55 protein-coding genes, 1 tRNA gene, 1 other RNA gene and 3 pseudogenes (2 of these 60 cut by a window edge) are annotated in these 56,415 nt (G+C 52.6%); 33 read left to right on the top strand and 27 right to left on the bottom strand.

What is annotated here, in order from left to right; all coding sequences use genetic code 11:
• The 3 genes from CIP100161_RS08500 to aceE form a co-directional block, all read right to left on the bottom strand.
• Nucleotides 1-214, bottom strand: the beginning of a protein-coding gene (locus tag CIP100161_RS08500; protein ID WP_155873579.1) for a DM13 domain-containing protein. 428 nt of this gene lie to the left of the window's left edge; only the first 214 of its 642 coding nucleotides appear in the window; the start codon lies at nucleotides 212-214; its stop codon lies beyond the left edge, outside the window.
• Between the two features lie 131 nt (nucleotides 215-345).
• A complete protein-coding gene (locus CIP100161_RS08495) occupies nucleotides 346-1,158 on the bottom strand; it encodes an EndoS/ChiA family endoglycosidase (RefSeq protein WP_155873577.1) in 813 nt (270 codons plus the stop codon).
• A gap of 266 nt (nucleotides 1,159-1,424) precedes the next feature.
• Nucleotides 1,425-4,160 carry a pyruvate dehydrogenase (acetyl-transferring), homodimeric type gene (aceE, locus tag CIP100161_RS08490; RefSeq protein ID WP_155873575.1) on the bottom strand — a complete coding sequence of 912 codons (2,736 nt, stop codon included), beginning with the start codon at nucleotides 4,158-4,160 and terminating at the stop codon, nucleotides 1,425-1,427.
• Nucleotides 4,161-4,380: 220 nt separating this feature from the next.
• Between aceE and CIP100161_RS08485 the strand changes: the two genes are divergently transcribed.
• From CIP100161_RS08485 to cbiB, 3 genes are all read left to right on the top strand, one after another.
• Nucleotides 4,381-4,818 (top strand): DUF3052 domain-containing protein, encoded by a 438-nt coding sequence (locus tag CIP100161_RS08485; RefSeq protein WP_155873573.1) that lies wholly within the window; start codon nucleotides 4,381-4,383, stop codon nucleotides 4,816-4,818.
• A 90-nt stretch (nucleotides 4,819-4,908) separates the two neighbouring features.
• A tRNA-Val gene (locus CIP100161_RS08480) sits at nucleotides 4,909-4,981 on the top strand.
• A gap of 66 nt (nucleotides 4,982-5,047) precedes the next feature.
• Nucleotides 5,048-5,950 carry an adenosylcobinamide-phosphate synthase CbiB gene (gene cbiB / locus CIP100161_RS08475; RefSeq protein ID WP_155873572.1) on the top strand — a complete coding sequence of 301 codons (903 nt, stop codon included), beginning with the start codon at nucleotides 5,048-5,050 and terminating at the stop codon, nucleotides 5,948-5,950.
• On the opposite strand, the gene CIP100161_RS08470 is transcribed toward cbiB, so the two are convergent.
• The 3 genes from CIP100161_RS08470 to CIP100161_RS08460 are packed head-to-tail and all read right to left on the bottom strand — an operon-like array spanning nucleotide 5,944 to nucleotide 7,934.
• Nucleotides 5,944-6,813, bottom strand: a complete 870-nt coding sequence (locus CIP100161_RS08470) for an SURF1 family cytochrome oxidase biogenesis protein (protein WP_155873570.1) — start codon at nucleotides 6,811-6,813, stop codon at nucleotides 5,944-5,946. The two genes, cbiB and CIP100161_RS08470, sit on opposite strands and share 7 nt — an antisense overlap.
• On the bottom strand, nucleotides 6,806-7,306 hold the full coding sequence (locus CIP100161_RS08465; protein ID WP_155873568.1) for a low molecular weight protein-tyrosine-phosphatase: 501 nt from the start codon (nucleotides 7,304-7,306) through the stop codon (nucleotides 6,806-6,808). Before CIP100161_RS08465 ends, CIP100161_RS08470 begins: the two co-directional genes overlap by 8 nt.
• Complete coding sequence (locus CIP100161_RS08460) at nucleotides 7,290-7,934, bottom strand: HAD-IA family hydrolase (protein ID WP_155873566.1); 645 nt, start codon at nucleotides 7,932-7,934, stop codon at nucleotides 7,290-7,292. Before CIP100161_RS08460 ends, CIP100161_RS08465 begins: the two co-directional genes overlap by 17 nt.
• Before the next feature lie 30 nt (nucleotides 7,935-7,964).
• On the opposite strand from CIP100161_RS08460, the gene cobC reads away from it, so the two are divergent.
• The 9 genes from cobC to CIP100161_RS08420 all read left to right on the top strand — a co-directional run bounded on the left by cobC (nucleotide 7,965) and on the right by CIP100161_RS08420 (nucleotide 14,894).
• A complete protein-coding gene (cobC, locus tag CIP100161_RS08455) occupies nucleotides 7,965-8,996 on the top strand; it encodes an Rv2231c family pyridoxal phosphate-dependent protein CobC (RefSeq protein WP_155873564.1) in 1,032 nt (343 codons plus the stop codon).
• Nucleotides 8,993-10,129: a Nif3-like dinuclear metal center hexameric protein gene (locus tag CIP100161_RS08450; RefSeq protein WP_155873562.1), complete on the top strand. Its 1,137-nt coding sequence runs from the start codon at nucleotides 8,993-8,995 to the stop codon at nucleotides 10,127-10,129. Before cobC ends, CIP100161_RS08450 begins: the two co-directional genes overlap by 4 nt.
• Nucleotides 10,130-10,208: 79 nt before the next feature.
• Nucleotides 10,209-10,925, top strand: coding sequence for a zinc ribbon domain-containing protein (locus CIP100161_RS08445; protein WP_155873560.1), 717 nt, complete (start codon nucleotides 10,209-10,211; stop codon nucleotides 10,923-10,925).
• Nucleotides 10,925-12,058 carry a bifunctional RNase H/acid phosphatase gene (locus CIP100161_RS08440; protein ID WP_155873558.1) on the top strand — a complete coding sequence of 378 codons (1,134 nt, stop codon included), beginning with the start codon at nucleotides 10,925-10,927 and terminating at the stop codon, nucleotides 12,056-12,058. Before CIP100161_RS08445 ends, CIP100161_RS08440 begins: the two co-directional genes overlap by 1 nt.
• Before the next feature lie 94 nt (nucleotides 12,059-12,152).
• Complete coding sequence (locus CIP100161_RS08435) at nucleotides 12,153-12,560, top strand: hypothetical protein (protein ID WP_155873556.1); 408 nt, start codon at nucleotides 12,153-12,155, stop codon at nucleotides 12,558-12,560.
• 39 nt (nucleotides 12,561-12,599) lie between these two features.
• Nucleotides 12,600-13,022: RNase P RNA component class A (gene rnpB / locus CIP100161_RS08430), an RNA gene on the top strand.
• 19 nt (nucleotides 13,023-13,041) lie between these two features.
• A complete protein-coding gene (locus CIP100161_RS12185; protein ID WP_332068167.1) occupies nucleotides 13,042-13,332 on the top strand; it encodes a DUF1648 domain-containing protein in 291 nt (96 codons plus the stop codon).
• Nucleotides 13,233-13,490 (top strand): hypothetical protein, encoded by a 258-nt coding sequence (locus CIP100161_RS12180; RefSeq protein ID WP_232053208.1) that lies wholly within the window; start codon nucleotides 13,233-13,235, stop codon nucleotides 13,488-13,490. Before CIP100161_RS12185 ends, CIP100161_RS12180 begins: the two co-directional genes overlap by 100 nt.
• 21 nt (nucleotides 13,491-13,511) lie before the next feature.
• Nucleotides 13,512-14,894, top strand: coding sequence for an RNB domain-containing ribonuclease (locus CIP100161_RS08420; RefSeq protein ID WP_155873554.1), 1,383 nt, complete (start codon nucleotides 13,512-13,514; stop codon nucleotides 14,892-14,894).
• Nucleotides 14,895-14,898: 4 nt separating this feature from the next.
• Here the strand turns inward: CIP100161_RS08420 and CIP100161_RS08415 are convergent, their stop codons facing one another.
• Nucleotides 14,899-16,131, bottom strand: a complete 1,233-nt coding sequence (locus tag CIP100161_RS08415) for a galactokinase family protein (RefSeq protein ID WP_155873552.1) — start codon at nucleotides 16,129-16,131, stop codon at nucleotides 14,899-14,901.
• 167 nt (nucleotides 16,132-16,298) lie between these two features.
• Here CIP100161_RS08415 and CIP100161_RS08410 point away from each other — a divergent pair, with 167 nt between their 5' ends.
• Nucleotides 16,299-16,490, top strand: coding sequence for a hypothetical protein (locus CIP100161_RS08410; RefSeq protein WP_155873550.1), 192 nt, complete (start codon nucleotides 16,299-16,301; stop codon nucleotides 16,488-16,490).
• A gap of 9 nt (nucleotides 16,491-16,499) precedes the next feature.
• Here CIP100161_RS08410 and CIP100161_RS08405 read toward each other — a convergent pair whose 3' ends face one another.
• On the bottom strand, nucleotides 16,500-18,095 hold the full coding sequence (locus CIP100161_RS08405) for a CYTH and CHAD domain-containing protein (RefSeq protein WP_155873548.1): 1,596 nt from the start codon (nucleotides 18,093-18,095) through the stop codon (nucleotides 16,500-16,502).
• A gap of 142 nt (nucleotides 18,096-18,237) precedes the next feature.
• On the opposite strand from CIP100161_RS08405, the gene CIP100161_RS08400 reads away from it, so the two are divergent.
• From CIP100161_RS08400 to CIP100161_RS08385, 4 genes are all read left to right on the top strand, one after another.
• Complete coding sequence (locus CIP100161_RS08400; protein WP_155874567.1) at nucleotides 18,238-19,578, top strand: glutamine synthetase family protein; 1,341 nt, start codon at nucleotides 18,238-18,240, stop codon at nucleotides 19,576-19,578.
• Nucleotides 19,579-19,628: 50 nt separating this feature from the next.
• The gene (locus CIP100161_RS08395) at nucleotides 19,629-22,799 is read left to right on the top strand and encodes a bifunctional [glutamine synthetase] adenylyltransferase/[glutamine synthetase]-adenylyl-L-tyrosine phosphorylase (RefSeq protein WP_155873546.1); all 3,171 of its coding nucleotides are present in this window, start codon (nucleotides 19,629-19,631) and stop codon (nucleotides 22,797-22,799) included.
• Nucleotides 22,800-22,934: 135 nt separating this feature from the next.
• Nucleotides 22,935-23,582 (top strand): biliverdin-producing heme oxygenase, encoded by a 648-nt coding sequence (locus CIP100161_RS08390; RefSeq protein ID WP_155873544.1) that lies wholly within the window; start codon nucleotides 22,935-22,937, stop codon nucleotides 23,580-23,582.
• A 72-nt stretch (nucleotides 23,583-23,654) separates the two neighbouring features.
• Nucleotides 23,655-23,924: a hypothetical protein gene (locus CIP100161_RS08385; protein WP_155873542.1), complete on the top strand. Its 270-nt coding sequence runs from the start codon at nucleotides 23,655-23,657 to the stop codon at nucleotides 23,922-23,924.
• Here CIP100161_RS08385 and CIP100161_RS08380 read toward each other — a convergent pair.
• Nucleotides 23,921-24,715: a sortase family protein gene (locus CIP100161_RS08380; RefSeq protein WP_155873540.1), complete on the bottom strand. Its 795-nt coding sequence runs from the start codon at nucleotides 24,713-24,715 to the stop codon at nucleotides 23,921-23,923. The genes CIP100161_RS08385 and CIP100161_RS08380 overlap by 4 nt on opposite strands.
• Nucleotides 24,716-24,885: 170 nt before the next feature.
• Here CIP100161_RS08380 and thrC point away from each other — a divergent pair, with 170 nt between their 5' ends.
• From thrC to CIP100161_RS08365, 3 genes are all read left to right on the top strand, one after another.
• Nucleotides 24,886-26,331 carry a threonine synthase gene (thrC, locus tag CIP100161_RS08375; protein WP_155873538.1) on the top strand — a complete coding sequence of 482 codons (1,446 nt, stop codon included), beginning with the start codon at nucleotides 24,886-24,888 and terminating at the stop codon, nucleotides 26,329-26,331.
• Between the two features lie 96 nt (nucleotides 26,332-26,427).
• Nucleotides 26,428-26,574, top strand: a complete 147-nt coding sequence (locus tag CIP100161_RS08370; RefSeq protein WP_166443162.1) for a hypothetical protein — start codon at nucleotides 26,428-26,430, stop codon at nucleotides 26,572-26,574.
• Between the two features lie 28 nt (nucleotides 26,575-26,602).
• Nucleotides 26,603-27,139 carry an NUDIX hydrolase gene (locus CIP100161_RS08365; RefSeq protein ID WP_155873536.1) on the top strand — a complete coding sequence of 179 codons (537 nt, stop codon included), beginning with the start codon at nucleotides 26,603-26,605 and terminating at the stop codon, nucleotides 27,137-27,139.
• Nucleotides 27,140-27,142: 3 nt separating this feature from the next.
• Here CIP100161_RS08365 and CIP100161_RS08360 read toward each other — a convergent pair whose 3' ends face one another.
• Both CIP100161_RS08360 and CIP100161_RS08355 read right to left on the bottom strand, forming a co-directional pair.
• On the bottom strand, nucleotides 27,143-28,402 hold the full coding sequence (locus CIP100161_RS08360; protein WP_155873534.1) for an MFS transporter: 1,260 nt from the start codon (nucleotides 28,400-28,402) through the stop codon (nucleotides 27,143-27,145).
• A gap of 21 nt (nucleotides 28,403-28,423) precedes the next feature.
• Nucleotides 28,424-29,107 (bottom strand): GntR family transcriptional regulator, encoded by a 684-nt coding sequence (locus tag CIP100161_RS08355; RefSeq protein ID WP_155873532.1) that lies wholly within the window; start codon nucleotides 29,105-29,107, stop codon nucleotides 28,424-28,426.
• A gap of 131 nt (nucleotides 29,108-29,238) precedes the next feature.
• Between CIP100161_RS08355 and CIP100161_RS08350 the strand changes: the two genes are divergently transcribed.
• A complete protein-coding gene (locus CIP100161_RS08350) occupies nucleotides 29,239-30,591 on the top strand; it encodes a Na+/H+ antiporter family protein (protein ID WP_155873530.1) in 1,353 nt (450 codons plus the stop codon).
• Between the two features lie 112 nt (nucleotides 30,592-30,703).
• On the top strand, nucleotides 30,704-30,913 hold the full coding sequence (locus CIP100161_RS08345; protein ID WP_155873528.1) for a CsbD family protein: 210 nt from the start codon (nucleotides 30,704-30,706) through the stop codon (nucleotides 30,911-30,913).
• A 73-nt stretch (nucleotides 30,914-30,986) separates the two neighbouring features.
• On the opposite strand, the gene CIP100161_RS08340 is transcribed toward CIP100161_RS08345, so the two are convergent.
• On the bottom strand, nucleotides 30,987-32,009 hold the full coding sequence (locus tag CIP100161_RS08340) for a PTS sugar transporter subunit IIC (RefSeq protein ID WP_155874566.1): 1,023 nt from the start codon (nucleotides 32,007-32,009) through the stop codon (nucleotides 30,987-30,989).
• A 227-nt stretch (nucleotides 32,010-32,236) separates the two neighbouring features.
• Here CIP100161_RS08340 and CIP100161_RS08335 point away from each other — a divergent pair, with 227 nt between their 5' ends.
• Nucleotides 32,237-33,109, top strand: coding sequence for a hypothetical protein (locus CIP100161_RS08335; RefSeq protein ID WP_155873526.1), 873 nt, complete (start codon nucleotides 32,237-32,239; stop codon nucleotides 33,107-33,109).
• Nucleotides 33,110-33,496: 387 nt separating this feature from the next.
• The gene (locus CIP100161_RS08330; protein ID WP_232053135.1) at nucleotides 33,497-33,814 is read left to right on the top strand and encodes a hypothetical protein; all 318 of its coding nucleotides are present in this window, start codon (nucleotides 33,497-33,499) and stop codon (nucleotides 33,812-33,814) included.
• Here the strand turns inward: CIP100161_RS08330 and CIP100161_RS08325 are convergent.
• Nucleotides 33,800-34,889, bottom strand: a pseudogene (locus CIP100161_RS08325) (IS3 family transposase). The gene CIP100161_RS08330 and the pseudogene CIP100161_RS08325 sit on opposite strands and share 15 nt — an antisense overlap.
• A gap of 203 nt (nucleotides 34,890-35,092) precedes the next feature.
• Here CIP100161_RS08325 and CIP100161_RS12585 point away from each other — a divergent pair.
• The 4 genes and pseudogenes from CIP100161_RS12585 (at nucleotide 35,093) to CIP100161_RS08305 (ending at nucleotide 38,080) form a co-directional block, all read left to right on the top strand.
• The gene (locus CIP100161_RS12585) at nucleotides 35,093-35,206 is read left to right on the top strand and encodes an HNH endonuclease (protein ID WP_232053134.1); all 114 of its coding nucleotides are present in this window, start codon (nucleotides 35,093-35,095) and stop codon (nucleotides 35,204-35,206) included.
• A gap of 9 nt (nucleotides 35,207-35,215) precedes the next feature.
• The gene (locus CIP100161_RS08315) at nucleotides 35,216-36,151 is read left to right on the top strand and encodes an SMI1/KNR4 family protein (protein ID WP_155873524.1); all 936 of its coding nucleotides are present in this window, start codon (nucleotides 35,216-35,218) and stop codon (nucleotides 36,149-36,151) included.
• Nucleotides 36,152-36,461: 310 nt separating this feature from the next.
• Nucleotides 36,462-36,812: pseudogene (locus CIP100161_RS12580) on the top strand (helix-turn-helix domain-containing protein); the annotation flags it as partial.
• Nucleotides 36,813-36,937: 125 nt separating this feature from the next.
• Nucleotides 36,938-38,080, top strand: a pseudogene (locus CIP100161_RS08305) (IS256 family transposase).
• A gap of 231 nt (nucleotides 38,081-38,311) precedes the next feature.
• Here the strand turns inward: CIP100161_RS08305 and CIP100161_RS08295 are convergent.
• The 4 genes from CIP100161_RS08295 to glnA all read right to left on the bottom strand — a co-directional run bounded on the left by CIP100161_RS08295 (nucleotide 38,312) and on the right by glnA (nucleotide 41,213).
• Nucleotides 38,312-38,689 carry a hypothetical protein gene (locus CIP100161_RS08295; RefSeq protein WP_232053133.1) on the bottom strand — a complete coding sequence of 126 codons (378 nt, stop codon included), beginning with the start codon at nucleotides 38,687-38,689 and terminating at the stop codon, nucleotides 38,312-38,314.
• Nucleotides 38,686-39,165, bottom strand: coding sequence for a Panacea domain-containing protein (locus CIP100161_RS08290; protein WP_155873522.1), 480 nt, complete (start codon nucleotides 39,163-39,165; stop codon nucleotides 38,686-38,688). Before CIP100161_RS08290 ends, CIP100161_RS08295 begins: the two co-directional genes overlap by 4 nt.
• A 164-nt stretch (nucleotides 39,166-39,329) precedes the next feature.
• Nucleotides 39,330-39,581 (bottom strand): hypothetical protein, encoded by a 252-nt coding sequence (locus tag CIP100161_RS08285; protein ID WP_155873520.1) that lies wholly within the window; start codon nucleotides 39,579-39,581, stop codon nucleotides 39,330-39,332.
• A 195-nt stretch (nucleotides 39,582-39,776) separates the two neighbouring features.
• On the bottom strand, nucleotides 39,777-41,213 hold the full coding sequence (gene glnA / locus CIP100161_RS08280; RefSeq protein ID WP_155873518.1) for a type I glutamate--ammonia ligase: 1,437 nt from the start codon (nucleotides 41,211-41,213) through the stop codon (nucleotides 39,777-39,779).
• A gap of 195 nt (nucleotides 41,214-41,408) precedes the next feature.
• On the opposite strand from glnA, the gene CIP100161_RS08275 reads away from it, so the two are divergent.
• On the top strand, nucleotides 41,409-41,882 hold the full coding sequence (locus tag CIP100161_RS08275) for an RDD family protein (RefSeq protein WP_155873517.1): 474 nt from the start codon (nucleotides 41,409-41,411) through the stop codon (nucleotides 41,880-41,882).
• Nucleotides 41,883-41,928: 46 nt separating this feature from the next.
• Here the strand turns inward: CIP100161_RS08275 and CIP100161_RS08270 are convergent, their stop codons facing one another.
• From CIP100161_RS08270 to sucB, 4 genes are all read right to left on the bottom strand, one after another.
• On the bottom strand, nucleotides 41,929-42,702 hold the full coding sequence (locus CIP100161_RS08270; protein ID WP_155873515.1) for a DUF4191 domain-containing protein: 774 nt from the start codon (nucleotides 42,700-42,702) through the stop codon (nucleotides 41,929-41,931).
• Nucleotides 42,703-42,770: 68 nt separating this feature from the next.
• On the bottom strand, nucleotides 42,771-43,820 hold the full coding sequence (locus tag CIP100161_RS08265) for a lipoyl synthase (protein WP_155873513.1): 1,050 nt from the start codon (nucleotides 43,818-43,820) through the stop codon (nucleotides 42,771-42,773).
• Nucleotides 43,821-43,911: 91 nt separating this feature from the next.
• A complete protein-coding gene (lipB, locus tag CIP100161_RS08260; RefSeq protein WP_155873511.1) occupies nucleotides 43,912-44,664 on the bottom strand; it encodes a lipoyl(octanoyl) transferase LipB in 753 nt (250 codons plus the stop codon).
• 116 nt (nucleotides 44,665-44,780) lie between these two features.
• A complete protein-coding gene (sucB, locus tag CIP100161_RS08255) occupies nucleotides 44,781-46,412 on the bottom strand; it encodes a 2-oxoglutarate dehydrogenase, E2 component, dihydrolipoamide succinyltransferase (protein WP_155873509.1) in 1,632 nt (543 codons plus the stop codon).
• A gap of 125 nt (nucleotides 46,413-46,537) precedes the next feature.
• Here sucB and CIP100161_RS08250 point away from each other — a divergent pair, with 125 nt between their 5' ends.
• Nucleotides 46,538-46,939, top strand: a complete 402-nt coding sequence (locus tag CIP100161_RS08250; protein WP_155873507.1) for an oxidoreductase — start codon at nucleotides 46,538-46,540, stop codon at nucleotides 46,937-46,939.
• Between the two features lie 63 nt (nucleotides 46,940-47,002).
• Here the strand turns inward: CIP100161_RS08250 and CIP100161_RS08245 are convergent, their stop codons facing one another.
• Entirely contained in the window at nucleotides 47,003-48,505 is a 1,503-nt protein-coding gene (locus CIP100161_RS08245; protein WP_155873505.1) for a leucyl aminopeptidase, read from the bottom strand.
• Nucleotides 48,506-48,613: 108 nt separating this feature from the next.
• Here CIP100161_RS08245 and CIP100161_RS08240 point away from each other — a divergent pair, with 108 nt between their 5' ends.
• Entirely contained in the window at nucleotides 48,614-49,720 is a 1,107-nt protein-coding gene (locus CIP100161_RS08240) for a branched-chain amino acid aminotransferase (RefSeq protein ID WP_166443194.1), read from the top strand.
• Nucleotides 49,721-49,806: 86 nt separating this feature from the next.
• Here CIP100161_RS08240 and CIP100161_RS08235 read toward each other — a convergent pair whose 3' ends face one another.
• The 4 genes from CIP100161_RS08235 to CIP100161_RS08220 are packed head-to-tail and all read right to left on the bottom strand — an operon-like array spanning nucleotide 49,807 to nucleotide 52,982.
• Nucleotides 49,807-50,631 carry an adenosylcobinamide-GDP ribazoletransferase gene (locus tag CIP100161_RS08235; RefSeq protein WP_155873501.1) on the bottom strand — a complete coding sequence of 275 codons (825 nt, stop codon included), beginning with the start codon at nucleotides 50,629-50,631 and terminating at the stop codon, nucleotides 49,807-49,809.
• 7 nt (nucleotides 50,632-50,638) lie between these two features.
• Nucleotides 50,639-51,709, bottom strand: coding sequence for a nicotinate-nucleotide--dimethylbenzimidazole phosphoribosyltransferase (cobT, locus tag CIP100161_RS08230; RefSeq protein WP_155873499.1), 1,071 nt, complete (start codon nucleotides 51,707-51,709; stop codon nucleotides 50,639-50,641).
• Nucleotides 51,710-51,758: 49 nt separating this feature from the next.
• Nucleotides 51,759-52,307 carry a bifunctional adenosylcobinamide kinase/adenosylcobinamide-phosphate guanylyltransferase gene (cobU, locus tag CIP100161_RS08225; RefSeq protein ID WP_155873497.1) on the bottom strand — a complete coding sequence of 183 codons (549 nt, stop codon included), beginning with the start codon at nucleotides 52,305-52,307 and terminating at the stop codon, nucleotides 51,759-51,761.
• Nucleotides 52,308-52,982, bottom strand: coding sequence for a DUF3043 domain-containing protein (locus CIP100161_RS08220; RefSeq protein ID WP_155873495.1), 675 nt, complete (start codon nucleotides 52,980-52,982; stop codon nucleotides 52,308-52,310). It abuts the gene before it with no gap.
• A 217-nt stretch (nucleotides 52,983-53,199) separates the two neighbouring features.
• On the opposite strand from CIP100161_RS08220, the gene CIP100161_RS08215 reads away from it, so the two are divergent.
• Nucleotides 53,200-53,544, top strand: coding sequence for a HesB/IscA family protein (locus CIP100161_RS08215; protein ID WP_155873493.1), 345 nt, complete (start codon nucleotides 53,200-53,202; stop codon nucleotides 53,542-53,544).
• Between the two features lie 92 nt (nucleotides 53,545-53,636).
• On the opposite strand, the gene asnB is transcribed toward CIP100161_RS08215, so the two are convergent.
• Nucleotides 53,637-55,559, bottom strand: coding sequence for an asparagine synthase (glutamine-hydrolyzing) (gene asnB, locus CIP100161_RS08210; protein ID WP_155873491.1), 1,923 nt, complete (start codon nucleotides 55,557-55,559; stop codon nucleotides 53,637-53,639).
• Nucleotides 55,560-55,985: 426 nt separating this feature from the next.
• Between asnB and ctaC the strand changes: the two genes are divergently transcribed.
• Nucleotides 55,986-56,415: the 5' end (the start) of an aa3-type cytochrome oxidase subunit II gene (ctaC, locus tag CIP100161_RS08205; RefSeq protein ID WP_155873490.1), read on the top strand. Its footprint extends 659 nt past the window's final position; only the first 430 of its 1,089 coding nucleotides appear in the window; its start codon is at nucleotides 55,986-55,988; the stop codon falls past the right edge of the window.

The following is a 56,415-nucleotide window of genomic DNA, read 5'->3' as shown; positions in this document are numbered from 1 at the left end:
CATCGACGTGCTTATCGATGAACAACAACCATGGCTTGAATACAATCAGCGCTACGACGAACAACACCGTAAAGACGCTGATAACACCAGCGACAGCTTTTTTATTCTTGATTAAAGAAGAATTTAACGCGGCCATTTTAATATCTCTTTTCTTTCCACCGAGGCCAATAATTTTGCCTCGGTAACAATGCTTACATTGAATACTTCGGAGCACTCATTACAATCGGATTGCTCAATTTTTAAGGGTGAAGAAACCTTGCAAAGAAACCGCCAAAAATAGCCATAAGACCTGCAGTAACAGTCCCCACATCGAGCTAGACGATTTCTTCTCTGTGCCCGGCGTGCTCATCGGAACGGCGGGGGCACCAGACTGCTCTTGCATTGGTTTGGGAATATGGGGAATGTGCGTGCTGATACTCGATAACATCGGATACGTTGCCGCGGCATCGATCTGGGAGCGAAGTGAATCCTTAGTGGTTGCTTCCTTTTCTCAAACTTGTTGCGGTTATTCGCAACAGTTGCATAATTAGCGAATTCGAACTTTGTTGGAGACAACGTGGAGAAAGAAGGCTTGTTGTAGGCACTGCCGTCGCGATCGATGGCATAGGTAAATGTGCCGGATTTTTTATCGCCGGTGGGTTGCCATTCGGCGCGACTTACAGTTCCTGAAGTTTTAGGATTTCCTGTGGCGGCTAGGAACTGCCCCTTATTAGAAGTGGCATTTTCTTCCGGATTTGCGTATCCGACCACGAATTGGCAAGAGTTAATTTTGTTTTGAAACCTTGCCCAACCTTTATCGGGAGTTTCATGCTCTCTATAAGGCTGAACTAATGCAAAATCCATTAGATCTGCAACTAAATCAAAATGATATAGATCCCTATTAGGGAGTGCATCAAATGGAAGATATTTGTAATCTTGATCAGTTTTAGTGAGGTCGCGGTTATTTTGAGGTCCAGAAAGCTTTGCGAATGCGGACATCATATAGCGCAGCCAGCGTTTTTTGACTGGATTTTCATTAGGGTGAGCTTGATCTGAGGTTGTAGCCTTGGCTCTTCTTGGGCTTTCGGGAAACTTATCGGAAATCGTCACCTCCGCATCGGATGAAATGGCTTCCGCGGCAGGTACTGCAAGACTGGTAGTGATCATTGTGGTGGCCAAGCCTGCGGAGGGTAGATGTTTTCCCAGCGGATGTTACGGGTCATGAGCAGTTCTTTCTGTGTCCAGTGAAGATTTGCTAAGTCAAATCTTTATAATTAATCAGCAATCTTAGTAAAAATATATACCAAATGGCTAATTGGTTCTGTGGTGGAAAATATCATAGTGAACTGCAGGGATGTTCTAAAAATATCGATTGGGTAAATGAAAACACCGTAGAACTTCCGCTAATGAGACGGAAGTTCTACGGTGTTAAACCGAGCTGTTATTTAAGCTTTGGTTGGGTCGGTGAGATTGAAACGCTGAGCTGCTTCGGCTGCAACGCTACGATCAATCTTGCCTTGCTTTACCAAGCCGTTCAATGCTGCGACAACAACGGACTCAGCGTCGATGTTGAAGAAGCGACGGGCGGCTGGGCGGGTATCGGAGAAACCGAAGCCGTCGGCACCCAAGGTGGTGTAATCGCCTGGGACAAAGCGGCGGATCTGTTCTTGCAGATCGGTAGCAAAGTCAGAAACAGCGATGTACGGGCCGGAACCCTTCTTGAGCTGGGTAGTGGCGAATGCCTCTTCCTGCTCGACTCCTGGGTTGCGCAGTGCCTCACGCTCTTTGGCATGGCCTTCGCGTGCCAACTCCACCCACGAGGTGACCGAGAAGATGTTAGCGCCGATGTTGAACTCGTCGCGAAGAATCTCTTTGGCGCGCAGTGCCTGTTGCATACCAATGCCGGATGCTAGCAGGGACACTTCGTGCTCGCCACCGTCGGCCTTCTCGTAAAGGTAAACGCCCTTGTGGAGGCCCTCAACGTCCAAGTTCTCTGGCTCAGCTGGCTGGGAAATTGGCTCGTTGTAGATGGTGAGGTAGTACATCACGTCTTCGCCACGACCTGGGCCGTACATGCGATCGATGCCCTCGCGTAAGAGGTGTGCAATCTCGTAGGAGAATGCTGGGTCGTAGGAGACGACTGCTGGGTTGGTCGAAGCCAAGATCTGGGAGTGGCCATCCATGTGCTGGAGACCTTCGCCTGTCAACGTTGTACGACCGGCGGTTGCTCCCAAGATGAAGCCACGTGCCATTTGGTCGCCTGCGGCCCAGAAAGAGTCGCCTGTGCGCTGGAACCCGAACATCGAGTAGAAGATGTACAGCGGGATCATCGCTTCGCCGTGGGTAGCGTAGGACGTAGCTGCGGCAATGAAGGAAGCGGTAGATCCGGCTTCGTTGATGCCCTCGTGAAGGATCTGGCCGTCCTTGGCCTCACGATAGGAAAGCATGAGGTCGTGGTCTACTGGCACATAGTTTTGACCATGTGGGTTGTAGATCTTCATGGTGGGGAACCACGAGTCCATGCCGAAGGTACGGGCCTCATCAGGGATGATCGGGACGATGCGCTTGCCCAGCTCTGGGTCGCGCATGAGTTCCTTGAAGGCACGAACCACGGCCATGGTGGTGGCGACTTGCTGCTTGCCAGAACCTTTACGGAGGCTGCGGAGCTTGTCTAGCTCGGGGACATGCAGCGGGGTGTAGGATTCGCGGCGCTCCGGTATGAATCCGCCCAAAGACTTACGACGCTCCAAGAGGTACTTGATCTCTGGGGCATCCTCACCTGGGTGGTAGTAAGGAGGAAGATATGGATCCTTTTCCAATTCTTCATCGGTAATTGGCACGCCCTGCTTGTCGCGGAACTGCTTGAGATCGTCCAAGGTGAGTTTCTTCATCTGGTGGGTGGCGTTGCGGCCCTCGAAGTTATGGCCTAGACCGTAGCCCTTAATGGTGTGAGCAAGGATTACGGTTGGGCGATCCTTAGTCTCAAGTGCGCGCTGGAATGCAGCGTAGATCTTGCGGTAGTCGTGGCCACCACGGCGCAGTTTCCAGATATCTTCATCGGACCAGTCTTCGACAAGCTTGGCAGTGCGTGGATCGCGGTTGAAGAAGTGCTCGCGCACGTAGGCGCCGTCGTTAGCCTTAAATGTCTGGAAGTCACCATCGGAGGTGGTGTTCATCAGATCAACGAGAGCGCCATCTTTATCGGCCTCGAAGAGCTGATCCCACTCGCGTCCCCAAACGACCTTGATAACAGACCAGCCGGCGCCACGGAAGAAGGACTCCAGCTCTTGAATGATCTTGGTGTTACCGCGGACAGGGCCGTCGAGACGCTGCAAGTTGCAGTTAACAACGAAGGTCAGGTTGTCCAAGTTGTTCAATGCCGCCATTTGGATGAGGCCGCGAGATTCTGGCTCATCCATTTCGCCGTCGCCAAGGAATGCCCACACGTGCTGCTGTGAGGTGTCCTTGATGCCGCGGTTTTGAAGATAGCGGTTAAAGCGTGCCTGGTAGATGGCGTCCATTGGGCCAAGGCCCATCGACACGGTTGGGAACTCCCAGAAGTCCTTCATTCCGTGAGGGTGGGGGTAGGAGGGGAGTCCACCCTGTGGGCGGGAAACTTCTTGGCGGAAGCCGTCGAGGTCGTCCTCGGTCAGGCGGCCTTCCATGAAGGCGCGGGCATACATGCCTGGGGAAGCGTGGCCTTGGAAGAACACATGGTCGCCACCACCTGGGTGGTCCTTGCCGCGGAAGAAGTGGTTGAAGCCAACTTCGTAGAGTGGGGCTGCACCAGCGTAGGTGGAGATGTGTCCACCAACGCCGATGCCTGGGCGCTGAGCGCGGTGAACCATGATGGCAGCGTTCCAGCGGATCCAACGACGGTAGCGTTTCTCAATTTCCTCGTCACCGGGGAATTCAGGTTCCATCGTGGTGGGGATGGTATTGACAAAGTCTGTCGACGTCATCGGTGGTAGTGGAACGCGACGGGCCGAAGCTCGCTCGAGGAGACGCAGCATGAGGAATCGGGCACGGTCGGGGCTGGAACCCTCTAGCATGCCATCGAGAGATTCCATCCATTCGCGAGTCTCTTCTGGGTCGGCGTCGTTGAGATATGAAGCAACACCGTCGCGGATCATCGCGAAGTTGCTGTCTTCAGGGCGCATACCCTCATTGGGGTCTGACATTCGCCACCTCCATAGTTGTACGTGTCGTGTGGGTGTCGGCCACGAATGGGTGAGTACTCCAAACATGGTGACAACACCACAGGTTTTACTACAGGATACTGTGATTGCCCCCGTCGTGTTGTTTTCTGCGTGAACTGTTCTCCCTATCACGGTGCAAAATTGCGGAGATTACAGAATAAAAGCGGTAAAAGTGCTGGAATAGCTGTAAAGTTCTTAGGCGATGAACGCTCAAGAATTCAAGGAGAAAAAAACTGAGACGACTGGAGCTCACCACGCTCAGCGTCTTAGCATCGCAGCCGGCATGACCGTCCAAGAAGTTGGATGGGACGAGGATTGCGACAGTACAATCAGTGAAGCCATCGAAGATATCATCGGCGAGGAGCTTCTCGACGAAGAAACCGATGAGGCTTGCGACGTAGTCCTGCTGTGGTGGCGGTCTGACGACGGTGATTTGGTCGATGGTCTTGTCGACTCCGTCCGTCCGCTGGCAGACAATGGTCGGATTTGGTTGCTAACCCCAGGCGCTGGCAAACAAGGTGCCCTTGACCCTGGTGAAATTTCCGAATCTGCTCAGTTGTCCGGTTTGGTGCAAACAAAGGCTGAACGTCTCGGTGCTTGGCAAGGCTCTTGCCTCGTACAAAGGGGCAATAAGCAGTAGTTTTTCTTTTCTGACGCTTTGTGTGTTAGAGTTTCTTCCGTTGCCAAGACAGCCACTGGAAACAAGCGGTTGTAGTTTTGATAACGGTCTGCGCCTTTAGCTCAGCTGGGAGAGCAGCTGGTTTACACCCAGCAGGTCGGCGGTTCGATCCCGTCAGGGCGCACAATGGTTGCAAGAGCACCTCCTCACACACTGTGGGGAGGTGCTCTTCGTATTAGGAAGAGTGGTTATGCTCGCAGGTCTCGTATCCGGAGTTGTACTCGATCGTATTGTTGGCGATCCAGGGGGATCGCTGCATCCCGTTGCAGTGTTTGGCCGATGGGCTACGTGGGTGGAAAAGAAAATCTATGCGCCATCGAAGCTTCGTGGTGCGATCTACGTTGCCGTCACTGTGGCGCCACCGACCGCTGCCGCTGTGATGATAAGCAAGAAATATCCCAATGCGGCTTTAGCTGCAAGCTTGGTGGCTGCTATTGGTGGCAGCACACTGGAAAACACCGGAATCCGGATGGCACGTGCCTTAGAATGCGACGATATAGAAGCTGCGAGGGATCTGGTGCCGTGGTTGTGTTCGCGCGATCCGAAGTATTTGGATGAATCCGGCATTGTACGGGCCACCGTTGAATCATTGGCAGAAAACACGTCGGACTCTACGATTGCCCCCATCGTGTGGGCGGCGTTAGGTGCTGGTGGGGTAGTGGCACATCGTTGTGTCAACACTCTTGACGCAATGGTTGGGTACAAAAACGACCGTTATTCTGAATTTGGGTGGGCTGCTGCCAAACTTGATGACGCCATGGCGTGGGTGCCAGCACGGCTGACTGCGGTAGCGCATGTGGGTGCGGCAGTCATCAAGGGGCGTGGTCGTGCTGCTCTACGTGCTTGGCGTTTCGACGCCCCCCATCACCCGAGCCCGAACGCAGGGCCAGTGGAAGCGACGGCAGCTGCTGCGCTGGGGGTCGCATTAGGCGGCGAGACTCGCTACTCCTATGGCATAGAAAAACGGCCGACACTAGGTGCCGGCCCGTCGCCAAGCGTGGCGACGATACGTCAGGCAGTTCGGTTATCGCGCGGCGTACAAGCTGCGGCGACGGTTGCTGTCGCCGGACTGATGCTGTGGCAACGCTACTGATTATGCCGTGAGTTACCGTAACGGTTACGCATTTTTGTTGCCACTCGATCTTCTGGAGTTTCCGGTTCAGCCGCTGCGGCAAGCTGGGCCATGTGCTCTTCTTCCTCTCGGCTGCGGCGACGCTCACGAATTTCAGCCCACACAAAATAAGCAACTCCAAGAGGCGCCATAATTCCAAACGCAATCCACTGAAGGCCGTAGGAAAGGTGATTGCCACGGTCGAGCTGTGGGATAGGCATAGCATTGAGCACACCAGGTTGGTCTTGCGAAAGCTGCGCAAAATCAGTGCCAAGAGGTGTATGCGTGATCTCACCAATTTGTGTGGTGTTAATGCCGTAGACCTGCTGGTAACCATGAGCAGTCATAGGAGCGCTGGCAGGCATGCCTTCGTTGGCACGCGCATGCGCCACGATCGTGACCGTTCCAGTAGGAACAGCTGCTAACTCCGGCACATTGGCGGCATCACCTGGAACAAAGCCACGATTGATCAGCAGGGTTTCACCGCTTTCAAGAGTAAACGGAACTAACGACTGATACGCGGGGGTGCCTTCCACAGGGCGCATGCGCAGAAGCACTTCATTGTGTGCGTCGAAACGCCCTTTAAGTGAAACCCGCATCCATTCTTGGCCGTCTTTAATACGTCCCTGCGCATCGTAGACCGACTGATATGAGGCAGGATCAGATTTGAAAGCGTCATCAATTTTCTCGTTACGCTCCACGATGGCGTGGTCTTTACCCAGCTGCCACGGAGACAATACCGTGATAGCAAAATAAGAAAAAGCAACAGCAAGTACCGCGGTGAGAACCCACCCTGGGGTAAGAAACACCTTCCAGCCGGTAGCAGTTGTGTGCGTCCTAGGCATGAATGGCCTCCTGAAGCCACGCCATCAGACCTGGCATAGCTGCCTCGATGTCACGGCGGGTGGTTTTAAAATCAGCGGCGGTGCCATAGTAAGGATCCGCAACGTCAGGAGTATGAGAATCCGGATTAAAAGACTGTAATAATCGCACCTTTTCTGCCGGATAGCCCATACGCAACAAGGCATTGCGATGAGAAGAATCCAACGCAATGAGCAGATCAGAACTCCTATGTTGTTCACCGAGTTGGCTTGCGCGGTGATGCGTGCCATCGTAACCTGAGGCGCGCAGTTCGTCGATTGCTCGAGAATCAGCACCTTGGCCTACATGCCACCCACCGGTACCGCAGGAGTTAGCGCGAATAGCGTGGTTTAACCCCTCGTCTTCTAGAGCACTCGTGCAGATCACCTCGGCCATTGGAGAACGACAAATATTGCCAGTGCATACAAAAGTGATCACAAAAGTTGGGTTACTGGGGTTATCAGTTGAAGAAGCCACGTACGATTCCTTTCGCCTCCGCCATATTACGTGCATGATAATCCGCGTGGGACCATTCTTGTTCGTTGCCATAGCCCCATTCGACTAGCAGCGTGGGAATCCCAAAAGCTGCAGCGCCCTCGGTGTCATGGCTACGATCACCGATCATCAAAATAGGGGAGTACTCAGAAGTCTCAGTAGCAGCTAGTACATGCGCAATAACGTCTGCTTTAGTCTCGCGCCCAACCTTAGGGTCTGCACCACCAATGAAGTCAAACATGTCGGCAACGCCTAAGTACTCAAGGGTGAGTCGTGCCAATTGCTCATTTTTGCTCGTTGCAGTAAACAACCGAATACCTTGAGATCGCCATTCTCTGAGAGCCGCATGCCAGCCGTCGAAAAGCTCAGAGTTACGCCAAGAAATCTGATCGTATTGCTGCCTAAAACATGCCAATGCGGCTGCTGTAACTGAATCGGATTGTCCAAGTGCACGCATGGTTTCTGCCATCGGTGGGCCAGGGATACGACGTAGCCACGATTCCTCCGGAATCGGAAGACCCACCGTTGTCATCGAGTGAATAAAAGCCTCGCGGATGCCGGGATAGGAATCGACCACAGTCCCGTCAACATCGATCAATAGAGTTCCCACACACTGTAGTCTCCCACTAAAATCAACGCAGTGTCACTTTCTAGGATTCACGGCGACGACGACGCCTTTGGAGCCCGTCTTGACTTTGCTGTCAACGTCACCGAAACCCAACCACCCGCATGGCTTGTCCAGCGTCTCCAAACTGCAGTAACTGAGCTCGCCGCCTATCCGCATTCCAGTGATCTAGCAGCAGCGACCGCTACGATTGCCCAGTATCACGGAGTGGGTGAAGACCACGTACTCGTACTGTCGGGAGTATCAGAAGGCTTTGCCATGCTGCCGCAATTAAAACCTGAAAACGCGGTAATTATCCATCCAGGTTTTAGCGAACCAGACATCGTCTTAACCGACGCCCACGTCCCCGTTCATCGCTGCATCTTGGCGCCCCCATTTGAGCTTTCCCCTGAAAATATCCCCGACAACGCAGACCTCGTGGTTATCGGTAACCCCACTAACCCCACAGGAGTAGTGCACAGCAAAGAACTACTTGCTCAATTATGTGCACCAGGGCGCACCGTGGTTATCGACGAAGCCTTCCTCGACATCGTCGGTGAACAGTACTCTATGATCGACCAGCTTGACGCAGTGGAAGGCGAACTCATCATCTTCCGTAGCCTGACAAAAACCTGGTCAATCGCGGGGCTTCGAGTAGGTTATGGCATTGCCCGTCCGGAAACACTTGCGCGCTTAAACACGTATCGACGTCACTGGCCCATGGGTACATTGCAACTCCAAGCAATCGACGCAGTCTTTGATACCGGCATCACCGAGTTACCAACGCGCCGGGCAGAGGTAATTGCTCAGCGCACAGAAATGATGGCGATGCTGGCTCAGCGAGGTTTCCAGTGCATGAGCAATTCACAAGCACCGTACATTTTGGTACGACCACCTAGCATGCAACCGGAAGAGCTACGAATGGCGTTAAAAGCTCAAGGAATCGCTGTTCGGCGTTGTGATACTTTCCCAGGACTCGATTTTTCCTATTGGCGTCTTGCTGTGCGCCCCCAAGACCAAGTACAACGGCTAGTAGCCGCAATCGACACAATTATCGGAGAACAATGACCACAGTTGCAGATGTACGAAAAGTAATGGATAACGCATATCCACCGCACCTAGCAGAATCGTGGGATGCGGTAGGACTTATCTGCGGTGATCCCAGTGCACAAGTATCCAAGGTGATGCTTGCACTCGACTGCACCCAAGACGTTGCGGACAAAGCAGTAGAGATAGGTGCCGACATGTTGATCGTGCATCACCCTTTGCTGTTGCGCGGTGTCAGCTCTGTTGCAGCTGACACACCTAAAGGCAAAGTTATTCATACGCTGATTACTGGCGGAGTGGCGCTGTTTGCTGCACACACCAATGCCGATTCTGCACGTCCTGGTGTTAATGACAAGCTAGCTGAGCTCGTGGGGATTACCCCAGGTCGACCTGTTAAACCCATTCTCAAAGGGCTTGATAAATGGGGAATTTATGTGCCGGAATCTGCTGTGCAGCGCGTAAAAGATGCGGTGTTTGAGGTAGGGGCAGGCGCTATTGGGGATTATTCCCAGTGCAGTTTTGAGTGGAAAGGAACTGGGCAATTTCTTCCCAACCAAGATGCAGAACCTGCCGTTGGGCAGTGCGGACAACTCGAACGCACGGAGGAACTACGCGTGGAGTTTGTTGCACCAGCACGCCTACGAAGCAAGCTTATCGACGCTATCCGCACTGCTCATCCCTATGAAGAACCAGCATTTGATGTGGTGAGTATGCAGCCTACTCAAGATCTCGACACAGCTGAAGGGCTCGGTCGTGTAGGGTTCTTGCCTGAGCCAATGCGTTTTGGTGATTTTGTGCAGCAGGTGGCCAATGCGCTTCCGGAGACATCATGGGGTATCAGGGCTGCGGGCGATCCCGAGCAGATGGTGCAAACGGTTGCAGTGTCTTCTGGCTCTGGCGATTCTTTTCTCGATGCGGTAGCAGCGTTGGGTGTTGACGTCTATGTCACATCCGATCTACGCCACCATCCTGCTGATGAGTCGCGACGTGCGCATGGTCCGTTGCTTATCGATACTGCGCACTGGGCGAGCGAGTTCCCGTGGACTTATCAAGTTCAAGAACTTCTTGCTCACGAGTTTGCGCAGCTCGATGTCGAAGTTGCTACTCTTCGCACGGATCCATGGAATATTTCTACGCATCCGCAACTTCGTTAAACCACGTGGGTGGGACTAGTATGCAACAGGAAAACTCAACAATGAGGCCCGCACGATTACGTGAAGATGAGGAAGTCTGATGAAGCTGGATCGCCACCTACAACCCCTTTTGCTGGAGCTTGCAACGCTCACGCGGGCCGAGAACTCGGGGGTAGCTCCCAAGGTCAGCGATGAGCGCAAGGAGCTCGATCGACTGCTTGTAGAGCAAGAGGGTAATCGACGTGCGCTTACAGCAGCCAACGTTGCCGTTGATGACATGGAGCTTGAGATCCGTCGTGTTCAAGAAGACGAGCGCAAATTGCGGCGTCGTGAAGCAGAAGGTAAGCGCCAGCTCACCGCGGAAGTGGATGAAGAAAAACGACGCGACATCAAGCACGACATTTATGCTGCTAAGTCGCGTATTGCGGATCTCATGAGCGAATTGCAAGAAGCGCACAATGAGATCCATGCGTTGCGTAACAACCGCGATCTTAACCAGCAACGTGTCGCTGATACTGAGGTGCTTATCGACAAAGCCCGTGCTGCCGTGGATGCCTTGGGCGAGGATACTACCGCCGTTGATCGACATGAGCGCATTGAAGCTCTTCGCTTGGAATTGCCAAGCGACGTGGTAGCTCAATTTGATGAACAGCGCGATGAAAACGAAGTTGGCGTAGCCTCGTTTAATAACCGCAGCTGTGGTGGGTGCTTTATCATCTTGCCGCCGGCAGATATTGCCATTATTCGACGTGCACCGATGAACCTGTTGCCACAATGCCCAGACTGCGGAAGCTACTTGGTACGTCAAGGAGATTAATGAAGGTCATTATCGAGGCAGACGGCGGTTCCCGAGGAAACCCCGGAATCGCTGGATCTGGCACGCTTATCTACAATGCCGATCGCTCCCAAGTTCTTAAGGAATACGCTTACGTTGTGGGTAAAGCCACTAATAACGTAGCGGAGTATCACGGTCTACTTAATGGGTTGCGTGGAGCAGCGGAGCTCGGAGCCACCGAAGTAGCAGTGCGGATGGATTCCAAGCTGGTGGTTGAGCAAATGTCGGGGCGTTGGAAGATCAAGCACCCAGACATGAAAGAGCTGGCGCTGGAATGTAAAAAGATCGCTTCCTCGATAGGCTCCGTAAGCTATGAGTGGATTCCGCGTAGCGAGAATTCTCGTGCGGACGCTCTTGCTAATGAGGCTATGGATGCTCTTGCTGAGGGTGCCGAGGTTGGTTTCCTTGATAAAGAAGAACCTGTGGCGGAGAGCTCTCCCGAAGAAAAGACCGTTGAAACCGGAACATCTCCTGCGGTGTGGAATGGTGCGACCACGCAGGCGACGCGATTCGTTTTGCTTCGCCACGGTCAAACGGCGATGTCGGCGGCTCGCCAATATAGCGGCAGAAGTAACCCCGAGCTCACCAGCGTTGGCCTTGAACAGGCGCGTCGGGCTGCGGCGTTTATCGGCCATCGTGGTGGAATCGATGCGATCGTGGCGTCGCCTTTGCAACGCTGCCAGCAGACCGCGCATGAAGTCTCTCAACAATTGGGTGGTATGCCAGTGCGTACTGTTGATGGCCTGATTGAAATGGATTTTGGTCAGTGGGATGGACTGTCGTTTTCTCAAGCGCACGAGACTGATCCAGAACTTCATAGTGCGTGGTTAGATGATCCGCGGACCGCACCACCTGGTGGAGAATCTTTACAGCAGGTGCACCGTAGGGTGAAGAAAGTTCGTGAAGAATTAGAACGCGAATATGCTGGTAAAACCATTGTAGTAGTCAGTCATGTGACGCCGATTAAATCCATTTTGCGTCAAGCCTTGGACGCCTCGGCCTCGATGTTTCATCGTATGCATTTGGATTTGGCGTCGATTTCGGTCGCTGAGTTTTATTCCGATGGACCGACATGCGTGCGAAGTGTGAACGATACGCATTATCTCTACGGGTAGGCGATAAAAAAGAACTCAACCATGTTGACAAGTCAACATGGTTGAGTATTATGGCAACCAACCAACTTCCTAGAAAACGTGAAAGGTTGTCATCATGGCTGACAACAAGATTGCAAGCATGTTCCTTCGAGGCATTGCGGGTGCCTTTATTCTCAACACCGGCATTGGCAAGATGAATTTGCCAAAAGAAGGCGCAGAATACATCCACGGTATGGCAGTCAGCGGTATCCCTGCTGTAAAAAACATCGATCCACAGCTGTTCGCCAAGGTTATTTCTGCTTCCGAGATTGGCATTGGCGCCTCATTGCTCCTTCCAGTCGTTCCCAACAAACTAGCTGGATTAATGTTGGGCACCTTCTCCTCGGGTCTGTTGAGCATGTACTTCGGCGAAGAATCCAACACGGAAAAAGATGGCATTCGTCCGTCGCAAAGCGGTCTGCCGCTAGCTAAGGATTCGTGGCTGTTTGCTATCGCTGGCGCCCTGCTCACAATGAAGAAGTAGCGCCTAAGCGTGCGATGGGGGTAGAGTAAACCGCGCGAATGAGCCGGCTGGGCGATCGCGACTTTGCGTACCACATGCGATGAACATGATGGCGCAAGGACGAGGAAAGTCCGGACTCCACAGAGCGCGGTGATTGTTAACAACAACCCGGGGTGACCCGCGGGCAAGTGCAACAGAAAGTAAACCGCCTAGGATTTTCTAGGTAAGGGTGAAACGGTGCGGTAAGAGCGCACCAGCGAGGTAGGCGACTATCTCGGCTAGGTAAACCCCACTGGGAGCAAGGCATTAGGGCGTACCGTTGCTACAACGGTATGTCTGCACGAACGCTTGAAGGCTGCTCGCCTGAGTTCGTGGGTAGCTGCTTGAGGCGGCCAGCGATGGTTTCGTCCAGATGGATGATCGCCGCTGATCTCCGCTTGTCGGGGGTGAGTACAGAATCCGGCTTATAGGCTGGCTCATTCGTTTTTATACTCTGGGGGACATGGCAGCAACGTTGATAACCCTCATCGTTATCAGTATTGCTATTGGCAGATACGGCTTTGTGTCAGATCCCATGCCGGTTCATTTCGGAGCCAACGGGCAACCTGATGGATTTCAGCCTAAATCATGGGGATCGTATCTCTTGGTTTTCGCTGTTCCGGGAGTACTGCTTCTTGGCATTCAATGGGGGATATGGCATTTCAGCGTTATGGTGCAGGGCAAACGTTACGCGATAAGTCCTCTCGAGAAGTGGCGCTACCGTGGGTGCGGGCTTTCCTCCTTGTCGTATTGACCACTGTCTTTTGTGCTCTCTTGGCATCGATGTCTTTTCAGTACTATGCCGCTTGGCTTTTCGTTTTTGTCATGGCAGTTGCGGTGCTGGGCAGCATCGCCATGGCTGCACTATTTTCTCCAGGCATCCTTATAGTGCTTCTGGTGTGGCTGAACTAGATTTCGTGGCAAAATGGTGAAATGAAACTCTATGCGCACCCCTTGGATTTCTCCACTATCGCCGAAGAATTTCATATCAGTACTGAATTTCCCAGTGATGTGATTTCTGTAGCCCGCGAACTCGACGATCAATTCGCGGGTCAACGCATCGACATGCGCGACTACGAGTTTGTCACCATCGATCCTGCCGGTTCCATGGATCTGGATCAGGCAGTAGTGATCACGAACCGTAACGATGGCTACACCGTCTATTATGCGATTGCTGACGTTGCTGCTTTCGTAGAATTTGATGCACCTCGCGCGGTGGCAGACGAATCCTTGCGTAGAGGACAAACAATTTATCTTCCCGATAAGCCTGCTCGGCTGCACCCTGCCGAACTATCCGAAGACCGTGCGAGTTTGCTACCAGACTGCGACCGTCCAGCGGTCGTGTGGACGATCAATCTTGACCATGCCGGCGAAGTCGTAGGCGTTGAGGTTGCGCGCTGCCTTATCCACAGCGTGCAGCGATTGAACTATCAAGAAGTAGAACGCGGTATCGCTGCCGGTACGCTGCACCCCTCTATTGCGTTGCTTCCTGAGGTTGGTCGACTCCGTGCTGCTACGAAAAGCCGTGCGCAAGCGATCAATTTGCGAATGCCCAGCCAAACAGTGGAAATTCGAGACGGCGCAGCAGAACTCGATATCGAAGAGCGGCTGAGCAGTATGGACTACAACTCTGAGCTCTCGTTGCTTGCTGGAATGTGTGCTGCAGAAATGATGGTCGCCGCCGCAAATGGAGTATTGCGCACTCTTGATGCCCCTGAACAATCAGCTCTTGACGCCTTCCGCTCGGCTGCAGTTTCCTTGGGCTACCCAGCGGATTGTGATCTCAATGAGGTCGATATGAGCGAACCACGGTTCTTAGCACTCATGCGAGAGGCCCAAAAACTACTTCGTGGTGCAGACTACGAAATTGTGGGAGAAGGGCCAGCGCATCAACATGCCGGAGTAGGCGGCTACTACACACATGTCACCGCACCATTGCGGCGTTTGATCGACCGCTATGCCACCGAGATCTGTCTGTCGATTTCTAACAACACGCCCGTCCCAGAATGGGTAACCAGAAATCTTGATGCAGTTGTGCAAACCATGCGCTCCAGCAGCGTGACTGCTAGTACTGTGGATCGAGCATGCCTGGATCTTACAGAAGCAACTGTTTTGCAGCCATGGGTAGGACACAATTTTTCGGCGGTCGTGATCGATAGCAGCCAGAAAAATAATTCCTGCCGAGTTTTTATAGAAAACCCACCTGTGATCGCTGCATGCGTAGGCGCTGCGCCACGGGGAAAACAAGTCGACGTTACTGTGATCGAAGCAGATCCCAGTACCCGTAGCGTGCGGTGCGCATGGCCTGCAGACTAGGCTGCTAAATTATTTCGCCGTTGATGTCAGCGGCATGGCCGGATTGCAGTTCAACGACGTTGAGGCCGTCTGCCCGTAAATCCGCAGCAAAGTTTTCGGCATGGTGTAGCGGTACGATTGCAGCGACAGCACAACAAATTCCGGCCTCGGTGCTGCGGGCGCTGACTGCTCCGCGAGAAAGACAGAGCTGGCTAAGCATGGCATCGGTTGAGGTGATGGCATAGAGGCTTTCAAGATTGCGCTGTGATTCCGAAACGATGTCGAAGCAGGCCGCGTGGCGGCGCGATTTGATTGCTTGAGCTGCGTTGATTGCTGCTTGAGTTTCGGTTTCCATAAACTCCAACCAGTTGGCAGCTTCAGTGATCGTGGGAACATTGTCGGTTCCACAGACTTCATGAACCGCCTGAAGCCATTCGATGACGCGTTCTCGAGCTTCGGGAAGAGCGCGGAGGGAGTCAGCACCGAAGGCTTTTTCGGCCGCAGTGATAAATGTTTGTCGACGTTCCACTTCTGCGGTTTGTTCCGCGGTCACAGGAGGGATGACAACAAACGCCGCATAGTCTGATTGGGTATTGAGTGGGTGCGGGAAATGAGTGACCGAACCATCGGAATAATCAACAATGTTGAGGTCGCTTGCCAAACCACGAAGCGCGGAATCGAAGCGGGCACGTACGTGTGGCCTACCGGTTGCCGCTTGAGACGCTTGGAAACACACATCTGCAAACTTTGCTTTGATGGGGGCGGTATGAACATCCTCATAGTCATGAGCAAATGCCAATGCGGCAGCCATGATAAGAGCCTCTTGATCTCCCAAACCTGCATCTTCAGGAATCGCGTTGGTTACGGTTACATTAAAACCGTGGGTATCACGGGATAACAATTGGCGATGCACCATATAGTAAATCAGCACAGCCACAGTGAGCGCAGGGCTAGGATCACTTGGCGATTCCAAAGGTTCGTGATCACCGCTGAGGCTGTTTTGCCATTCGAAAACATCACTCAACGAGATAGTGGACTGCTGGACTGGCATGTCGGGATCGGCGCTGCAGTAATCTACCGCCACAATATCGTCTGCACGAGTGGTGGCCTCAACACGAGTACGCAACTGGGCAGTGCTCATCAATACAACGCCACCAGCATGATCGGTATGTTCACCAATCAACGGCCACGTCGCTGGAGCAGAAGCAGACACAGCGTGCTCGAGAACGTCGGCGTCGGTGTGTTGCCTCTTAAACATTGCGCGGGAGCTCCTTATAAAACGTGAACAAGATCTAAGCGCACAGATGTGCTGTGAATACTCTAGTGCTTTCAGCACTTCGGTGCGCACTGGGGTAGCGAGATACGACACAGTGCTGGCATTCTGGCAGAAAGAACTTACCATCACCACGTAGGAGGATATGCGCTATGTCCAACACAGATACCCAATGGTTTTTTAACATCGAAACCGGAGAAGTTGAACGAGGAAAAGCATCAAGCTTTAGCAATCGGATGGGCCCATACGCCTCCGCAGAAGAAGCCCGACATGCTCTCGACATAGCTGAAGCACGCAATAAAGCCGCAGATACGGAGGACGAAAAAGACGACGAGTGGGATTAAATCACCCGATCACTTCTTCTTTTTCTTGCCTTTCTTGAGCTGTTTACTGACTTTCTTTTGAAGGTTCTTATACTCTTGGTCCACTTCTTTGTAGCTTTTCTTAGCTGCACGCAGATGAACCAGAGCGCGTTGATACTCATATGAGTAGACGATGCCGAGCCCGAAGCTAGATACTCCACGTAGCTCGGCATTGCGTGCTGCCTTATGGATCATCACCCGAGACGTCGCAGTGTCTTGGAACTCACCGAGGTCTGTTTGTAGTTTTTTACAAGCGCGAACAAGTTTCTTTGTTGCTAATGGGGTAGAGGCGCCAATCGCCTCGATAGCATAGCGGAATTTTTTAACAGATTTACGCAGATCATGGAATGCTTCCTCGTATTCAGGCAAGGATTTTTCCACATCTTTGTAGCACGGAGCGGCCTTGGAATATCGGCGGTGCATTGTTGCATAAGCCTCATCAAGGCTGTCCACTAATGCAGGAAAACTCGAATCGGTGCTCTTGGTACAAGCGACTAGCGGAGGATGAGCTAGGAAGCTATCGACGTCGTTTAAAAGATCAAAATAGCGTTGATCATTGAGCGCTAAATTAATCCTGCGATGCGCTTTGGCATAGTCAGCATCTAAACCATGATGGAGGAAAGATCTCGTTGATTCATCCAATAACGAAGCAGCAAGATCATCGGCAATGAACCGGAATCGAGCTTGGACTACTTCGCAATCTCGCGCATTCCCAAGAACGGCTGCCAACTCTTTCAGTTTGGCTTCTAGATTTTCTGTGGAATGCGGAGCAAAAAACTCTCTAAAAGTGTGCAGATTACTGCGCAACTGGCGGGTTATCACACGCATTTGATGAACCGCATCGGGCTCATCACGACGAACACGGGGGTCCCATTGAATAAGCGCAGCACTATCACGTTGCAAAGAAGCCAGTACCGGGAATGCAGGGCTTGAAGAATCAACAACTGCAGGTTGAGGAGGCAACGGAGCATATAACGCCGAGTCTCCTAATGCACTTTGTAATTTGGAGCCGTTCTGCGGATCTGTCGCGCCTTGCGCACGAACCACCGAGTCGGCAGCCTCTAATAAACTATTTGCTTGGCCTAATTGTTGCGCACAAGCCGTAGCCTCGATTTCCCACTCACGCCACCGCTGCTCCGTACCCTTTTCCAGATACGAAACGGAATGCACGTGATCGTCGCAAAGCTCAAGAAGCACACGGCCTTCGGCGTCAGAAGCAAAAGAAAGATGCCGCTCATTATCCACGCGTGCCACCGCAATCAGTGGACTATTTCGTATAATCGCGCGGACCTCCTGTAACAACTCAGGCGGTACATCCTCGCTCAACGGAGCATGCGTTTCCCTCCGCCCCTGCGGAGTCGAAGCCTTAATATGCCAGCCTTCATCGTGACCACCGGTGCGGCGTCGTAACGCAATTTTGGCACGTGAAAGCCGCAAATCCTCCGTATCAAAATACGTAGCAGACAACCGAACAACTTCTGGCGTAGTCACTTCAGCGATACCCGGAACTGAACTTATATCCGGCGCCGCTGCCGTAGCGTCAACCGAGTATTTCGCTTCTACTTCCAACTGGCGCTGTAATCCCATGACATGAGTTCTACCAGTTTGTTATGACACGCGATAACAAAAATTGAAAATAACCACGCAACTCCCACCCAAAAGAACCTATATACTGCGAAAACAATGGAGCGACCGCACGATGTCACAAGCAGAAAGTATCGTAGGAGATATGAACTCCCAACAAGAATTCGTGCTACAAGAAATTGAAGAACGAGACGTCCGCTTTGTCCGACTTTGGTTCACAGACATCCTCGGGTTTCTCAAATCAGTAGCAGTCGCCCCCGCAGAGCTCGAATCAGCCTTTGAAGAAGGCATCGGGTTCGACGGCTCCGCGATCGAAGGATTCTCCCGAATCTCAGAAGCAGACACCATCGCGCTTCCTGATCCCTCCACCTTCCAAATGCTGCCGAGCCTCAACTCTGACCCCACGATGCGCTCGGCACGAATGTTCTGCGATATTCTCAACCCCGACGGCCAACCCTCCAACTCGGACCCACGACAAGTACTTCGCAAACAAGTACAACTCGCCGCTGACGAGGGATTCCACTGCGTCGTATCCCCAGAAATCGAATTTTTCCTCGTCCAAAATCTTCGCACGAACGGCCTGCCGCCAGTACCAACAGACAACGGCGGGTACTTCGATCAAGCAAGCCAAAACGACGCCCCCATGTTCCGTCGTGAAGCCATGCTTGCCCTAGACCGCATGGGAATCCCTGTGGAATTCTCCCACCACGAAACCGCGCCGGGACAGCAGGAGATCGACTTGCGGCACGCCGATGTTTTGACCATGGCGGACTCGATCATCACCTTTAAACATCTGATGAAACAAGTCGCTATCGACAACAACATTGGTGCAACCTTCATGCCCAAACCATTTAGAGATCACGCTGGATCCGCGATGCACACGCACATGTCCTTGTTCGAAGGTGACATCAATGCATTCCATGACCCAGACGATGAATACGGGCTGTCCGTGACCGCAAAACGATTCATCGCGGGCATTATTCACCACGCCAATGAGATCTCCGCTGTGACCAACCAGTGGACCAACTCCTACAAGCGCATCCTTTTTGGCAACGAAGCGCCAACTGCAGCAACATGGGGTGCCTCGAACCGGTCAGCACTCATTCGCGTTCCTACCTACCGGCTAGCCAAAGCAGAGTCGCGTCGCGTGGAAGTACGCTCACCTGATTCCGCCTGCAACCCATATTTGGCATTTTCTGTGTTGCTAGGCGCAGGTCTTAAAGGTATCCGCGAAGGCTATGAGATCCCAGACGCGGCCGAAGAAGACATCAGCTCCCTCACACGCCGCGAGCGCCTCGCCATGGGATACAAAGACCTACCAACCAGTCTGGATCAAGCGCTACGCGAAATGGAGCGCAGCGAATTAGTAGCCGATATTCTTGGCGAGCACGTCTTTGAATACTTCCTTCGTAACAAATGGCGCGAATGGCACGACTACCAACAGCAAATTACCCCATGGGAATTGCGCCATAACCTCGACAATTAATACATTGCCACGCTCGTTTTCATCGGTGACAAAACTCGGAGTACCACCACATGCGAAAAACACTTCCATCTATCGGAGCCTTGGGCTTTAGCAACGCCAACGCAGAAAAAGATCTGTGCTGGTTAGGGTGGCATTCCAATGATCCAGACAAAGCAGTCGACGCCCCAGAACAAGCCGTCGATATCCTGTGGCACCTCAGCGGAACTGCGGATCCGGACTTAGCACTAAACACCCTCATCCGATTGATGGAAGCATTGGGGGAACAACAGCAAGGGCAACTACATAATGCACTTCGCACTGACCCCGAGCTACGAGTAAAACTGTTTTCTCTCCTTGGAGCATCCTCGGCGCTGGGTGACCACATTGTGGCGCATCCGCATACATGGCCGGAATTGCAACGGCCGATGCCGACGAGGCAGGAGATGTTTCGGCTCATGCTCGGTTCCGTCGGTGCCGCACCTGCACGTTTCTCTGTAGAGTCCCAGCAACCGCAGGGCTCGGACTCAGATTCGGAATTTTCCTTTGGTGCTGATCTCAGTGCGGACGATACCGCGAACACTGATTTATCTACGCCTGGTACGTACCGTGCTGAACTTACTGGGGATCGTGCAGAAGTTGCACTAAAAACAACCTATCGCTCGTTGTTGCTGAGGATTGCAGCAGCTGATCTTGCCGGCACCTATCCTGAAGACATTCATCGCACCGGATTACCGGAGGTTCCATTTGTTACTGTGACCAAGGCGCTAGCTGATCTGGCTGATGCTGCGTTGACGGCGGCACTGGCCGTCGCCGTGGCGCATGTGTATCCAGAAGGTGAAGTGGACACGCATCTGGCCATCATGGCGATGGGTAAATGCGGTGCTCAGGAACTTAATTACATTTCGGATGTGGATGTCATCTTTGCTGCTGAGCCGGTAACTCCTAAAGCTATTCGGCTAGCGGGAGAGTTTATTCGCATTGGTTGTGCGTGTTTCTTCGAGGTCGATGCAGCGCTTCGCCCAGAAGGCAAGCATGGGGTGCTGGTACGCACTCTCGACTCGCATGTTGTGTATTACAAGAGATGGGCTGAAACATGGGAGTTTCAAGCCTTGCTCAAACACCGTCCCATGACCGGCTACATGCCGTTAGGTCAAGCGTATAGCGAGAAAATCCAGCCGATGGTGTGGGAAGCAAGCCAGCGTGAGTCTTTTGTAGACAACGTGCAGCGCATGCGGCGCCGGGTGTTGGAAAACGTTCCAGCCAAACTGAAAAACCTCGAACTTAAACTCGGCGAGGGAGGGCTGCGCGATGTGGAATTCGCAGTGCAGCTTCTGCAGCTTGTTCATGGGCGATCCGATGAATCCTTGCGTACGCTTTCGACGATTGACGCTCTTAACGCGCTTATTGAGGGCGGATACGTTGGACGCGAAGACGGTGCTGAGCTTATTCGTGCCTATGAGTTTCTTCGATTGCTGGAACACCGCTTGCAGCTGCAAAAGGTAAAGCGCACCCACACGATGCCGGAGGCAACGAAAACCAAGCAACTGCGTTGGCTGGCGCGAGCAGCAGGGTTTAAAACCTCCAAATTGGCGAGTGCTACCGATGAGATGAATGCGACGTTGAAAACTGCGCGCCTTCATATATCGAGCTTGCACCGAAAGCTGTTCTACCGGCCATTGCTCGATTCCGTCGTCAATATTTCGGTGGGAACCTTGAAGCTTTCGCCAGCAGCTGCAAAGCTTCAGCTCGCTGCGTTGGGCTATGTTTTCCCAGACCGTGCCATGGACCACCTTCATGCATTAGCGGCAGGCGGCAGCCGAAAGGCCAAAATTCAAGCGATGCTTTTGCCCACGCTTATGGAGTGGCTCTCTGAGACTGCAGAACCTGATGCGGGCCTTTTGAACTATCGCAAGCTTTCTGAGGCAGCCTATGATCGCAGGTGGTTTTTGCGGATGCTGCGCGATGAGGGAGTCGTCGGCCAGCGTCTCATGCGGATTTTGGGTAATTCTCCGTACACCGCCGATTTGATTATCTCCGCGCCGGATATTGTGAAACAGCTTGGCGACGGCGCCACGCGTCCGAAACTTCTAGAAACTTCCGAAGACCGCGTGACAAAATCTATCGTGGCAGCTGCGGCGCGTCACGATGATCCGGATGCTGCTATTGCAGTTGCTAGGTCCCTTCGTCGTGCCGAATTGGCACGAATCGCCAGTGCGGATTTGTTGCAAATGCTCAGCGTGCAACAAGTCTGCCGCCGACTATCGTATGTGTGGGATGCGGTATTGGAAGCCGGTTTGCAAGCCGAAATTCGAGCCGCGTTAATCGGCTCGACAGGGGATAAAAATTCGGTACCACCAGCGCGCATTGCTGTTATCGGTATGGGACGCTTAGGTGGTTCGGAACTCGGCTATGGTTCCGACGCTGATGTGATGTTCGTATGCGAACCAAACGAGGGCGTATCGGATGAAGCCGCGGTGAAATGGGCTATTGGAGTGTGTGATTCGATGCGATCGCGTCTTGCCAAGCCCAGCGGTGATCCGCCACTCGATGTGGATTTGGGATTGCGTCCCGAGGGGCGTTCGGGCGCGGTGGTGCGCACGCTCGAGTCCTATAAGCAGTACTACGAGCGCTGGGGCGAAGTGTGGGAAATTCAAGCGCTTTTACGGGCTGATTTTATCGCCGGTGATCCGGAACTTGGCGCTCGATTCCTCGAGATGATTGAGTCGCTGCGCTATCCCGAATCTGGTGTGAGTCAGAAGGTTATTAGGGAAGTCCGGCGGATGAAGGCGCGCGTCGATAACGAGCGGTTGCCGCGTGGTGCTGATCGCAATACCCATACCAAGCTTGGGCGTGGTGCGTTGACGGATGTTGAATGGACTGTTCAGTTACTGACCATGATGCATGCTCACGAGTTTCCGGATCTCCATAACCCGTCCACGTTGGACAGTCTCGATGTGATTGAAAAGCACGCTGTGATCGAACCGGAGAAAGTTGAGGTGTTACGCCAAGCGTGGCTGACGGCAACGCGGGCACGAAACGCCATTGTGCTGGTGCGTGGCAAACGCGTGGATCAGCTGCCGCAGCAGGGCACCCAACTTGCAGCGGTGGCGGGTGCGGCTGGTTGGGAACCTTCGGATTCGCAGCAGTACCTTGATCACTATTTGAAGGTCACTCGCCGTGCACGACAGGTTGTCGAGGAGGTGTTTTGGGGTGTCGATAGCATCGAGCATGACTATTCATAGTTGATTGGTTTGGTCGATCGCTTGAGGTGGGCAAGAATCAACCATCCGGTTGATGTGAGGGGAACCTAACCTAAGTAAGTTTTAGGGCATTGACAAGAACGCAGAAAGCGTCCACACGAAAGGTTTCCATCTTTTATGACTACCGCAACCGCAGGACTCGCCGTAGAACTCAAGCAGTCCACCGCGCAAGCTCACGAAAAAGCTGAGCACTCTACATTCATGAGCGATCTTTTGGAAGGTCGCCTGGGCGTAGCGGAATTTACTCGTCTGCAGGAGCAAGCATGGTTGTTCTACACGGCACTAGAGCAGGCGGCTGACGCTGTGCGGTCGAGCGGCTTTGCCGAGTCGCTCTTGGACCCAGCGCTTAATCGTGCCGATGTTCTCGCTCAAGATTTGGACAAGCTAAATGGTGGCAGCGAGTGGCGCTCACGCATCACAGCATCTCCAGCAGTAATTGATTACGTCAACCGGCTCGAAGAAATCCGCGACAATGTTGACGGCCCAGCACTGGTTGCTCACCACTACGTGCGCTATCTCGGGGATCTCTCGGGTGGGCAGGTTATCGCACGCATGATGCAGCGCCACTATGGTGTAGATCCGGAAGCGCTAGGCTTCTACCACTTTGAGGGAATCGATAAGCTCAAGGTATACAAGGACGAATACCGTGAAAAGCTCAATAACTTGGAGCTCAGTGACGAGCAGCGTGAGCATCTACTGGAAGAGGCCACCGATGCATTCGTTTTCAACCACCAAGTTTTCGCAGATTTGGGTAAAGGCCTGTAAATAATTCAGGGATTGCCCCGATGCGAGATTCCTAAGTTCCTCTCTAAGCTGGTGGACATTTACCAATAGCTTTTGAGAGGAGCTTTTAGCATGTCCATGAAACTAAGCCTTGACCTCAGTAACGCCACCGTCGGTGAGCTGTATGCATTCGCGACAGCCATTGAATCAACATCGACTGGTGCGGATACGCCGCTGACGTTGGAAGGAAGCGTACTGAGTGTCACCGCTAGTCGCTCGGTATCGGGACGTCGTCAAAGTAACGAGTCAACGACGAGCAGCGGTGGGGCAGAACAAACATTAACGTCGCTTATCGACGCCCTCATCGCGCGCCGCACCAACTAGATCAGTTGGCCGGTCACAATAACGTTGTATTCAAGGTCAACAGAACCATCGACCGAGCATGCGATTAAGACGAGGCGCCCTGGAATGGAATCGTCGACAAGCTCGGAGTCATCGATAGCCTCGTATTTGTTGACCAAGTAAGCACCTGTGACCTCCCATGCGCGGCCGTTGCCATCAGCGTCAGTCATAGTCACAACAGAGCCATCTAACACGCTTGTATGATAGCGGGTGACCTCGACTCCATCTACGCCATGCACAATCGTGGGGTTATCAAAATCCACATTCGAAGTAACAACTTCGGAGATTGGATTAAAAACCAAACGTTGCTGCCCCCACGCATGCCCTAATACATAGGTTGTGCCCTGCTCAGCCGTAGCAGGGGATTGGCCCCAACCATCTACCCAGCGCACCATCGTTGCCTGTGGGCCGGCAGGGTTAAGTGGGAGCTCGTAAGGCATTGAGTCATAGGAAGCGGCCTCGATATGAGCCGGTCCGGTCATAGAAAAAGTACCCAAACCGGCTGGGGATACCCCAGAATTTAAAGTTTTCAGGTCGCGGTAGGGGTCGGGCTTCTCAGTCTTTGCCACAGAGGTGGGCGCAGCGCTATTGGGAGGCTGGGATCTGGAAGAAGCCTGAGCATTTGAAGATCCACTAGCCGTCGAAGAATCGTCCAAGGAGCTTCTCAATGCGGCACCGCCTACCCAAAAACCTGCAATGACCAAGGCAATTGTGGCACACAGTGCCGCAATGGTGATGGCGTAACGACGGGGAAACGAAGACGGTTGCGGCATAAAACTTCCTACTATCCGATATGTAAGCCATAACGCTATCAAAAATGGTGTTCCGCGGCGCACTGAGTCTCTCTGCAGTCGAGAGCCAACGGTAATAAAACCTGCAGGATGGGGGTATATGTGGGCACAATTGTCGTGGTGTGCGCGGTGTCACCGCTAGGGTAGGAGAGATGAAATATATTTCAACGCGCGACGCATCATCAACACCTGCTTGTTTTACCGATATCTTGCTTAGTGGATTAGCTCCCGATGGCGGACTATATCTGCCCGAGCAATACCCACAGTTGACCCCAGAGCTGCTGGATCAGTGGCGCGTGTTGTTAGACGACAAGGGATATGCGGCACTCGCAGCTGAGGTATTAAAGCTATTTATCGACGACATCCCAGCTACGGATATTGAAAAGATCACCGCGCGGGCGTACACCACGCCAAAGTTTTCCGACGAGGACATCGTTCCAGTGACCAAGCTGGAAAATAACATTTACATCGGCCACCTTTCGGAGGGGCCCACTGCAGCCTTTAAAGATATGGCAATGCAGTTGCTCGGCGAACTATTTGAGTATGAGCTAGGTCGTCGAGGCGAATCCCTCAATATTCTCGGCGCCACCTCCGGTGATACCGGATCATCCGCGGAATACGCCATGCGTGGTCGTAAGGGTATTCGCGTCTTTATGCTTACCCCTGCGGGGCGCATGACCCCGTTCCAACAGGCGCAGATGTTTGGTCTAGACGATCCGAATATCTTTAATATCGCACTCGATGGTGTCTTTGATGACTGCCAAGATGTAGTGAAAGACGTATCGGCAGATCCAGATTTTAAGAAGAATTATCGTATCGGCGCAGTTAACTCCATTAACTGGGCGCGCCTCATGGCCCAAGTTGTGTACTACATTTCTTCGTGGCTTCGCGTCACCGATAGCAATGACCAAAAAGTGAGCTTCTGCGTGCCAACCGGAAACTTTGGTGATATCTGTGCAGGACATATTGCAAAACAGATGGGTCTTCCTATCGATCGCCTTATCGTTGCAACCAACGAAAATGACGTGCTCGATGAATTCTTCCGCACCGGCGATTACCGCGTGCGCAGCTCTGCAGATACCTACGAGACATCCTCACCATCGATGGATATTTCCCGTGCTTCTAACTTCGAACGCTTTGTATTTGATCTCCTCGGACGAGATGCCAACCGAGTAGCTGATCTATTTGGCACCCACGTCAAACAAGGTGGTTTCAGCTTGGCGCAGGACCCAGCCTTTGCGGAAGCTGCGAACCGCTACGGGTTCGTGTCTGGTAAATCTACTCACGCCGACCGTGTAGCAACCATCGCCGATTGCTACGAAAACCGCGGAATGATGATCGATCCGCACACCGCAGACGGAGTGAAAGTAGCACGCGATTGGGCTGTCGACATTGATTCTCCTATTGTGTGTCTCGAAACTGCTTTACCGGTGAAGTTCGCTGACACTATCTGTGAGGCCACCGGTCGCGAGCCGGAACTTCCTGAGCGATTTGCCAACATCATGGATGCGCAACGTCGTGTAACGGATCTCCCCAATGATGTAGCAGTGGTGAAAGATTTCATCGCTACCAGTATCGAAAATACAAAGAATGCGTAGTAGCGCTGCGCGCTAATGCGAAAATCCTCGCCCCCATCCCATGGTGTGACACACTCGTGGATGAAGCGAGGATTTTTCATAGCTAGACTGACAGCCATGGCACAAGAGCAATTTGCTGGTCCGGAATACTTCACTGACTTTGATCCCAAGGCGTTCGCCGAAAAGATCAAAAAAGAAGCAGCGATGCGGCAGAACAATGAAACAAACACCACTGACGATTCTGATGCTGCTCAGCACCAGTAACTTTTATCAATAAGGATTATTTTCAACGATGCCAACACCGGATTTTGTACTTCAGTTGCGCGAAAAAATCGGAAACGACCCACTGTTTTTACCAGGAGTTACCGCCGTTGTCATTAAAGATGTTCCAGAGGGAGCGCCGATTACCGCTGTTCCAGAAGTACTGCTTGTTAAGCGTGCCGATAATGGCGAATGGACGCCAGTGACCGGAATCGTCGATCCAGGCGAGCAACCACACAGTGCAGCTGTACGCGAAGTTAAGGAAGAAACTGGCCTTGATGTCACCGTGGAAGCGCTTCTTGGCGTAGGTGCCGTCGGACCAGTTACCTACCCCAACGGGGATGTTTCGCACTACATGGATACCGCAATGCGCTGCGTCGTCGTTGGTGACCACACCCCACGCGTCGGCGATGACGAAAACACTGAAGTTCGCTGGTTTTCCGTCATGCAAATGCCTCCGATGAAACCACGCTTTAGGTTGGTTGTTGGAGACGCCGTGGCCCAGTTGCGCCGACCAGAAGGCTTCCGGCCGCGCATGGGATACGAAAAACGAGAGCGTCGCCGTTAAATTCTAGGCATGCACCGCAATATGGCGAACGCCTGGCAGGTGGGCTCGCCACGCGGTGGTAACCGCAATCAAACATGCGAGAGCAAGCACAGTTCCCACTGAGAACAGCACTGTGTAGCTAAAGCACGCGTTTAGCGCCGCAAAGGCCATGGGGATGAAAAATCCTAGGTAGGCCACCGAGTAATACACAGCTGTCAGACCGGCAAGATCGTCTGCTTGCGCAATACGTTGCACCTCAGAAAGACCTGCAACAAGAGCTAGGCCATAGCCCATGCCCATGAGCATGGCCGAGAGAATCCCGATCCAAATGTTAAGGTCGGAGGCCGCAACGGCTCCAATAGCAACTCCGACAGTGATGATTGCCATTGCAACTACTGAGGCACGTGCAGATTCACGGGTATCAATCAGCTTGCCGATGACTTGAATTCCGGCACCGCAACCAAGAGTGAGAACCGTCATCAATCCCGAGAACGCGATAGGGGTATTACCGGCAGAGTTTGCAAGTAACTGGGGGAGAATCGCATAGGCTGCGCCCGCACAACCAAAAACCCAAGGCGCAACGGGGACAACTACGCGTAAGAATCGTTTGTGCGCAGCAGCGGGGATACGCAGATCTTGGAAGAAACGTCGAAAGCCAACTGTTTGCCACGTTGCCTTGACTGTTCCTAGCTCTGGAGCGTTGGTTTCTGGTGCCTTTAAGAGCCAAAAACCACTAAATACAGTCAGAATAATGTGCAGCACATAAGGTGTATGCGCAGGCGCTGGTGCCCACTGGGCAAGAATCGAAGCAACCCCAGCGCCGACTAAGAAACCACCGGTGAGGCAGAGTCCAGCGCGCCGGGGACCTGCTGAAGCGTCTGTGCCGCTGGCTGTGGAAAGTTCAGAGATCCATGTAGATCCCACGGCCATGACGAGGCCGAGGGCGATTCCGGAAAAGATGCGTCCTGCACCAATGACCACGGGGTGGTGCGGTGCCAAGGACATGAGGACGGATCCGAATAGTGAGATAGGAATTGCGGGTAGGAGAGTAGGGCGTCGACCGATAAGGTCTGATAGCGGTCCTGCTATAAGCAGGGCGGGGACGATACCGATCACATAGGCGCCGAGGAGTCCGTTGACCACGACTTGCTCGAAATGGCTGGTTGCGCGGTACATGACGAGCAAGGGGGTAAATTCGTTGCCTCCCCAAGCGATGGCGATCATTGTGGCTGCTACTGGGAACCAGTCGCGTGGATGCACGGCCGATTGCTGCTTTTGAGGCATAGCTCTTCTTACTGTGTGTCGTTAAAACTGATGTTGCGAAGTGGCAAGGTGTTCAGAAAGAACCTGTTGGTAGGCATCGCTATTGCCGTCGCGGATTGCCAGGATTAGTTGTTTATGGCCTTGGACAAACACTTGGGCGTTATCAGCGTTGCGGGTCACGATACGTGAGGTGATGCGTGCTTGTTTATCCCGCAGGCTGTTGTAGAGGTGCGCCAAGATTTCGTTACCAGCAGCTTTCATGATGTGCTGATGAAACTCTGCGTCGAAGTCGGTGTAGAGGTCGAGGCGTTCGCGACTTAAGGCCTCTTCTTGCTTTTCGATGGTGGTTTCTAGCGCAGCGACGATCGCCGTGCGTTGTGTGCTTGGCAGTTGCGCAACTTTCATGGCTGAGTGAGCCTCGATGAGGTAGCGGGACTCGTAAATGTCGCGGATGTCTTCTGCTCCGAGCGGCACGATCAAGGCGCCACGTTTTGGATAGAGACGCAAGAACCCTTCGGTTTCTAGTCTGAGAAATGCTTCACGTACAGGCGTGCGGCTCAAACTGAGTACTTTGCCTATGTCGCCTTCACTGATCATGTCATTGTCGCTGAGGTGGCCGTGAGTGATCTGCTGTTTTAGATAGAGATAGGCGCGCTCGGCGGCGGGCAACTCGGATGTGTCGTCCAAGAGTGCTGCGACATGAGGATCATGCTGTGAATACGACATAGATACAAGTTAGATCCAACATGGATCCTACGCAAGTGTTGATGATCAACTGGTGTTTTAATACGTACAGGGTACGGGGGTAATTTCTATCCAGCTATTAATAAATTGCGTAATAGCGTAATTTATTCGCTATGAATGCAGTGTTACTAGCGGTCGTTGTCATGCTGGTACTCGCGGTCTTGCGAGTTCACGTGGTCTTGGCCCTCTTTATCGGTGCCCTTGTGGGCGGTCTGACCAGTGGAATTGGCCTTGATGCAACGATGGTTGCTTTCCAAGAAGGCCTAGCTGGTGGTGCGAAAATTGCGCTTAGTTATGCCATGCTCGGTGCCTTTGCAATGGCGGTAGCAAGCTCGGGTTTGCCCAAGCTTTTAGCCGACTTCATTATGAAAAAAATTAGTGGTGAAGAACAAAGCGCAAGCAAAAAAGCTGTTGCTGTGACCAAGTGGTTGATGCTGCTAGGTATCCTCGCTATGAGTGTGATGAGTCAGAATCTCATTCCAGTCCATATCGCTTTCATTCCTCTTATTGTTCCCCCGTTGCTGAGTGTAATGAATAAGCTGCGGTTGGATCGTCGTTTAGTGACCTGTGTGCTTACCTTTGGTTTGGTTACTACCTACATGTGGATTCCGCTGGGATTTGGTTCAATCTTCCTCAACGAGATTTTGCTCGGTAACATCCGCAAGGCTGGAATGGACACAAGTGGTATCAACATCATGCAGGTCATGGCAATCCCAGCATTGGGTATGTTTGTTGGCCTTTTGATTGCCGTGTTCTTTAGCTATCGCAAGCCGCGCGACTATCGGACTATTGCCATTGTGGAGACTGATGGGGAAGAAAAGCCGGTTTCTCGATACAAGGTAATTGTTTCCCTGATCGCGATCTTTGCAACCTTTGCGGTCCAGGTCGTTATGCAGTCGCTCAATACTGAAGCAGATTCTTTGCTCATCGGTGCACTTACGGGCTTGGCGATCTTTATGCTCACTGGAGCAGTGAACTGGCGGGAAGCAGATGATGTGTTCAGCCAGGGAATGAAGATGATGGCCATGATCGGCTTCATTATGATTACGGCTCAAGGTTTCGCCTCGGTGATGAGTAAAACTGGCGAGGTTGAGTCGCTTGTCGACGCCTCCGCTGCCATGTTTGGTGAAAACAAAGCTGCTGGTGCTCTCGTGATGCTTTTGGTGGGTCTTGTGGTGACCATGGGCATTGGCTCTTCGTTTTCTACGCTCCCAATCATTGCAACGATTTATGTTCCACTGTGTGCGGCCATGGGATTCTCTCCAGCGGCAACGGTTGCCATTATTGGTGCCGCCGGCGCTTTGGGTGACGCGGGCTCCCCAGCTTCGGACTCCACGCTTGGTCCTACATCAGGTTTGAATGCGGACGGTCAGCATGACCACATTCGGGACTCGGTTATCCCGACGTTCCTTCACTTCAACCTTCCGCTCATTGCAGCTGGTTGGGTGGCAGCGATGGTTCTGTAACGACTATCTTGCGGGTTGATAACAATGTGTGCACATGGTGGCGGGCAACTTGAGGGCGACCTATGGTGGGAAGTGGTATTAATCCCACTACGCCTTAAGGAGGCACGTCACCATGAGTGATTTTGAGAACAAGATCGAAGAATTTGGCGGCAAAGCAAAAGAGGCAGTAGGAGAGGCTACTGAGAACGAGCACCTTGCCGACGAAGGCCGCGCCGATCAGACCAAAGCCGATATTAAGCAGGCTGTTAGCGATGCCGGCGATAAGATCAAGGGCGCTGCAGATAAAGTCCTTGGATCTTTCCAAAAAGATGAAGAGAACTAACGCTTAACGCATTAGTAAAAATAAAACCGAGACATTCCTTTGAGAGGGGATGTCTCGGTTTTGCTTTGTGAATCTATTCGAAATCGAGAGTGTAATTTTCTGAGCGCACGAGGCCCAGTGCTGAACAGAGCTTAAAAGAGGCAATGGACAACGCGATGGGGACGATGACGAACACTGCAACGATGATTGCAATATTGGCGGCAGACCAGCCCCACCCCTCGGCGTTCAGTGCAGCAAGGGGTCCCACAAGACCTGAAACGCCAAAACCTGCTGAGATTGGGGTTCCGGAGATTCCTAAAGCACCACCAATAGCCCCCAAGATCACGGATGTGAGAGCTAGCGGCAAAAAGTTGAGGGGCCGGCCCCAAATATTTGCCATGTGTACCTTTGGGGATCCTAGAACGGGTAGCAGGGAGGTAGCCATTCCGTTGGCTTTCCATCCTGCAATGGCTAATCCAAAACCTGCGGCAACAACGCCGAGATTGGCGGTTCCTGCTGCCACACCGGACATGTAAATTGCAGTAGCAATGCCTACTGTAGAGATCGGGGAGACAATTGCTAGACAGAACGCTAGTGAGAGTATGGCACCCATGGCGATGGGTTGGAATCCGGTAGCTCCGTTGATGACGTCGCCTAACCAGACGCTAAAAGCGCGCACGGCAGGATAGGTGACTACCCAGCCGATCGTTCCAGCAGTGATAACCACAATCGTCGACAGCAATAAAATGGTGTAGTTGCCAAGGCGTGGACCTACCCATAAAACCACAGCCACCGCAAGTGCTGCAGTAATGCCGGTGTTGATCACTAGCCCTGTTCCTTGGAGATGGAAACCGCCATCAGGGTCGACCGTCGCAACGCCGGAACCCAAGACAGCTGCAATGCCGACGCTCGCTGTCTGGATTGGGGTGAGTTTGAACTGCATACCCACGAGCACACCGATCAAAATGGGAAGCATGGACGACGACAGTGCGACCAATGTGATGACCGTTTTAAGCTGTGGCGCTATCGGCAAGAGTGCTTTGAGAAGTTCTCCTAGTAGAGCCTGGGGTACAAGAGCGACTACTACGGCAATGGAGATGCCGTTCAAGACTTTCATGATGAAGTCGCCGATGGAATTGTGGAGAGAACGGCCTGCTGCGTGTTCTGGATGGTCGATAGCGTCTGAAATGGCTTCGGGAGTGGAAGTCTGGTGAGGTGGCATAGAGTAAACTTTCGTGGATTAGATGAGGATCACAACATCCTACACTGTGGGATTTTATGTTGCACAGTATGGGATATCAATGCGGTGTGTGATCTAAGTCAACGAAGCGTACTATAAGATCCATGAAACGCAGAGTTCCTGCGAAGCTTAAGATCATTATCGCTTCTGCAGTGGGCATTGTCCTCGGTATATTTGGTGGCGCTATCGCATTCCCAGGTGCACCTGCAAAAATCGATGCCGTTACCCAACAATTCTCGATCACGTCCCACGATGGCGACATCGACCACGGGGAGATGCACAGTTTTACCCACGATAATGTGACAAGCAATTACCGAATCTACGACACGGGCTTGGACTACTCGCGAACCATTGGACTCGTGGTGCGCCTACATGGTGACGGCGAAGATGAGTTTGACGATCCTGGACAAGGGCTATCTTCTATGGCGGAGGTGGCACGTAGCCACAATATGATTCTCATCGCTCCACTAGACCCCTCTGCGGACAACGACCACGCATGGTGGAAGCCTTCGGAAGGCAAAACCAAATGGCTCAGAGCACTCATTGAACAACAATTAAGCGACCATCCCGACATTAACCAGCACAAAATCTGGTGGATGGGCTATTCCGGTGGCGCAGAATATCTAGCGCAAAAAGTTCTGCCGAAGCTAAGCCCCTTGGTTACTGGTGGCGCGGTCATGGTCAGCGGTGGTGAAACACCAGAATCACAGGTTATTCCTGAACTTCCGCATAAGCTACCGCTTTATTGGGTAGTAGGGCGTGACGACGTCCCCGAGGCGACACTGGAAAACTTCGACGCCGTTGGTGCCGCTCTCAAAGGCTACAGTGCTTACACCACGCAGGGATATACCCAGACGTCGTTTAGCTTGCTGCTTGGGCACGACCACTTTGATATGCCCGACAGTGACATTCTCGAAGCAGCTCTGAGCGGGACAATGGAGCAACTGGTGGCAGATACTGCCGTAGAAGAAGGATAAGAAAAGGGCGTGGCTCCGAAGCAATATCGGAACCACGCCCTAGACTCTTAAACGGGGAATTCGGACAACCTCCAAAACAGATTGTGACCTGGGGTTAAGGGGTGCGAAAATGCCCCGTGACCAGCCATTCCCCTGAAACTCAACTCGTTTTCCCGGGATTGACGTATCTGCTTTTACATAAGGGGCTAAAGGACATCAATTTTAACCACCATCAAAGGTCAAAAATCCCCGCCACCTTGACGATGAATGTGACGGGGTTGTTGGCGAAGATTTAACTGGTGGAAGTGAACCTTATTTGAAAAATCCTGCGATCTTAGCGGTGAGGGACTGTTCGATAGAACCACTAGGGAAATACTCGTGTCTGGAGACTGTGATTTACTAAATGACATGAGTGATATTCATGACGAACAGCCAGAAGAACTGCGCGGTGAGCACCCGTCTGAAGTCCAAGATGATGAGCAAGGGGAGTCACTCCACAAAACCATCGAGGAATTGACCGATGGAATGAAAATCACCAACGACAACCCCATCACCTACGGGGAATACAGGGCTGCGGAGAATGATCCTAACCACCCGCTTCATGACCCAGATAACCCACTTCATGAGCAGGGGCCTGGCCCCCGGAAAGTGGACACGCTGGGGGTTAGCTATGCTACTTGGGTCAGTGTAGGTGAATTAAGCGCTTCGAAGTCATCGGAGGGCTAGAAGGTCGCACCAAGAGTGCCGCCTGCGCGTGTTGTAGCGCATACACCACCGGAAGATTTCCTGCCGGCAGCTGATTGGGCTTTCAAAGAGCTTCCTATCACGCAGTACTTCACGCTTTACGGTGGCGTTAAAGGATTCTGCTGGGGCGTTATCAGCACTCGTTCCCACTGCTGCCATAGATTAGCGCACACCAAGCTTAGCGCAGTGGCCCCCAACGCCTGTGCGGTGTACACACTGCCAAGATCAAAATGGAAAAAATGCCCCCCCCTTTTAAGGCTTCCTCGGACCTTTCTGGCATGAGACAAAGCCCCGATAACCAGCGATACCCGCATATGATCCGCGAGTGCATGACCGACAAGCTCGCGGGAGCAGACGTGGTTTGACCTGTCAGCGGTGAATTCTGCGGCCTACTAGATCTGGCATGGCACGGTGGCCAGTCGTGCGCCTAGTGGTGATGCATCGGCGCTGCTTGGTAAAGCCTTTTCAGCCTCATGGATTTTCATGATGCGTGCGACCTTCTTGTGATTGATCGGGCCAAAGCTCGTATCGGTTTTAAGGTTTGCAGCGATGCGTTTAGCACCATAAAGCCCGTGCTCATCATCAAAAGTGGTCTTGATTTTTGCACCAATAGCGGCATCGGAATACATTTTTAACCTGCGATTTTCACGGGTTTGCACCCATTTATAAAACGAGGAGCGATTGAGCCTTAACACGTGGCACATCCGCTTGACCGAGTATTCGGTTCGGTGGTCATAGACAAACTGGAAGCGGATTACCAGCGTGTCTTTTTAAGCAAAATATTTTGCGGCCTTGCGTAGGATATCGCGTTTTTCGCGCAACGTTGCGTTTTCTTTTGTCTCACTGGCGGATCCGTTCGGAATCATTCGTTGCGTGGGCTTTATCATGCACGGCTTTAATACGCGCACGCTTTTTCGGTGTCGTGCTTTTTGGCCCATGAATGCAGCGAGTCACGGTTGATATCGAGCTCTGCTGATGCTGCGTTTAGCGAGAGGTCGTCATTGTTCTCATAGAGAGCTACAGCATCGCGTTTGCACTGTTCGGAGTACTTGGACATGATGGTAGATTACCTTTCTTCCCAGCCCGACTGGGCTGGATATCAGGTGTCCACCAAAAAGGGTCAGGTCCCAATCCCGAAGCTATGCCGTACGGCAAGGTTCCGGATGTAACTATTGTTCCCACCGGGAGAAGTTACAAGGACATTCGTGCAGCCGACGCAGCACTCGGGATTGACAGAAAATATCGAAAAAACATGGCCTAGTGTGGCATCATCACCAAGACACAGGAAGGATGCAGCTTATTAACAAAGAAGTTCACAACGTGGTAAGGCATACTGGCGGATACGCAGTATGGAGCAAAAATCTCAACGTTTAAGGAAGACCAATGAACAGTTGCAAAATTGATTTTGAATACCCTGGCAAAAAATGCACGGTTTTAAAGATTGCACAAATTGAAAAGACACTTGGGAAGAAACTCCCGAAGGCTTACAAGGATTTGATCAAGTGCTGCGGAGGGGGAGTTCTTTCCCTAGAAAATAATCCGATCGAACTGCCAATGGACGATTCTTCCGAAGACTATGTGCTCAATGTCGAGCAGATTCTCGGTAATGGGAAAACCTCAAGTGGAGACAACAATGATCTACTTACTTATGGCCGATTCCTTACCGAAGAATACGAGATCCCCGATGAAGTACTGCTTTTTGGGTTTTGCGAAAGCGGAATGCATGAATACCTGGTGATCAACTACGGATTGAAAGACTTTCCTGAGGGCAGTGTTTTGTTCTGCAACGATGAAGAAAATCCTGGAGAATACATCCAAGTAGCATCAACATTTGCAGAATTTCTTGAGCTCTTAGAGCCAGATCCAGAATTTTCCGAATCAACCGTGGAAAGCGACCCGAAATACATTCACGCACGCTCGATGAATGGTGCATTGACCCCAGAACTCGAACGAGCAATTGCGGCGACCCCAACTCCAGGTCTTGAGCATGAAATCCGTTGTGCAGCAAAGAGCACAGGACTCTATGTCTCAGGGCGGTCGCAGGAGACGTGGCACCTTTTTGATTTAGTCTATTGGTCTATCCAGCATGTCAAGCCGTACCGCCAAATTGAAGAGCTCACAGTTATGGATTCTCCAGAAGCGATGCGCACGATGTTAAGCGAGTCTTTTATTATCCCAGAGCACATCTCCGGCTTCCTTAGCGATATAGCTACGTTTGAGCTGTGGTGGGAAGATCGGATTAAGGAAAACCGGCTTGTCCAACACGAGGATGGCTATCGTCTCGATAGTTCCTACATGGACGCCGTCCTCAAAAAGTAGTTACTGGAAGCGACTTCTTGTTGAAGAGTTTCTAAAAAGTAGTAGTAAGTAATGTCAGCAAGGACGAGTTTCTTGCTATCAGTTGAAAAGTCAACAGGAGCAGAGTGCCTGTTGACTTTTTAATGTAAGGCGGCCAGCGTCGATCTGTTGACAACTAGCTATGTCTTGTCTTGTCGGCGGACATGAAAAACTGACCAGTGGCGGACACGGGATTTGGGGGTTTGGGGAGTTTTAGTGGGGGTAGAAAAAATGAACTGCTCCCCATTAGTTGGACTGAGAAATCAGACACCGACTAATAGGGAGTGTTTCTATGAGCACACGAAGTTCTCTGCCAGAGGAACAACGAGAACAGCTCGTTGGCCTATGTGAGCAAGACTTGGGGTTTACGGCTGCGGCACGTCGGATTGGGGTCCGGCGCGCCCCAGCTCGTAGCCTGTACCATCGCTGGCTTCTCCATGGCAGGCTATGTCTTGTGGAGAAACCAACCAAGAAGCACTACTCCTTCGAGATCAAAAAGGAAGTAGTCGACCGTTTCCTCGCTGGCGAAACACGCATGGACCTGGCGAAGGAATTTCAGCTGTCCTCACCTCAACAGGTCAAAGACTGGGTGAGTAAGTGGCGCAAAGGCGGTGATGAGGCGCTTAGGACCAAACCGAAGGGGTTGCGTCCGTTAGCGTGGTGTATCTGTGACCCAGGTGAAGCCTCGTGCCGGTGCATAACAAGACGACCATCGCGGATACTTTTTCGAATCAACCCCTACATCTCCTCGAAAGGAAGAAACCCACGATGACCACTGATTCCAATCATATCGACCCGACTGCCTATATCGAAGAACTGCTCGCCCAAGCCTCCCCTGACTTGATGTGCCAGATGCTTACAGACTTCATCAACCACATTCTCTCCGCCCAAGCTGACAGTGTGTGCGGCGCCGATGACACCACGGTTTCTCCCCAGCGGACTAATACCCGCAATGGCTACCGCCACCGCAGGCTTGATACCCGCGTCGGCTCACGTGATATTGCTATCCCGAAGCTACGCCAAGGAGCGTTCTTCCCCGACTGGCTCCTAGAACGGCGCACCCGTACCGAGCCAGCTCTGACTACCGTAATAGCGACGCGTTACCTTAAAAGGGCGTATCCACTAGGCGTATGAATGACCTGGTTGCTTCCTTAGGTATTGACAACCTGTCCAAGTCGCAGGTATCTGACATGACCAAAGAACTCGACATGATGGTCGCTGACTTTCGCACCCGCCCTTTAGATAGCGGCCCTTATTTCTACCTGTCGTGTGACGCATTGACCATGAAAGTCCGCGAGGGTGGACGCGTGGTTACAACCAGCGTGCTTGTCGCTACCGGCGTCAACAACGACGGCTACCGTGAATTACTAGGAATGCAGGTCGCCACATCAGAATCCGTGGAGTAATGGATCGGGTTCTTCCAGGACCTCAAAGCCTGCGGGGTGGCAGTGGTGCCGCACACATTGTGCCAAGAATCTATCGTCGAAAGTATCTCAACGCCAGTGGACCACGCTATCTGGAATGTTTCATTCCATTTTCCAGCAAGCTAACACCCAGGCCACCTGGGACCAGGCCTGGGAAGTAGTAGAGTTCTGCAACGAGCGTTTCCCTGAGGTTGCTGGCTACTTAGAGGAGTCGTTGGATGAGATTCTCGCCTTTACGAACACACCAAAAGCTGTGTGGACAAAGGTGTGGTCTAATAACCCAACGGATCGACTTAACCGTGAGATTCGCCGGCGCACCGACGTGGTCGGAATCTTCCCCAACCGTGCATCGGTTATCCGCCTTGTCGGTGCTGTGCTGGCGGAACAGCATGATGATTGGATCCAGCAGAAACGTTACATGTCGCTAGCTAGCTTGGAACACACACGCGCACTGATTGCCACCAACACCGTTGAGGAGGCAGCCTAATGAATCACCATCAGGCCTGGGCCAGTCCACGACAACGTCCCCCTGAAATTGTCCTTGATTCAGAAAGTGCAGATACACCACTTCATCGGACTTGACCAGAAACGACTCAAAGGTCTGACTCCGATGCGCTACCGGAACCAGACCCTTAAATCCCTAACCGACTAGAATAAAACCAGCCCAACTCTCAGGGACCAGTTCAACATCTAGAGCGCTGGGGCGGTGGTCTTTGTCTTACTTGTCGCCGTCTTTCTTTTGACTGAACCAATGCGAGCCGAAAACGAAACCAACGACAGTTGTGGTTATCAACTTAAGCGTATCTACAGCCGTGGGAATTACTTCACTTTTTTGAGCCCATGGAAAAACACTAACGATAGCGAGCAAGAAAATTAAGAACACACACAGCAAGACAAGTTCCATACCCTTGCTTAACTGGTAATTCTTACGTTTATCGTCGAGGCTTAGTTCATCAGATGTTGTAGACGTAGTCAATTCTTTCTCACCGAAAAGTGGACTATCTTCACCGCCCTCATGAATCGCGGGCGGCTCAGCACGCGACTTGGCCGGTTCATTGTCTACTTGCCGTGACGCCGCTTCTTCTTGCTCGCTCATGCTGTAGTTAAACCGAGTTCGTGGCGGTAGGTGTTATCGGCGGCGATGTGGGCGGACGAAAGAAACGGCTGTTCGTTCTGAAAAGACTTATCCCATGCCGAGTTTTCCATATGCGTAATGCGTGAGAGGTCAACAGCCGAGTGACCCTTAGTTGCCGACCAAACGGTATCAAGCACTCGCTGTAATGCGGGGTCGGCGCTCTCGTTAATCATGTGAGACTGGTTTTCCGCGTCCTTGGCAAAACGGGTGATGAAGTCACGACTAAACGGGCGAAACTCGCTGTACACGCTGCGCAATACCGGGCCGTACTGCCAAGTTTCAAACCGTTCACTAAACAAGGATTTACCGGTGTTCTTTTGATACTCGGCTGCTGCGAAATACAGAATCTTTTGCAACTTCATAGGGCTTATCCTGCACTTTTCGGCAAAAGCGCGGTTCAGAACGTTGTTAGCAATCAGTGTTGGTACGTATGTCATTGGTTCCACCTCCTTGACCACGAACTATAGCAACGCGTAGCCCTCGCGCGCTAGGTGGCGCGCGGTGAGCGGGTGCACTCTATCGGTACACCAAACGGGGTATAGATTTATAAAGCAGGTTGCGCCAACAACGAGAGTCGTAACGCTTCGGCAAAATATGACGCTCAGCTAGGGGACGGCGACCGCTCTAAAAGGGAATGCGCGGAATTGACAGCTTCGCAGTACTGCGTGCGGTGCAAATTGTCGTCTCGAATTTCAAGCGTATTCGTGGCTACCTTCGTCGTGACCGAGACGGGGGAGATTAGCCCGAACCGACCACGCGGCGGACGGCCTTGGAAGAAGAAGCCAATGGAAATCTTCGAGATTGCCTGAGCGAATGCGCCACCGGAAGAAAGTAAGGCTGCATAAGAGACCACGAGACCCAACCTTGGTTCGTGGTCTACAGGTCATGCCTTGGCCCTGTTCCTGAACGGAAATGGCGCGAGCGGACAGCTTGAAGCCTGCCGCATAGAAGAAAACCCAGACTGCTCAAGTGAGGAGTCTGGGTTTTCTATTGTGTTCGGGAGATTCGCAAATAACTACTGTCTAGAAGCGCAAATGTTCCTAAACGCTTAGCAGTCGAAGTACATCTCGAACTCCTGCGGGGTTGGGCGCAGGCGAACAGGTGCAATTTCATTGTCGTACTTGAGCTTGATGTAGGTGTCGATCAAGTCGTCGGTGAAGACGTCGCCGTCGGTGAGGAACTCGTTGTCCTCCTCCAAAGCCTTCAGGGATGCCTCGAGGGAGGTCGGTGCCTGAGGGATGGAAGCGGCTTCTTCTGGCGGCAGCTCGTAGAGGTCCTTGTCTACAGGTGCGTGTGGCTCGATGCGGTTCTTGATGCCGTCGAGGCCTGCGAGCATCATGGCAGCGAAACCGAAGTATGGGTTGCCTGATGGGTCTGGTGCGCGGAATTCGATGCGCTTGGCCTTTGGGTTGGAGCCGGTAATCGGAATGCGGATCGCAGCCGAGCGGTTGCGCTGGGAGTACACGAGGTTGATGGGAGCCTCGAAGCCGGGAACCAAGCGGTGGTAGGAGTTAAGCGTTGGGTTGGTAAAAGCCAAGACTGCGCCTGCGTGGTGCAGGATACCACCGATGTAGTAGCGGGCCATGTCGGAAAGGCCAGCGTAGCCGACCTCATCGTGGAACAGCGGCTTGCCGTCCTTCCACAGTGATTGGTGGGCGTGCATACCGGAGCCGTTGTCGCCTGCCAGTGGCTTAGGCATAAATGTTGCGGTCTTGCCGTTGCGGAAAGCGGTGTTCTTGATGATGTACTTGAAGGTCTGTAGATCATCGGCAGCGTGGAGCAGGGTGTTGAATCGGTAGTTGATCTCTTGCTGTGATCCGGTACCGCATTCTGGGTGCTGGCGCTCAACGTCAAAGCCTGCGTCGCGCAAGGTGAGTGTCATCTCGTCGCGAAGATCTTCGAGGGTGTCGTATGGCGCGCATTGGCCGTAGCCGCCCTTGAATGGGGTCTTGTAGCCGCGGTTATGGGTGCCATCGAGGTTTTGGTCTACGCCGCGGTTCCACCAGCCGTTGTCGGAGTCGACCTCGTAGTGGGAGCGGTTGCCTTCAATTTCGTAGCTGACTTTGTCAAACACGTAGAATTCAGCTTCCGCGCCGAAGAAGCAGGTGTCAGCGATGCCGGTAGAAGCCAAGTACTGCTCGGCTTTGCGGGCAACGTTACGTGGGTCACGGGAGAATGGCTCACGAGTGAATGGGTCGTGGACAAAGAACTTCATGTTCAGTGTCTTCGCCTTGCGGAATGGGTCGACCATTGCGGTGGCAACGTCGGGGTGCAAGTTCATGTCGGATTCGTCGATGGTGGTAAATCCTCGGATGGAGGAACCATCAAATGCGAAGCCATCTTCAGCAGCTTCCTCGGTGAACATCGATGCAGGGATGGTGATGCGCTGTTCACGGCCCGGAACGTCGGTGAAGCGAATATCAAGAAACTCGACGTTTTCTTCTTTGATGTACTTAATGACGTCTTCGGTGGAAGTAAAAGCCACGTTGACTCCTCGTTATAAGGTGTATGGGTTTATAGCGCTAACGCTGACACATTGATAAGCGGTCGTAGGTTATATGCGCGACTAGCTTAACCTATTATCTATAGGGCTATCAAAAATGGTGACCGCGGTTACTCCAACCATCATGCCAGAAACCACGTTCGTGTGAATGCTGTCATCCATATTAAGGTAGGGGACATGGCAAACCCCAAGCGTAGCTGGCTCGATGGCCCACAGATCCCCGCAGAATTCGACGGAAACCGTATCGCTCGTTGGCCAGGTGAATTCCTTGGCCTCCCCAAAGAAGGCCCTGGAGCTTTGGCCTCTGTCATGCGTCGTGCCTTGGGAGTGGCAATTGACTGGATCATATGTCTTATCGCCGCTGTGCTGATTACCAACGTAACCCATGTTCTTGGCGGCACATCGACTGTCGCACTGATTCTCTTCTTTATTCTCGGAGTCGTGAGCGTCTGGCTGTTTGCACGCACCCCTGGGCAAGCGTCGGTAGGCATTGGAGTTGCGCGTATCGACGCTCGCGATGCGCACGTGGGCTTCCTGCGTGCCCTTGCGCGTACTGCGTTTACGTGCTTCATTTTCCCTGCAGTGCTTGTCGACGCCGACGGGCGCGGCATGCATGACCGAGCTACTGGCACCGCAGTCGTTTTCGGATAGCAACAAAAATTCCCACGCACACGTGCGTGGGAATTTTTCTATCTTCTTACTTATTGCGTTCTGCCGAACGACGAGCGCGACGGTTCATGCCCGACACTTTGCCGCCCTTAGGAATTGGTCCCTTGGGAAGAGCCGCACCTCCGGCATTAATGTTGTCCATAGACTCGATGCGGTTAGCGATGCTGTACACGTCGTTCTTCTTGTACACGCGAGGCAACTTCATCAAAGTGCTCTGAAGCTTCTTCAGCGAAACTTCGCCCTCACCGGAACCAATGTAGATCTCATGCACTGGCACACCTGGTGCGAGACGCTCCAAGCGCTTGCGCTGCTGGCTTACCAGCGGGCGAAGGTGAGATTTGTTGCCCTCGCCGACAAGTACGATGCCGCACACGCCAATGGTGCGGTGCAGTACATCCATGTTCTTGGTAAAAGCAACACCGGTCTTAGTACGCCATGCCATGCCATAACCGGAACGCATGTTTTCCAAAGCCCAGCCTGCTGCGCCTGCTTGGCCTTCTGCGCGATCGTACACGCTGGCCTGCAAACGGCGACTAAACAAGAACATTGCCAATGCGGCGCCGAGGATCAAGCCGGTAACCAGCATGAACCACTGGCCGTTCCACAACAAACCGATGAGGAAGAAAGCCAAGCCGGTGCCCAAGAAGGCAGCAAGCATAATCGGGATCAGCGCTTTATCCTGCTTGCGTTGGATATTAAACGCCTGCCAGATCTGTGCCCAGTTCTGGCGACGTTGAGCACGCTTAGCGGCGCGTTGCTCCTTCTTTGCGGCCTTTGCGGCCTGCTTGTTCACGTCAGCCATGCATACCACCTTAGCGGGGCGAGTGGGGATTATTTAAATAACTCACCGGCCTCGCCCTTATAACTGTCTTAAGCCTTCGACGACACCACAGGGGTGTCTTGGGAAGGACCGTACTTTTCCAACAAGGTATTTGCTTCTTGTGCAGTACTGCCATCGGCAGTCGTGGCTAAATGAGCCAAGTTTTCTGGCAAGGACTCACCGCGAGCCGCGAGAGCCTCGGAATAAAGCTTTCCGGCACGATAGGAAGAACGCACCAATGGCCCCGACATAACAGCACCAAATCCAAGTTCACGCGCAAATTCGGCGTGATCGATAAATTCCTCAGGTTTTACCCAACGGTCGATGGGATGGTACATCGGACCAGGGCGAAGATACTGGGTAATCGTGATGATGTCGCAACCTGCCGAGTGTAGATCAACCAATGCATCACGGATTTCGTCGACAGTTTCACCCATACCCAAGATCAGGTTGGATTTGGTAACTAATCCAAAATCGCGAGCTTGGCGGATTACGTCCAAGGAACGCTCGTAGCGGAATGCGGGACGAATCCGTTTGAAGATGCGAGGAACCGTTTCGAGGTTGTGCGCAAAAACTTCGGGACGAGCCTCGAAAACCTCCTGCAACAAGTCAGGTTTGCCGGAGAAATCAGGGGTGAGGTTTTCTACGCCGGTGTGGGGATTGAGCTCATGAATCTTGCGAACAACTTCTGCATATAGCCAAGCGCCTTCATCTTCAAGATCGTCACGGGTCACACCAGTAATGGTCGAGTAATTCAGCTGCATTTCGCGTACCGATTCTGCGACACGACGTGGCTCATCGCGATCGAGCGGTTCGGGCTTAGCAGAATTAATCTGACAGAAATCGCAACGGCGCGAGCAGTTAGCTCCACCAATCAAGAAGGTAGCCTCACGCGACTCCCAGCATTCGTGGATATTAGGGCAGCCGGCTTCTTGGCATACGGTGTGCAGGCTTGCGCCAGACACCTTCTTTTTCATGTCCTGATATTCAGGGCCAGTTTTTACAGCGGTGCGGATCCAACGTGGTTTGCTCTCGATGGGGGTCTGCGAGTTGCGCGCCTCAACTCTGAGCATTCTGCGTCCTTCGGGTGCTTTAGTCACCCTTTGCAGAGTACTCGTGATTGCTGTGGTCGTCGACACGGACCTAAACAACCAGCAAGAAGCACCCCTTAATTTGTTGTCGTATCTGCAATTAGGGGTGTCGTGGAATCTTCGTAGGGTCCGGAGCCGAAGCAAAACTATGATCGGCCACCACCAATCGGCCTGCAAATGCATCATCGAGAGCAGCTAACAGAGGAGCGATCATTGACGCGGGAGTGACATCGCTTCCCACTTCTTGCGTCATCGTGGTCACCCCAGCATCAGAGATACCACACGGAACGATGTAATCATAGAACTCAGTCGTATTGTCACAGTTCAGGGCCAAACCGTGCATGGTCACGCCACCAGCAATGCGGATACCTAAAGCTGCTACCTTACGGTGTTCTTCCGGAGTCTTTCCTGGAACCCACACACCTGAGCGGCCGTCGATACGCCCAGCGTTGGGGATCCCATGAGTGCGGATGACGTGGATGAGGGCTTCTTCTACGCGGCGAACATAATCGACAACATCGATAGGTTCGGCGAGTTTGATGATTGGGTACATCACCAGCTGCCCTGGGCCATGCCACGTGATCCGACCTCCGCGGTCTACATCAATAACCGGTAGACCGTTCTGTGGACGATCAGAGGGCTGTGTACGCTTGCCTGCGGTGTAAATGCTGGGGTGCTCTAGAACAAGAATGACATCATCGATTTCGTCGCGTTGACGTTGCTTGTTCAACTCTGCTTGGAGATCCCATGCGCGTTGATAATCCATTTGCCCAAGTTCGCGGACTTCGATGGGGGTGCGGGAAGCGCGGATGGATTGGTCGGCTGGAAAGAACGGATCTCGAACAGCAGTCATGGATCACACTATAGTCCGTTGTTACGGAAGCACTGGAGATAAAGCGAAATGCCTAGTGGCAGACCTTGTCGTGAGAGCAAGGCCTACCACTAGGCGTTTGTAAAGCGTGCTACGAACTAGGAGAGTTCGAGGTCACCTTCGAAGTTGGCGGTCTCGAGGCGATCCTTGATGGTGGTCAAGAAACGACCCGCATCAGCGCCATCGACGATCTGGTGATCGTAGGTCAATGGCAAGTAGACCATCTGGCGAATAGCAATCGAATCGATGCCGTCTTCTGTGATGACTACTGGACGCTTAACAATAGCGCCGGTGCCCAAGATTCCTGCCTGTGGTGGAACCAAGATTGGGGTATCGCTGAGAGCGCCCTCAGAACCAATATTGGTAATGGTGAAGGTGCCACCGGAGAGGTCATTCGGCTTGAGCTTGTTGTTACGAGCACGGTCAGCCAAGTCGACAATTGCCTTAGCTAGCTCAGGCAAGGACAACTCTTGAGCCTTATGGATCACAGGGGTGAGCAGACCAGCTGGGGTATCAACGGCGATGGAGAGGTTGACATCAGCGTGGTAGGTCATTTCCTTGGTCTCAGCGTTGTAGGACGCATTGACGTTCGGGTGAGCAACCAAAGCCTCAACAATTGCCTTTGCAAAGAACGGCAGGTAGGTGAGGTTCACACCGTGCTTTTCTTGGAAGGCTGGCTTGTTGGCCTTACGCAGTTCCGCAACTTTGGTCATATCAACCTCATGCAGCTGAGTGAGCTGAGCAGAAATCTGCAGTGCTTCCACAGTCTTGCGCGCGGTGATCTCGCGAATACGGTTGACCTTCTGGGTGGTGCCGATCAGCTTCTGCTTCTCTGGATCCACGGACTTGGTGGATGCTGCAGAAACTGGGGTAGCAGGGGCGGCCTGTGCTGCAGGGGCTGCGCCAACACCAGCGGCAGCCAAAACATCCTGCTTGCGGATGCGTCCGCCAATGCCAGTGCCTTCAACAGTGGTCAGGTCAACTCCGTGTTTGTCAGCCAGCTTGCGGACCAGCGGAGTGACGTAAGGGACGTTCTCGTTGCTGACGGTCTTGGCAGGAGCTTCCTTCTTTGTCTCAGCCTTTGGTGCCTCTTGCTGTGGCTCTTCTGCAGGAGCCTCCTGCTTTGGTTCCTCCTTGGCTGGTTCTTCTTTGGCTGCTGGTGTAGATCCTGGGGTGCCAATGCGAACGATTACATCTCCGACGTCGACGGTGTCGTCTTCGTTGAAGAGGATTTCAAGGATGGTGCCAGCGACTGGGGATGGGACTTCGGTGTCGACCTTGTCGGTGGAGACTTCGAGGAGTGGTTCGTCGACGTCGACGGTGTCGCCGACGGACTTCAGCCACTGGGTGATGGTGCCTTCGGTGACGGATTCGCCGAGTTCTGGCATGACCACATCGGTGGAGTCAGCTGCTTCAGCCTTTGGTGCCTCTTGCTGTGGCTCTTCTGCAGGAGCCTCCTGCTTTGGTTCCTCCTTGGCTGCTGGAGCGTCGCCTTCCTCGCCAATAATCGCAATAACGTCTCCGACGTCTACGGTGTCATCTTCCTCAAACTTGATCTCAAGCAAGACACCGGAGACAGGCGAAGGAACTTCAGTGTCGACCTTGTCGGTAGATACCTCGAGCAACGGCTCGTCGGCAGTGACCGTGTCACCGACGGACTTCAGCCACTGGGTGATGGTACCTTCGGTGACGGATTCGCCCAGTTCAGGCATTACAACGGAGTGCGCCATTGTGTAAAGACTCCTCGCAAGTCGAGTGTTAAGAACTTTAATAACATACGAGGATACCGTTTTGTCCGGCACAGTGTGACTCGAATAGCCCCAAGATCGCGATTTTGCCCCTAGAATTGTGGATTGTGTTCAACCTTTTTGGCAGAAAAGCTCCTCGTTCCAACATCAAGCCTGCCCGTGGTCCTGGAGAAACGGTGCGGGAAGCCGACCTTCGCTACCTCCAAGAGTGGGTAAGCACACATGCTGTTGTGGAAGCTTTTGTCGAACCGGAAACAATCGTGAATGAAATGTCCGTAGTACTGGTCGATATCACTGGAGAATTCACACGTCGCCGCATCGGAGGCCCAAAAGGCATAGATGTGATCAGTTCGACTTTGGGAGTACCGGTCTATGACGTGGAAGAAACCGGATACCCGCAGCGGATGCGCGAAAAAATTGAGCGGGACCGTATTCTACGTAAACGTGAGGAACAGCGAGAGCGTAGAGAAAAACTACAAAAAGAACGCGAACGCGGGGAATCTCAATAACAAATAAATAAAATAAAGTGGTCAAGGACTAGACATCCTTGACCACTTTATTCTTATAACGTGTTACTGCTCAGCGAGGTTAGAGAGCACCTGCACGAATGTACGTACCGGAACGCCCGTGGCGCGCTTAGGGATATAGCCGTAAACACCTGCTTTGTTGTAAGCAGGGCCAGCAATATCGACGTGTGCCCATTCAATGCCTTCGCCAACAAAGTGACTGAGGTACCAGCCCGCTGCCATCATGCCGCCGGATCGAGATCCGGTGATGTTGCGAATGTCCGCAACAGGAGACTTAACTGCCTCGCCGATTTCCTCTGGTAGCGGCATTGCCCATGCTGGCTCACCAACTGTACGCCCGGTGAGTGCCACCGAATCACGGAATTCTTCGGAGCCCATAACACCTGAGGTGCGATCGCCGAGCGCTACGATTTGAGCGCCGGTTAGCGTTGCGACGTTAAGCAAATAGTCGGGCTTGTCTTCGCTAGCGCGTGCAATGGCGTCCGCGAGCACCAAGCGACCCTCGGCATCAGTGTTGAGGATTTCTGAGGTGATTCCGCCATAGTGGGTAATCACATCGCCTGGGCGGAAAGCATTGCCACCAGGCATATTTTCTGCCAACGGAATAGTCGCCGTGACATTGAGTTTGACGCCAAGACGAGCCGCAGCAATGATCGTGGCCACCATGGTGGCAGAGCCACCCATATCGGAGATCATGTCATCCATGCCAGCGCCTGGCTTGAGAGAAATTCCACCGGTATCGAAGGTGATGCCTTTACCCACCAGCGCGATGGATTTATTGGCTTTCTTTGGCGCCCATGTTAACCGAACCAAACGAGGTTTACGAGAGGAACCGGTTCCCACAGCCAAGATACCGCCGAAGCCCTGCTTTTCCAGCTTTTTCTCATCCAAAATTTCTACACCGAGGCCGAATTTCTCGGCGGTGTCTTGGATAATCGCTGCGTAGGACTCTGGATAGAGATGGGAGGAAGGCGCATTGACTAAGTCGCGGCACAACGCGACAGATTCCGCAATAATCTGGCCTGCGGTGAATTCTTCTTTCGCAGCCTTTTTATCACCGAGGGAAATGAACGTAACCTTTGCCAAAGGCAGCGGCTTCTTTTGCTCTGAGCGCACACCGGTGTAGTTATAAGCACCCAACGCGAAGCCTTCAACAGCTGGTTGCAGACCGAAAGCTCCCAACGTTGTAGCGACGTGACGAACACCAGCCAAGCTTCGAGCTGCATCACCAGCCGCACGACGCAGGGTGTCGTCGTCAAGCGAATCGTTATCGCCCAATCCCACGCCGACGATGAAGTCGGCCTCAATGCCTTCGATCGAAGGAATGCGTACAATTTCGCCGTGTTTACCAGTGGCCCCGACGGCTACGAGCAAATCCCAAATGGCAATCTCAAGATTTTCATCGAACAAACCGCTGGCTGCGAGTTCGAGACCGTCCTCGCCCTTAAACGTTGGGACGACAAGGGCATCAATATCCTCGGGGAGTTTCTTAGACAGCTCGAGCTGAGTAGCTAGTCCGGTCGCCGGCAGTGAGAACTGTGCGCTCACAGGTATTTACCTCCAAAAGTTGGTAGTTGGCGCAAAGCCAAGGAAAAATTTTAGTGTTGTCCAGCTTAGCCAATGGCAGGCGAGGATGTCTGGTGTACGTTGAAGTCCATGAGCTCTGTTACGTTTAAGAAAATCGATCATCCGAACCCAACTCCAGCAGACAAAGTGCAAGAAATTGTGGCCAACCCAGGGTTTGGCAAGTATTTCACCGACCACATGGTCACTATCGACTGGAATGAATCTGAAGGCTGGCACAATGCACAGGTTCAGCCGTATGCACCAGTGTCTTTGGACCCTGCCGCCTCGGTGTTCCACTACGGACAAGCAATTTTTGAGGGCCTGAAAGCCTACCGCCATGCTGATGGCACCATTCGTACTTTCCGCCCAGAAGCAAATGCGGCGCGTTTCCAGCGTTCTGCTCAGCGTTTGGCTATGCCAGAGCTTCCTATCGAGGTCTTTATCGAGTCAATCCAGCAGCTTGTCTCAGTAGATCGCGACTGGGTTCCAGCCGCCGGTGGTGAGGAATCGCTCTATCTGCGCCCATTCATGATCGCTACCGAGACCACGTTGGGTGTTCATTCCTCGAAGTCTTACCGCTATTTTGTTATTGCGTCACCAGCCGGTGCCTATTTCTCTGGTGGCATCAAGCCAGTGTCGGTATGGCTGTCTGAAGACTACGTTCGTGCAGCTCCTGGTGGTACGGGTGCCGCGAAGTTCGCAGGAAACTATGCAGCATCGCTCATCGCACAAACCCAAGCAGCAGAAAAAGGCTGTGATCAGGTGGTATGGCTCGATGCTATCGAGCACAACTACATCGAGGAGATGGGCGGTATGAACCTCTTCTTCGTTATGGGTGAAGGGGATCAGGCTCACGTGGTTACCCCGAAGCTGTCCGGTTCGCTGCTTGCTGGTGTGACTCGTGATTCTTTGCTTCAGGTTGCTCGCGATCTTGGATACACCACCGAAGAACGATTGGTGTCTAAGGGTGAATGGGAAGAAACCGCTACGAGTGGAGCAATGAGCGAAGCATTTGCTTGCGGTACCGCAGCCGTGATTACCCCAGTTGGAGCTGTGAAGTCCACGCATGGTGAGTTCTTGGTGAACAACAACGAGGCAGGTTCGATCACCATGCAGCTACGTGAGGCACTTACCGGAATCCAACGTGGCAGCGTTGCAGACACTCACGGTTGGATGCACACACTCGTTGAGGTGTAAGTAATTTCTCTCCTATAACGAGAGTGAGCCGACTTCTGCTGAATACAATCCAGAGGGAGTCGGCTCTCGTTTTTTACTTGCTGTTTTTAAGCTACTATGCCTACGCCCACGGCAAAGACCAATGCACAAAGTGCAGTCGCAGAATGCATGATAAAGCCGGTGGTATCACCATTCATGCCTTCAAATCGGCGATGGATATGGCGAATTTCTACCAAAGTTAAAGTTACTGAGCACAGCAACCCTGTGATGGTAATGGTGATCAGCTCGCTACGATCCATGGTGAGCGGAACGCCGATGCATATAACGAGGAGCACGGATAACCACGCGATAATAGTGCGCGTTTTTACTGTGCCGATGAGCATTGCGCCAAAGCCAGTGGGGTTCATAGGGCTGAGACATGAATGAGCCCCGAAGATGGCACAAAACCGTCCGATCATCGGGGTAATCATCACCATCCACCAGAGGCGAGCATCGAGAAGCGCAGTGAAAGAACTGATATGGATCAGAATTGAGATAAGGCATGCGCCCATACCGATCAGTCCCGTTGCTGGGTCGGCAATAATTTCACGCGCACGCGCAGGTGGTGCATAGGAACCTAAAGCATCGGAGACGTCGGCAAGCCCATCGAGATGCATAAATCGTGTAAACAGTTCCCAAAAACACACGATGACCGTGGCAGCGACTATCGACGCCACCCCGAGCGACGTTGCAGTGAACGCGATAGCGCCGCCAACAATTCCCAGTACAATGCCAATAAAGGGCACAGATGCCATGACGCGTCCGCCTGTGACACGATCGAATGCCGTGGCACTAGGAACAGGCAAGATAGTCAACCAATTCAGCGCAGTCAGTGGGCCTTCGATAATCGCAGGCCCGTGCTCACCGTCGACAAAAGATGCTTTGCCAGACATATAGAAACTACTGTTTCATCGAGCGATTGGCAGGGACTGCACCTTTGCCAGAAACACCCGCAGCATCAAACGTTGCCATGTCCGTCATGATGTGCGCGGCAATCTGTACCAATGGGAAGGCTGCAGCAGCACCAGATCCTTCGCCCAAGCGAAGACCCAATGTGAGTAGGGGTTCTAGACCCAAGTAACTTAAAGCGAACTTATGTGCGGGTTCGGCTGATTGATGTCCTGCCTGCATCCACTTACGTGCACCAGGGGCTAAGTTCTCTGCCAAAATTGCTGATGCGGTAACAACAACACCATCCAAAATAACTGGGGTGCGGCGCACCGCAGCTTGAGCGATAAAAGCGCCCATAGCTACCAGCTCAGGGGAGGTTACCTTCTGCATAATTGCTAGCGGATCATCGCGATGTTTGCGCACACGGAACATCGCATCGCGAACGGCTGCGACTTTGCGCTTCCATCCCTCATCGTCTACTCCAGAACCGCGACCAGTAACCACAACAGGTTCTTGATTTGTGAAAAGTCCGATGATGACAGCTGAAGGGGTGGTGTTACCAATGCCCAAGTCTCCAGCCATAAGAAGATCGGCCCCAGCGTCGATTTCCTCGTCAGCGATACACTTACCGATTTCAATGGCACGCACCAATTGCTCTTCGGTCATCGCATCTTCATGATCGATAGAGCCGCACGACCGAGAGACGCGCTCTGGGCCATCCACATCGTGGTTCAGTGAAATATCGGCAACTCGCACGCCGATTCCGGAAGCATTCGAAATCGCGTTGATACCGGCCCCGCCATTGCGGATATTTTCGGCCATCTGCAGCGATACTTCAATGGGGTAGGGCGATACGCTATTTAATGCGATGCCATGGTCACCTGCAAAAATTACCATGCGAGGGCGGGAAATATGATGCGGTGGAACCTGACCTTGGCATGAAGACAACCACACACCAAGATCCTCAAGCCGCGATAATGACCCCGTAGGTTTCGTCAGATTAAGTTGCAGCTCGCGAGCCTGCTGAGCTAGGTCTTCATCTGGGTAGTCAATCTTTGGAAAAAAGTCCGAAGGCTGCATCAGATATCTCCTTGAAGCGTGGAGCAATAGATAATGAAAGTTGTTGGCACTAGTCGTCACTTACGGGTTTCAACTCTAGTGCCAATCCTGCAACGACGAGCACCACTCGGTCGCAGCAGGCTGCCACAGCAGCGTTCACTTTTCCGATAGAGTCGCGAAAGCGTCGACCAGCTGGGTGAGAAGGAATAATGCCCATTCCAACTTCTGGGCTCACCACTATGACGTCTCGGTTCTTGCCAGCAGCAGAAAGCACTGCAACGAGGTCGTCGCTCACAGCAGAAACTAACTGAGCTGGGTCGTCCCATGCTTGATGAGTGTCAAGAATGTGTGTGAGCCATGTGCCAAGATCGTCGACCAGTAGTGTGTCGTGATCTGGCTGCTCGTTTTTAAGGATCTCGATGAGATCGTGTTGGTCATCGGTGTCCCAATATTTAGGACGTCGCTCGACATGTGTGGCAATCCGAGAACGAAAGTCTGCGTCGAATTCTCCCTCGAAAGGACGCGCCGTGGCCACGTAGAGGCACGATCGTGTCCCCACGAGCTGTTCCGCGAACGCCGATTTTCCCGAGCGTGCTCCGCCCAACACCAGCGTGAGCATTTAGGAAACCTTATCTCCGATATTGACCTGTGGCTTTGGAGTGCGCCAGCGGCGTGGCTGTGTTGCGCGACCATAGGCATAGAATCCGAGAGAGAACGCAGATTCAGAGGTATGCGGGAATTTCTCACGAGCCATGCGTGCGGCCTTGCGACCAAGCAAAATACCTTCCAAAAGGAAAACCAAGATTACGACGAGAGCGCCGGTGGAAATCATTGCGGTGACGGCAGGAAACTTGTTGCCGAAAAGCATAACGACGAGCAAGGCTAGGGCGAGAGGCATCATAAGGTTATTGATGTATCGCTTGGAATCCACGAGGTTGCGGATATAACGTCGTTCTTCACCACGATCACGAGGCAACAGATAGCGCTCATCGCCACTATCCATAGCCCTTTGGGCTTCGCGACGCCTCTGCTTGGAAGCATCAGCCTGCTTTTTCTTGTAAGCCTTCCACTCTTCTTTGGTCATAGAAGCTTTGAGCTCTTTACGCTTTTTGCGATCCTCATTCCACGTTTCGTTGGGGGAATAACGAGAACGGAAGGATCCAGCGTGAATCTCTGCTTCTTTACGCGTCGGAGTAGGGCGTCCCTTCTTTGGGGTATATGCCTTAGAATCGTGCAATACAGAAGCGCTTTGAGCTTCAGGTGATTCAGGGGAATTGTCACTTGGGGTTTTCACGGGTTCTAGGCTACAAGCAATCAGCCGAAAAGTGGAACAGACCAGCCAGATATGGGAGCAGAGAATCAGTGCGGAATAAACATTGGGGGTACGCCGTTGGTACCAGCATCGGTAACTGCATTGTGCGATCATGCACCAAGGTGCGATACCCTAGGTTCTACCCACGGTGTTGCAAAATATTTTTCAACACCGGAGCTATAAAAATTGAAGGAGAAACATGACTGCACCTGCTTCCAATACAGGCGTTATTTTGAGCGATGCTGCTGCTGCAAAAGCTAAAGCTTTGCTGGAGCAGGAGGGTCGTACCGACCTTTCGCTGCGCATCGCGGTTCAGCCAGGTGGCTGCGCTGGTTTGCGTTACCAGCTTTATTTTGATGATCGTGACCTCGACGGAGATAAGTTTGATGAGGTCGGCGGCGTTCGCCTAGTCGTTGACAAGATGTCGGTGCCTTATCTTGCTGGTGCGACGATCGACTTTGCTGACACGATTGAATCCCAAGGCTTTACCATTGATAATCCGAACGCTACAGGCTCTTGCGCTTGTGGTGATTCGTTTAACTAAACGTAAATAAAAAGATCCCGCTAGTTCTCCGTTACTTTTTCTAGGAGACTAGCGGGATCTTTTTATATGGGGGTTGCTTAGCAAGCTATCGCTTATAGATACACAGGATAATCGCGTTTCTCGATGCCTGGATCAATGCGGTGCTCGACGAAAATACCGTGCCAAATCATAAAGGCAAGGACTGTCCATAGCCTGCGGGAATGATCAGATACACCATTCTTGTGCTCATTGAGCATGGCTAAGACTGCTGCCTTGTCAAAGTATTGGTCGGTCATCGACTCATTGATGGTGTCTTGAGCCCAACCGAACAGCTCATCGCCGGCTAGCCAGTGGCGCATAGGGACTGGGAATCCGAGCTTCTTGCGGTGCAGCACGTGCGGCGGAACGATTTGTTCCATGGCCTTACGCAACGCATATTTGGTCGTTCCGTTAGCAATCTTGAGGTCATAAGGGATGGTTTCAGCAACCGCAAATACCTCTTTGTCTAAGAATGGGACGCGAAGCTCCAAAGAGTGAGCCATGTTGATCTTGTCAGCCTTGACGAGAATATCGCCGCGCATCCACGTGAAAAGATCCAAATGCTGCATTCGTGCAACTGGATCCATGTGCTCGGACTGTGCATAGATCGGTGCGGTGACTTCGCGGTGATCCCATTCTTTCTTAGCCCATGGGATAACGCGCTTCATTTGATCAAAATTGAAGGAACGAGCGTTTCCGTAATAACGCTCTTCCATCGTCATCGAACCTCGTTGGAGCAAGGATTTACCACGCATGCCCTCAGGGAAAACTTCGGCGACTTTGCCAAGACCTCGGCGTAGTGGGGAAGGAATCTTTTCAAATGGAGCAAGTGATAGGGGCTCTTTGTAAATGGTATACCCACCAAACAATTCGTCTGCTCCTTCGCCTGACAGCACAACTTTGACGTGCTTACGGGCTTCTTGGGCAACGAAGAATAGTGGGACTAGGGAAGGATCGGCTACTGGATCATCCAAATACCACATGATTTGAGGAATGGCATTGGCATATTCCTCGGGGGAGACAATCTTAACGATATGTTCGACGCCAATGGCGGCAGCTGATTCTGCGGCGACATCAACTTCTGAGTAACCCTCACGCTCGAATCCAGTGGTGAATGTCAAGAGGTTGGGATTGTGGCGTTTTGCCAAAGTTGCGATCGCAGTGGAGTCGATGCCCCCAGAAAGGAAGGATCCGACAGTGACGTCGGCACGCATGTGCTTTTCGACGCTATCTTCTAGGGCCTTGGCAATTCGATCGAAGAGGTCTTGTTCCTTGTCCTTTGGAAACTCTTGTGCCGGGAACTGGGGACGGAAGTAACGAGTCTGTTCGACACGTCCTCCAAGAGAAACGAAAGCAAAGCAACCAGACTCCAAGCGTCGAATGTGCTGATGAAGACTCTCAGGCTCTGGAACGTATTGGAGATCGATATAGTGCTCGATGGCTCGTTGGTCAAGCCCCAGATCTAGATCAATGGCATCTGCCATGTCCAAGATGCACTTTTTCTCCGAGGCGAAAACGGTGCCAGCTTCGGTGGTGGCAAAGTACAACGGCTTGATGCCAAATTGATCGCGGGCCAAGAACAGGCGTTGCTCTTTGGTGTCCCAAATTGCAATACCAAACATTCCGCGCAAGTGGAGAACTACATCTGCTCCCCAGTGGTGGAAACCGACAGCAATAGTTTCGCCGTCGCCTGAAGTGTTAAAGGTGTAGCCGAGGTCTTGAAGTTCTTTTCGTAGCTCTACGTAGTTGTAGATCTCGCCATTAAAAGTCATGGCATAACGGTCGGGCTCGCCTTCAGGCCCCCATCGTAAGGGCTGGTGAGAATGCTCGAGATCAATGATCGACAGGCGATTAAAGCCAAAAACTGCATGGTCGTCATGCCAAGTACCTGCTTCGTCAGGGCCTCGGTGGTGCATGCACGGCAAAGCACTTTCTATAGCAGCTACATACTTACTGGCCTGTCCTGTGCTGGAGAGCATGCCTAGAAGTCCACACATGTGAGCAGATCCTCCTCGTCTATTGGTAACTTCCGGATTGTCTTACGTTACCCCGAAACTGCGATGGGGGATTGAATCGCTACCGCGTAATGAGGGAACAATGGGTGAATAATTCAACCAAGTGGGTGATCCCGCGGGGGTGGTTATACGTTTGGATGATATCGCCGAAAATCAATGTGACATCTATCACGTAAAAAGCAGGTGAAACTTCGTTGCGTTAGGGCAAAGAGGTAAAAACCGCCGATTTCCGGCAAAATCCCATGAAAATGGCGGGGGAAGCCGTTGTTATTTATTAAGGAAAAGAAGTGAGTATCGACTATCCTCGCTATATATAGATAGACCTCTGTGTGATCTTCTGCGCATTTACTGTGTGGGGGAGAGTAGCGGGGTGTCTCAAGAACTAGTGCGACAGGAAGGCAAACGCGCGTGGAACAGCAGGAAAAGCGTGGCACAGTCCGTAAGGCTCTGCTTGGCAGCGTCATCGGTTTTGGTGGCCTAGCTCTTGCGGGTTGTGACGTTGAGGCTCCAGGCGGCCCATTGGGTACCGCTTTGGGATTCGGGTGGCCAAAGGGCATTACCCCAGAAGCTACCTCGATGTACAACTTTTGGGTTTGGGTTTGGGTAACGGCATGGATTATCGGCTTTATCATGTGGGGCCTGTTTATCTATGGCATGTTCTCATGGAGCGCAAAGCGCGCAAAGAAGGCTGGTAAGGATGAATTCCCACGCCAGACTCAGTACAACATCCCATTGGAGCTTGTGCTTACCATCGTCCCAATCATCATTGTTATGGCATTGTTCTTCTTCACGGTGCAAACCCAGGACAAGGTCACGGCGATGGACAAGGATCCAAAGG

The organism is Corynebacterium rouxii (assembly GCF_902702935.1).
GTDB lineage: Bacteria > Actinomycetota > Actinomycetes > Mycobacteriales > Mycobacteriaceae > Corynebacterium > Corynebacterium rouxii.
Note: the sequence above shows the minus strand (reverse complement) of the source record. Positions and strands in the feature narration are given on the sequence as shown.

Bases quoted from the DNA above. Each gene is read 5' to 3' on its own strand.
- CIP100161_RS08295 (WP_232053133.1), bottom strand. From the start codon at position 38,689: ATGAGCGAGCAAGAAGAAGCGGCGTCACGGCAAGTAGACAATGAACCG.
- CIP100161_RS08410 (WP_155873550.1), top strand. From the start codon at position 16,299: ATGTCCAACACAGATACCCAATGGTTTTTTAACATCGAAACCGGAGAA.
- CIP100161_RS08345 (WP_155873528.1), top strand. From the start codon at position 30,704: ATGAGTGATTTTGAGAACAAGATCGAAGAATTTGGCGGCAAAGCAAAA.
- CIP100161_RS08485 (WP_155873573.1), top strand. From the start codon at position 4,381: ATGAACGCTCAAGAATTCAAGGAGAAAAAAACTGAGACGACTGGAGCT.
- CIP100161_RS12180 (WP_232053208.1), top strand. From the start codon at position 13,233: ATGGCATTTCAGCGTTATGGTGCAGGGCAAACGTTACGCGATAAGTCC.
- CIP100161_RS08215 (WP_155873493.1), top strand. From the start codon at position 53,200: ATGACTGCACCTGCTTCCAATACAGGCGTTATTTTGAGCGATGCTGCT.
- CIP100161_RS08235 (WP_155873501.1), bottom strand. From the start codon at position 50,631: ATGTCTGGCAAAGCATCTTTTGTCGACGGTGAGCACGGGCCTGCGATT.
- CIP100161_RS08335 (WP_155873526.1), top strand. From the start codon at position 32,237: ATGAAACGCAGAGTTCCTGCGAAGCTTAAGATCATTATCGCTTCTGCA.
- CIP100161_RS08390 (WP_155873544.1), top strand. From the start codon at position 22,935: ATGACTACCGCAACCGCAGGACTCGCCGTAGAACTCAAGCAGTCCACC.
- CIP100161_RS08440 (WP_155873558.1), top strand. From the start codon at position 10,925: ATGAAGGTCATTATCGAGGCAGACGGCGGTTCCCGAGGAAACCCCGGA.
- CIP100161_RS08340 (WP_155874566.1), bottom strand. From the start codon at position 32,009: ATGAAAGTCTTGAACGGCATCTCCATTGCCGTAGTAGTCGCTCTTGTA.
- thrC (WP_155873538.1), top strand. From the start codon at position 24,886: ATGAAATATATTTCAACGCGCGACGCATCATCAACACCTGCTTGTTTT.
- CIP100161_RS08405 (WP_155873548.1), bottom strand. From the start codon at position 18,095: ATGGGATTACAGCGCCAGTTGGAAGTAGAAGCGAAATACTCGGTTGAC.
- CIP100161_RS08420 (WP_155873554.1), top strand. From the start codon at position 13,512: ATGAAACTCTATGCGCACCCCTTGGATTTCTCCACTATCGCCGAAGAA.
- CIP100161_RS08470 (WP_155873570.1), bottom strand. From the start codon at position 6,813: ATGCCTAGGACGCACACAACTGCTACCGGCTGGAAGGTGTTTCTTACC.
- CIP100161_RS08450 (WP_155873562.1), top strand. From the start codon at position 8,993: ATGACCACAGTTGCAGATGTACGAAAAGTAATGGATAACGCATATCCA.
- CIP100161_RS12185 (WP_332068167.1), top strand. From the start codon at position 13,042: ATGGCAGCAACGTTGATAACCCTCATCGTTATCAGTATTGCTATTGGC.
- CIP100161_RS08240 (WP_166443194.1), top strand. From the start codon at position 48,614: ATGAGCTCTGTTACGTTTAAGAAAATCGATCATCCGAACCCAACTCCA.
- cbiB (WP_155873572.1), top strand. From the start codon at position 5,048: ATGCTCGCAGGTCTCGTATCCGGAGTTGTACTCGATCGTATTGTTGGC.
- CIP100161_RS08275 (WP_155873517.1), top strand. From the start codon at position 41,409: ATGGCAAACCCCAAGCGTAGCTGGCTCGATGGCCCACAGATCCCCGCA.
- CIP100161_RS08415 (WP_155873552.1), bottom strand. From the start codon at position 16,131: ATGTTTAAGAGGCAACACACCGACGCCGACGTTCTCGAGCACGCTGTG.
- CIP100161_RS08395 (WP_155873546.1), top strand. From the start codon at position 19,629: ATGCGAAAAACACTTCCATCTATCGGAGCCTTGGGCTTTAGCAACGCC.
- CIP100161_RS08360 (WP_155873534.1), bottom strand. From the start codon at position 28,402: ATGCCTCAAAAGCAGCAATCGGCCGTGCATCCACGCGACTGGTTCCCA.
- cobT (WP_155873499.1), bottom strand. From the start codon at position 51,709: ATGCAGCCTTCGGACTTTTTTCCAAAGATTGACTACCCAGATGAAGAC.
- CIP100161_RS08400 (WP_155874567.1), top strand. From the start codon at position 18,238: ATGAACTCCCAACAAGAATTCGTGCTACAAGAAATTGAAGAACGAGAC.
- CIP100161_RS08380 (WP_155873540.1), bottom strand. From the start codon at position 24,715: ATGCCGCAACCGTCTTCGTTTCCCCGTCGTTACGCCATCACCATTGCG.
- lipB (WP_155873511.1), bottom strand. From the start codon at position 44,664: ATGACTGCTGTTCGAGATCCGTTCTTTCCAGCCGACCAATCCATCCGC.
- CIP100161_RS08350 (WP_155873530.1), top strand. From the start codon at position 29,239: ATGAATGCAGTGTTACTAGCGGTCGTTGTCATGCTGGTACTCGCGGTC.
- CIP100161_RS08330 (WP_232053135.1), top strand. From the start codon at position 33,497: ATGAGTGATATTCATGACGAACAGCCAGAAGAACTGCGCGGTGAGCAC.
- CIP100161_RS08435 (WP_155873556.1), top strand. From the start codon at position 12,153: ATGGCTGACAACAAGATTGCAAGCATGTTCCTTCGAGGCATTGCGGGT.
- CIP100161_RS08290 (WP_155873522.1), bottom strand. From the start codon at position 39,165: ATGACATACGTACCAACACTGATTGCTAACAACGTTCTGAACCGCGCT.
- CIP100161_RS08270 (WP_155873515.1), bottom strand. From the start codon at position 42,702: ATGGCTGACGTGAACAAGCAGGCCGCAAAGGCCGCAAAGAAGGAGCAA.
- CIP100161_RS08355 (WP_155873532.1), bottom strand. From the start codon at position 29,107: ATGTCGTATTCACAGCATGATCCTCATGTCGCAGCACTCTTGGACGAC.
- cobU (WP_155873497.1), bottom strand. From the start codon at position 52,307: ATGCTCACGCTGGTGTTGGGCGGAGCACGCTCGGGAAAATCGGCGTTC.
- asnB (WP_155873491.1), bottom strand. From the start codon at position 55,559: ATGTGTGGACTTCTAGGCATGCTCTCCAGCACAGGACAGGCCAGTAAG.
- CIP100161_RS08315 (WP_155873524.1), top strand. From the start codon at position 35,216: ATGAACAGTTGCAAAATTGATTTTGAATACCCTGGCAAAAAATGCACG.
- CIP100161_RS08445 (WP_155873560.1), top strand. From the start codon at position 10,209: ATGAAGCTGGATCGCCACCTACAACCCCTTTTGCTGGAGCTTGCAACG.
- CIP100161_RS08365 (WP_155873536.1), top strand. From the start codon at position 26,603: ATGCCAACACCGGATTTTGTACTTCAGTTGCGCGAAAAAATCGGAAAC.
- sucB (WP_155873509.1), bottom strand. From the start codon at position 46,412: ATGGCGCACTCCGTTGTAATGCCTGAACTGGGCGAATCCGTCACCGAA.
- CIP100161_RS08370 (WP_166443162.1), top strand. From the start codon at position 26,428: ATGGCACAAGAGCAATTTGCTGGTCCGGAATACTTCACTGACTTTGAT.
- aceE (WP_155873575.1), bottom strand. From the start codon at position 4,160: ATGTCAGACCCCAATGAGGGTATGCGCCCTGAAGACAGCAACTTCGCG.